The organism is Thermincola ferriacetica (genome assembly GCF_001263415.1).
In the GTDB taxonomy this organism is placed as follows: domain Bacteria; phylum Bacillota; class Thermincolia; order Thermincolales; family Thermincolaceae; genus Thermincola; species Thermincola ferriacetica.
Map to the genome: position 1 here is coordinate 57,672 of NZ_LGTE01000006.1, position 57,671 is coordinate 115,342.

General features: G+C 45.9%; 60 protein-coding genes and 1 riboswitch (1 of these 61 only partly in view). All 60 genes read left to right on the forward strand.

The genetic code is table 11. The features are described 5' to 3' along the window. Positions 1-100: 100 nt before the first annotated feature. Entirely contained in the window at positions 101-829 is a 729-nt protein-coding gene (locus tag Tfer_RS05805; protein ID WP_052217285.1) for a WecB/TagA/CpsF family glycosyltransferase, read from the forward strand. 172 nt (positions 830-1,001) lie between these two features. Beyond that, positions 1,002-2,048 (forward strand): S-layer homology domain-containing protein, encoded by a 1,047-nt coding sequence (locus Tfer_RS05810; protein ID WP_052217286.1) that lies wholly within the window; start codon positions 1,002-1,004, stop codon positions 2,046-2,048. A 206-nt stretch (positions 2,049-2,254) separates the two neighbouring features. Further along, positions 2,255-3,421 carry a glycosyltransferase gene (locus Tfer_RS05815; RefSeq protein ID WP_052217287.1) on the forward strand — a complete coding sequence of 389 codons (1,167 nt, stop codon included), beginning with the start codon at positions 2,255-2,257 and terminating at the stop codon, positions 3,419-3,421. Then, complete coding sequence (gene murJ / locus Tfer_RS05820; protein WP_052217288.1) at positions 3,418-4,986, forward strand: murein biosynthesis integral membrane protein MurJ; 1,569 nt, start codon at positions 3,418-3,420, stop codon at positions 4,984-4,986. The genes Tfer_RS05815 and murJ overlap by 4 nt, the downstream gene beginning before the upstream one ends. 24 nt (positions 4,987-5,010) lie before the next feature. After that, on the forward strand, positions 5,011-5,433 hold the full coding sequence (gene fabZ / locus Tfer_RS05825; protein WP_052217289.1) for a 3-hydroxyacyl-ACP dehydratase FabZ: 423 nt from the start codon (positions 5,011-5,013) through the stop codon (positions 5,431-5,433). 126 nt (positions 5,434-5,559) lie between these two features. Next, positions 5,560-6,618 (forward strand): glycosyltransferase family 4 protein, encoded by a 1,059-nt coding sequence (locus Tfer_RS05830; protein ID WP_242843557.1) that lies wholly within the window; start codon positions 5,560-5,562, stop codon positions 6,616-6,618. A 119-nt stretch (positions 6,619-6,737) separates the two neighbouring features. Beyond that, complete coding sequence (locus Tfer_RS05835) at positions 6,738-7,460, forward strand: YetF domain-containing protein (RefSeq protein ID WP_052217290.1); 723 nt, start codon at positions 6,738-6,740, stop codon at positions 7,458-7,460. 138 nt (positions 7,461-7,598) lie between these two features. Next, on the forward strand, positions 7,599-9,023 hold the full coding sequence (locus tag Tfer_RS05840; RefSeq protein WP_052217291.1) for a phosphoglucomutase/phosphomannomutase family protein: 1,425 nt from the start codon (positions 7,599-7,601) through the stop codon (positions 9,021-9,023). A 77-nt stretch (positions 9,024-9,100) separates the two neighbouring features. Then, the gene (locus Tfer_RS05845) at positions 9,101-10,291 is read left to right on the forward strand and encodes a sensor histidine kinase (RefSeq protein WP_052217292.1); all 1,191 of its coding nucleotides are present in this window, start codon (positions 9,101-9,103) and stop codon (positions 10,289-10,291) included. Next, positions 10,278-10,922 (forward strand): response regulator, encoded by a 645-nt coding sequence (locus Tfer_RS05850; RefSeq protein ID WP_052217293.1) that lies wholly within the window; start codon positions 10,278-10,280, stop codon positions 10,920-10,922. Before Tfer_RS05845 ends, Tfer_RS05850 begins: the two co-directional genes overlap by 14 nt. A gap of 76 nt (positions 10,923-10,998) precedes the next feature. Beyond that, the gene (locus tag Tfer_RS05855) at positions 10,999-11,526 is read left to right on the forward strand and encodes a glycosyltransferase (protein ID WP_052217294.1); all 528 of its coding nucleotides are present in this window, start codon (positions 10,999-11,001) and stop codon (positions 11,524-11,526) included. Positions 11,527-11,598: 72 nt separating this feature from the next. Then, positions 11,599-11,682: riboswitch (cyclic di-GMP riboswitch) on the forward strand. Between the two features lie 107 nt (positions 11,683-11,789). Beyond that, a complete protein-coding gene (locus Tfer_RS05860; protein ID WP_052217295.1) occupies positions 11,790-11,969 on the forward strand; it encodes a Flp family type IVb pilin in 180 nt (59 codons plus the stop codon). A gap of 191 nt (positions 11,970-12,160) precedes the next feature. Beyond that, positions 12,161-12,688 carry an A24 family peptidase gene (locus tag Tfer_RS05865; protein ID WP_052217296.1) on the forward strand — a complete coding sequence of 176 codons (528 nt, stop codon included), beginning with the start codon at positions 12,161-12,163 and terminating at the stop codon, positions 12,686-12,688. An 8-nt stretch (positions 12,689-12,696) separates the two neighbouring features. Continuing rightward, positions 12,697-13,095, forward strand: a complete 399-nt coding sequence (locus tag Tfer_RS05870) for a TadE/TadG family type IV pilus assembly protein (protein WP_052217297.1) — start codon at positions 12,697-12,699, stop codon at positions 13,093-13,095. 42 nt (positions 13,096-13,137) lie between these two features. Then, complete coding sequence (locus Tfer_RS05875; protein ID WP_052217298.1) at positions 13,138-14,082, forward strand: pilus assembly protein TadG-related protein; 945 nt, start codon at positions 13,138-13,140, stop codon at positions 14,080-14,082. Positions 14,083-14,098: 16 nt separating this feature from the next. Further along, entirely contained in the window at positions 14,099-14,872 is a 774-nt protein-coding gene (gene cpaB, locus Tfer_RS05880; RefSeq protein WP_052217299.1) for a Flp pilus assembly protein CpaB, read from the forward strand. A 40-nt stretch (positions 14,873-14,912) separates the two neighbouring features. Continuing rightward, on the forward strand, positions 14,913-16,121 hold the full coding sequence (locus Tfer_RS05885; RefSeq protein ID WP_052217300.1) for a CpaE/TadZ family protein: 1,209 nt from the start codon (positions 14,913-14,915) through the stop codon (positions 16,119-16,121). 57 nt (positions 16,122-16,178) lie between these two features. Then, the gene (locus Tfer_RS05890) at positions 16,179-17,555 is read left to right on the forward strand and encodes a TadA family conjugal transfer-associated ATPase (RefSeq protein ID WP_052217301.1); all 1,377 of its coding nucleotides are present in this window, start codon (positions 16,179-16,181) and stop codon (positions 17,553-17,555) included. A 13-nt stretch (positions 17,556-17,568) separates the two neighbouring features. After that, positions 17,569-18,531, forward strand: a complete 963-nt coding sequence (locus Tfer_RS05895; protein WP_052217302.1) for a type II secretion system F family protein — start codon at positions 17,569-17,571, stop codon at positions 18,529-18,531. A 14-nt stretch (positions 18,532-18,545) separates the two neighbouring features. Further along, positions 18,546-19,460, forward strand: a complete 915-nt coding sequence (locus Tfer_RS05900; protein ID WP_052217303.1) for a type II secretion system F family protein — start codon at positions 18,546-18,548, stop codon at positions 19,458-19,460. A 34-nt stretch (positions 19,461-19,494) separates the two neighbouring features. Beyond that, on the forward strand, positions 19,495-19,842 hold the full coding sequence (locus Tfer_RS05905) for a DUF192 domain-containing protein (RefSeq protein WP_052217304.1): 348 nt from the start codon (positions 19,495-19,497) through the stop codon (positions 19,840-19,842). 254 nt (positions 19,843-20,096) lie between these two features. Next, positions 20,097-21,821: a sensor domain-containing diguanylate cyclase gene (locus Tfer_RS05910; RefSeq protein WP_052217305.1), complete on the forward strand. Its 1,725-nt coding sequence runs from the start codon at positions 20,097-20,099 to the stop codon at positions 21,819-21,821. Positions 21,822-21,954: 133 nt separating this feature from the next. Beyond that, entirely contained in the window at positions 21,955-23,094 is a 1,140-nt protein-coding gene (locus tag Tfer_RS05915; RefSeq protein WP_052217306.1) for a GGDEF domain-containing protein, read from the forward strand. A gap of 69 nt (positions 23,095-23,163) precedes the next feature. After that, positions 23,164-24,951, forward strand: coding sequence for a DEAD/DEAH box helicase (locus Tfer_RS05920; RefSeq protein WP_052217307.1), 1,788 nt, complete (start codon positions 23,164-23,166; stop codon positions 24,949-24,951). After that, a complete protein-coding gene (locus Tfer_RS05925; protein ID WP_052217308.1) occupies positions 24,948-25,703 on the forward strand; it encodes a ComF family protein in 756 nt (251 codons plus the stop codon). Before Tfer_RS05920 ends, Tfer_RS05925 begins: the two co-directional genes overlap by 4 nt. 67 nt (positions 25,704-25,770) lie before the next feature. Next, positions 25,771-26,202, forward strand: coding sequence for a TIGR03826 family flagellar region protein (locus Tfer_RS05930; RefSeq protein WP_052217309.1), 432 nt, complete (start codon positions 25,771-25,773; stop codon positions 26,200-26,202). A 189-nt stretch (positions 26,203-26,391) separates the two neighbouring features. Next, positions 26,392-26,697 carry a flagellar biosynthesis anti-sigma factor FlgM gene (locus Tfer_RS05935; protein WP_052217310.1) on the forward strand — a complete coding sequence of 102 codons (306 nt, stop codon included), beginning with the start codon at positions 26,392-26,394 and terminating at the stop codon, positions 26,695-26,697. 22 nt (positions 26,698-26,719) lie between these two features. After that, positions 26,720-27,217 (forward strand): flagellar protein FlgN, encoded by a 498-nt coding sequence (locus Tfer_RS05940; protein ID WP_052217311.1) that lies wholly within the window; start codon positions 26,720-26,722, stop codon positions 27,215-27,217. A gap of 13 nt (positions 27,218-27,230) precedes the next feature. After that, a complete protein-coding gene (gene flgK / locus Tfer_RS05945; protein WP_052217312.1) occupies positions 27,231-28,676 on the forward strand; it encodes a flagellar hook-associated protein FlgK in 1,446 nt (481 codons plus the stop codon). A 31-nt stretch (positions 28,677-28,707) separates the two neighbouring features. Further along, positions 28,708-29,586 (forward strand): flagellar hook-associated protein FlgL, encoded by an 879-nt coding sequence (gene flgL, locus Tfer_RS05950; RefSeq protein ID WP_052217313.1) that lies wholly within the window; start codon positions 28,708-28,710, stop codon positions 29,584-29,586. Between the two features lie 12 nt (positions 29,587-29,598). After that, on the forward strand, positions 29,599-30,159 hold the full coding sequence (locus Tfer_RS05955) for a DUF6470 family protein (protein ID WP_052217314.1): 561 nt from the start codon (positions 29,599-29,601) through the stop codon (positions 30,157-30,159). Positions 30,160-30,177: 18 nt separating this feature from the next. Then, positions 30,178-30,624: a flagellar assembly protein FliW gene (gene fliW / locus Tfer_RS05960; RefSeq protein ID WP_052217315.1), complete on the forward strand. Its 447-nt coding sequence runs from the start codon at positions 30,178-30,180 to the stop codon at positions 30,622-30,624. A 2-nt stretch (positions 30,625-30,626) separates the two neighbouring features. After that, on the forward strand, positions 30,627-30,884 hold the full coding sequence (gene csrA / locus Tfer_RS05965) for a carbon storage regulator CsrA (protein WP_052217316.1): 258 nt from the start codon (positions 30,627-30,629) through the stop codon (positions 30,882-30,884). 372 nt (positions 30,885-31,256) lie between these two features. After that, entirely contained in the window at positions 31,257-32,090 is an 834-nt protein-coding gene (locus Tfer_RS05970; protein ID WP_052217354.1) for a flagellin N-terminal helical domain-containing protein, read from the forward strand. 66 nt (positions 32,091-32,156) lie between these two features. Beyond that, entirely contained in the window at positions 32,157-32,525 is a 369-nt protein-coding gene (locus Tfer_RS05975; RefSeq protein ID WP_052217317.1) for a flagellar protein FlaG, read from the forward strand. Positions 32,526-32,537: 12 nt separating this feature from the next. Then, positions 32,538-34,019 carry a flagellar filament capping protein FliD gene (gene fliD, locus Tfer_RS05980; RefSeq protein ID WP_052217318.1) on the forward strand — a complete coding sequence of 494 codons (1,482 nt, stop codon included), beginning with the start codon at positions 32,538-32,540 and terminating at the stop codon, positions 34,017-34,019. Between the two features lie 99 nt (positions 34,020-34,118). Next, positions 34,119-34,349, forward strand: a complete 231-nt coding sequence (locus Tfer_RS05985; protein ID WP_052217319.1) for an Rrf2 family transcriptional regulator — start codon at positions 34,119-34,121, stop codon at positions 34,347-34,349. After that, on the forward strand, positions 34,346-34,933 hold the full coding sequence (locus Tfer_RS05990) for a DUF8042 domain-containing protein (RefSeq protein ID WP_052217320.1): 588 nt from the start codon (positions 34,346-34,348) through the stop codon (positions 34,931-34,933). The genes Tfer_RS05985 and Tfer_RS05990 overlap by 4 nt, the downstream gene beginning before the upstream one ends. Continuing rightward, positions 34,905-36,335: a motility associated factor glycosyltransferase family protein gene (locus Tfer_RS05995; RefSeq protein WP_152908984.1), complete on the forward strand. Its 1,431-nt coding sequence runs from the start codon at positions 34,905-34,907 to the stop codon at positions 36,333-36,335. Before Tfer_RS05990 ends, Tfer_RS05995 begins: the two co-directional genes overlap by 29 nt. Further along, positions 36,332-38,212, forward strand: coding sequence for a motility associated factor glycosyltransferase family protein (locus tag Tfer_RS06000; protein ID WP_052217322.1), 1,881 nt, complete (start codon positions 36,332-36,334; stop codon positions 38,210-38,212). Before Tfer_RS05995 ends, Tfer_RS06000 begins: the two co-directional genes overlap by 4 nt. 36 nt (positions 38,213-38,248) lie before the next feature. Next, a complete protein-coding gene (gene neuC, locus Tfer_RS06005; RefSeq protein ID WP_052217323.1) occupies positions 38,249-39,427 on the forward strand; it encodes a UDP-N-acetylglucosamine 2-epimerase in 1,179 nt (392 codons plus the stop codon). Between the two features lie 25 nt (positions 39,428-39,452). Beyond that, positions 39,453-40,520 carry a nucleotidyltransferase family protein gene (locus Tfer_RS06010; RefSeq protein ID WP_083436816.1) on the forward strand — a complete coding sequence of 356 codons (1,068 nt, stop codon included), beginning with the start codon at positions 39,453-39,455 and terminating at the stop codon, positions 40,518-40,520. A gap of 25 nt (positions 40,521-40,545) precedes the next feature. After that, a complete protein-coding gene (locus Tfer_RS06015) occupies positions 40,546-41,280 on the forward strand; it encodes an acylneuraminate cytidylyltransferase family protein (protein ID WP_052217325.1) in 735 nt (244 codons plus the stop codon). After that, a complete protein-coding gene (locus tag Tfer_RS06020) occupies positions 41,264-42,250 on the forward strand; it encodes an NAD-dependent 4,6-dehydratase LegB (protein WP_052217326.1) in 987 nt (328 codons plus the stop codon). The genes Tfer_RS06015 and Tfer_RS06020 overlap by 17 nt, the downstream gene beginning before the upstream one ends. Before the next feature lie 67 nt (positions 42,251-42,317). Continuing rightward, positions 42,318-43,412, forward strand: coding sequence for a LegC family aminotransferase (locus tag Tfer_RS06025; RefSeq protein ID WP_052217327.1), 1,095 nt, complete (start codon positions 42,318-42,320; stop codon positions 43,410-43,412). Then, entirely contained in the window at positions 43,405-44,046 is a 642-nt protein-coding gene (locus tag Tfer_RS06030) for an acetyltransferase (protein WP_052217328.1), read from the forward strand. Before Tfer_RS06025 ends, Tfer_RS06030 begins: the two co-directional genes overlap by 8 nt. Positions 44,047-44,084: 38 nt before the next feature. Continuing rightward, a complete protein-coding gene (neuB, locus tag Tfer_RS06035; RefSeq protein ID WP_052217329.1) occupies positions 44,085-45,098 on the forward strand; it encodes an N-acetylneuraminate synthase in 1,014 nt (337 codons plus the stop codon). Between the two features lie 128 nt (positions 45,099-45,226). Then, positions 45,227-45,640, forward strand: a complete 414-nt coding sequence (gene fliS / locus Tfer_RS06040; protein ID WP_052217330.1) for a flagellar export chaperone FliS — start codon at positions 45,227-45,229, stop codon at positions 45,638-45,640. After that, a complete protein-coding gene (locus tag Tfer_RS06045; RefSeq protein ID WP_052217331.1) occupies positions 45,630-46,130 on the forward strand; it encodes a flagellar protein FliT in 501 nt (166 codons plus the stop codon). The genes fliS and Tfer_RS06045 overlap by 11 nt, the downstream gene beginning before the upstream one ends. Before the next feature lie 314 nt (positions 46,131-46,444). Then, complete coding sequence (locus Tfer_RS06050) at positions 46,445-46,642, forward strand: cold shock domain-containing protein (RefSeq protein ID WP_013121599.1); 198 nt, start codon at positions 46,445-46,447, stop codon at positions 46,640-46,642. Between the two features lie 140 nt (positions 46,643-46,782). Beyond that, entirely contained in the window at positions 46,783-47,304 is a 522-nt protein-coding gene (gene hpf, locus Tfer_RS06055; RefSeq protein WP_052217332.1) for a ribosome hibernation-promoting factor, HPF/YfiA family, read from the forward strand. A 204-nt stretch (positions 47,305-47,508) separates the two neighbouring features. Next, positions 47,509-48,168: a hypothetical protein gene (locus tag Tfer_RS06060; RefSeq protein ID WP_052217333.1), complete on the forward strand. Its 660-nt coding sequence runs from the start codon at positions 47,509-47,511 to the stop codon at positions 48,166-48,168. A gap of 316 nt (positions 48,169-48,484) precedes the next feature. After that, the gene (locus Tfer_RS06065) at positions 48,485-49,774 is read left to right on the forward strand and encodes an HD-GYP domain-containing protein (protein WP_052217334.1); all 1,290 of its coding nucleotides are present in this window, start codon (positions 48,485-48,487) and stop codon (positions 49,772-49,774) included. Between the two features lie 20 nt (positions 49,775-49,794). Then, the gene (locus tag Tfer_RS06070) at positions 49,795-50,556 is read left to right on the forward strand and encodes a hypothetical protein (protein ID WP_052217335.1); all 762 of its coding nucleotides are present in this window, start codon (positions 49,795-49,797) and stop codon (positions 50,554-50,556) included. 12 nt (positions 50,557-50,568) lie between these two features. Continuing rightward, complete coding sequence (locus tag Tfer_RS06075) at positions 50,569-51,054, forward strand: HD-GYP domain-containing protein (protein ID WP_083436817.1); 486 nt, start codon at positions 50,569-50,571, stop codon at positions 51,052-51,054. 1 nt (position 51,055) lies between these two features. Next, positions 51,056-51,625 (forward strand): DUF5317 domain-containing protein, encoded by a 570-nt coding sequence (locus tag Tfer_RS06080; protein WP_052217337.1) that lies wholly within the window; start codon positions 51,056-51,058, stop codon positions 51,623-51,625. A gap of 256 nt (positions 51,626-51,881) precedes the next feature. Then, entirely contained in the window at positions 51,882-54,512 is a 2,631-nt protein-coding gene (secA, locus tag Tfer_RS06085; RefSeq protein WP_052217338.1) for a preprotein translocase subunit SecA, read from the forward strand. A gap of 295 nt (positions 54,513-54,807) precedes the next feature. Then, positions 54,808-55,581, forward strand: coding sequence for a flagellar motor protein (locus tag Tfer_RS06090; protein ID WP_013121592.1), 774 nt, complete (start codon positions 54,808-54,810; stop codon positions 55,579-55,581). A gap of 3 nt (positions 55,582-55,584) precedes the next feature. Continuing rightward, positions 55,585-56,406, forward strand: coding sequence for an OmpA/MotB family protein (locus Tfer_RS06095; protein ID WP_052217339.1), 822 nt, complete (start codon positions 55,585-55,587; stop codon positions 56,404-56,406). Positions 56,407-56,541: 135 nt separating this feature from the next. Continuing rightward, a protein-coding gene (locus Tfer_RS06100; protein ID WP_052217340.1) for an HD domain-containing protein crosses the window boundary here: on the forward strand, positions 56,542-57,671 show its 5' portion. It continues 55 nt past the right edge of the window; only the first 1,130 of its 1,185 coding nucleotides appear in the window; it begins with the start codon at positions 56,542-56,544; its stop codon lies off the right edge, out of view.

Here is a 57,671-nt window from a genome sequence, read left to right on the forward strand (position 1 = left end):
CTCCTTAAAAATTCGCGCTGCATATGGAAGTTTATATTAAGACATAAAGTTTATATAAGATATAAAGTTTCTATATAGACATAAAGGTGGTTAGTGTTTTATGCCGGGGAAAATTGACATTTTAGGAGTAAAAATTGATCAACTTGACCTGTCGGAAACCCTACAATATATAGTACAGGTGATAAAAGAGGGTGGCCGTGCCATGATTGTTACCGCTAACCCCGAGATTGTTATGAAAGCCCGCCGAGAGCCCCGATTTGCTGAAATTTTATCTGAAGCAGACCTTATTACGGCCGATGGGGTCGGCCTGATCATTGCCGCAAAGATATTTGGGACCCCCTTAAAAGGCCGGGTGACGGGTATTGATCTCATTCAGGCGCTGTTTGAAATTTGCTCGCGGGAGGGATACCGTTTTTATTTCCTGGGGGCAAGGGAAGAGGTGGTCAAACAGGCCGTTGCCAATGTTCGGGCCAAATACCCGGGTGTTGTAATTGCCGGATACCACCATGGCTATTTTCAAGATGGTGAAGATGGAGTCCTTGCAGATATCAAAGCCTCCAGGCCTCATATTTTGCTGGCTGCTTTGGGTATGGGAAAACAGGAAGCATGGATTAACGCTCATCAAGCGGAACTGGGGATTCCTGTTGCTATAGGTGTGGGCGGGAGTTTTGATGTGTTGGCGGGAGCTGTGAAAAGAGCCCCGGTGTTTATGCAGAGGCTCGGCCTGGAATGGTTGTATAGGCTGGTCACCCAGCCAAGCCGCTTTTTCAGAATGTTGGAACTGCCCAAGTTCCTCTTCCTGGTCTTAGCGAAGAAAATCTTTCGCTAAGTCGCAATAAGTGACAGGTAGCTGCTATTGTAATAGGCGGCATCAGTGTAGGGCCAAAGGGTCAGTCCTAACATAATTTACCAGAAAAGAATTTGTTTATAAAAGCAGGGTATTTTTAGGCGGTTAGAGAACTAATATGGTAATGCAAACAATTTTTGTTAGGAGTGAAAACATGAGACAGATCAGGTTACGGAGGTTTTTTACCCTGGTTATATGCCTGCTGCTGGTTGCTGCTCCGGCATCGGCAAATATAACGGATGTGCTGATTTATGACCTCTCCGACGTGGAAGGGCATTGGGCGGAAAACCAGATGACTCATTTGGTAGCAATGGGCATAGTAAAAGGTTATCCTTCGACCCGCTATGATGAGCAGATGAGGGCTTACGTGCCCGCCAGGAAACTACTTCCAAATCAGAACATTACCAGGGCTGAGTTTGCAGTCATGATGTTTCAGACCTTGAATTTGATTCCGGCTGCCGGAAAGGCTTCGTTTAAGGATGCTGCTAAGATACCCTCATGGGCCAGGGAGGCAGTGAACACCCTTTATCAGAAAGAAATTATTTACGGGGACACCCAAGGCAATTTTAACCCCAATGCCAATATTAGGAGAGCGGAGATTGCCGCTATGGTGGTCAAAGGCTTACATGACCGGAGCCCTGTAAAACAACCCAGGAGTTTCCCTGATGTCTCTGATGAACATTGGGCTGCTGAAGTTATTCAAAAGGCTGCTGATGTTGGCATTATTAAGGGCAAGTCGAATGGAAAATTCGAACCTAACAGTTATGCCACCAGAGCCGAAGTGATGACCATGTTATATAACATGCTATCCAATGATAAGACACAGCTTCCTGATGATGAAGAACTGTTAGCGGTGACCGATGCCTACATGGCAAAAAATGAAGAACTGCTAAACGGCGGAGCTCCCTATGATTTATCTCCGTTGAAGGAGTATCTCACCGGAACAGAAGAAGCCGCCCTGGCGACAAACGCCGATGCCCTGAACGAAATGGCGGACCGCAACATAAGTTTAAAATACGAAATCCTTTCCAAAGGTAAAGTAGTGAATAAAAGTGATTGGCTGGCACAGGTTACATATGATTCAAAGATGACCGTCAAAGATGCCGACGGCGAAAACGTAATTAACATGACGGAGTATGTGTATTTAATGAAAATAGATGGTAAATGGCTCATATATTATGTTCCGTCAGAACCGGTATAAACTGTTTCCCGGTGAAATTAGGCGGGGGTTTTTATGGCCGAATGCTTTTCTTATAAACATCTAAGGTCTGTGAAGCATTCGGCCTTCAATTTTTCACGGCCCCTAAGAAAATCCAAACATTTGCCCCCAATTTAGAATCTAAGTTGTACAAAAAAGGAATGCCTGTTAGAATATATTAATAGGACGTGTTTAGGGGGAGAGCAGGGTTGAAGAAGAAAATAAAAGTGCTGCATGTTATAGGTGGCGGAGAATTTGGCGGGGCTGAGCAGTATTTGATTACACTGTTGAGAAATATGGACCGGCAGGATTTTCATATTGTGGTGGCCTGTTTGTTTGGAGCGCCGCTGGCCGGCAGACTGGCGGGCGAAGGTTTTCCCCACCAGGTTTTCCCTATGACCGGGAAGTTAGACCTTAAAGTTATCTTCAGGCTCTCCGATTACATAAAGAAAAATGGTTTTGACATAGTACATACCCATGGGGTGCGCGCAAATCTGGTCGGCCGGCTGGCTGCCAGAAAAGCAGGGATAAAAAACATTGTTACAACGATCCACAGCAATCTGGAGTATGATTACCCGCGAAAGCTGGACCTGTATGTAAATAAAATCAGCGAAAAACTGACCCTGCCTTTGACTAAGCATTTTATAACAGTTTCTGAAGATTTGGCCGGGTATGTTTGTGAAAAATACGGTATCAGTAAACGAAGGGTTTCCGTTATATACAATGGTTTGGAATTAAATAAATATTTTTTTTCTGAGGCCAAAAGGGCTCAAATAAGAAAACAGTTCAAGGTCGCCGATAATGAAACTTTGCTGGCGGTAATTTCCAGATTGCATCCTGTCAAAGGGCACAGTATTTTGTTCTATGCCTTTGAACAACTGGTCCGTGATTTTCCATTTTTAAAGTTGCTCATTGTGGGGACAGGCCCGGAAAAGAAGCGCCTTGAGGAACAGGCCCGGGAGCTGGGAATTGCCGGAAATGTCATTTTTGCCGGTTTTAGAAAAGACATTCCGGAAGTCTTGACATCTGTGGATATTGTTGTACAGCCTTCCCTGTCAGAAGGTTTTGGATTGTCCATTATAGAGGCTATGGCCATGGAAAAGCCTGTTGTGGCCAGTGCGGTGGGCGGTGTACCGGAAATCATTAAAAACCGTGTTAACGGTTTACTTGTGCCTCCGGGCGATCCCATTGCTTTGTCCGAAGCCATAACCAGTGTTTTGGAACTGCCTGGTCTTGCCCGGGAGTTGGCCAGAACGGGAAGGGAAACAGTTGAGAAGAAATTTACCGCTGAAGCGATGGCCCGAAAAACGGCAGAAGTATATGAAAAATTAGTACGTAGAAGGACGAGAAAAATGCAAAGAGGGAAAAAGGCATGAGTAACACCAAAAGTTTGGCGAAAGCGGCGTCGGTCATCATGGTAGCAACTCTGGTCGGCCGGTTTGTCGGTTTTATCAGGGAAATGGTGATTGCCAACCAGTTCGGTGCATCTGCCCATACCGACGCTTATGTAGTGGCCTATACTATCCCCAGTATGGTGGCTATGGCCCTGGCGGGAGCCTTTAACGCTGCATTTTTGCCTGTCTTCAATGATTACCTGGTTTCCAGGGACAGGGGAGAAGCAAATAACCTGGCCAATACAACAATTAACCTGGTGGCGGTTTTTTTTATTACCCTGATTACCGCGGCTTTTGTTCTAAGCCCTTATATTGTAAAATTGCTTGCGCCGGGTTTTGACCGGGCCAGCCTGGCTTTAACGGCAAAACTGTTCCGCATAATACTGCCGGCCCTATTGTTTATTGGCTTAATGGGGCTGATTTCGGCTATTTTGAACTCTTACAGGCATTTTTTATTTCCGGCTTTGGGCCCCATGATTACCAGTCTGGTTACCATCGGGTTTGTCCTGGCTTTAGGGCGCCGCTGGGGGATTGCCAGCCTGGCAGCAGGGACAATGGTGGGTTTTGCCGCGCAATTTCTTTTTCAGCTCCCGGTGATGTGGAAAAAGGGTTTTCAATACCGCCTGATTATTTCCTGGTCCCACCCGGGTGTAAAGAAAACCCTGTGGCTAATGCTCCCTGTTGTACTGGGGGTGATTATCGGCCAGGCGCCGGTTTTTGTGGAACGGGGACTGGCTTCAACCCTCGAAGCAGGAAGCATTTCGGCGTTAAACTATGCCAACAGGGTGATGCAGCTACCCCTTGGCTTGTTTGTGGCGGCTATTTCCATTCCTGTTTTTCCGGCCCTGTCGGTTTACGCATCAAAAAGGGAATACGGGCTATTAAAAGAAACCTTGATTCGCGGGATCAGTCTCTTTTTTCTGATTCTGGTCCCTGCCGCAGTGGGGCTCCTCACACTGAATAAACCTATAATTAAGCTGCTCTTTGAACATGGGGAATTTACGGTTCACAACACGGTAGTCACGGCTAATGCTCTGGCCTATTATGCTTTGGCGATAATTCCGTGGGCCCTAAGAGACATTTTGACCAGAAGTTTTTATGCCCTGCAGGATACGGTAACTCCTGTGCTTATCGCTGCGGTGGGCGCCATGGCCACTGTCTTATTTGATTTGCTGCTGGTTAAAATTATGGGCGTTGGGGGCCTGGCTTTGGGATTGGCGTTGGGTTTATCTGTTAATGTTTTGATCTTATATGTTTACCTGAGAAGGAAGTTGGGTGAAATTTTCCCTGCCCATTGGCTGCTGACTTTAGGTAAGATCATTTCTGCCGGCGCTGTGATGGCATTGGTAACAGCCGTACTTTATAATTTGCTGGGAAGCTATGTCCCGGACAGTTCGCGCCAGGGGCTTTTGCTGAAAATTTTACTTGCCGGTGCGGCAGGAGTACTGGTTTACTTTTTCGGTTTGTTACTGCTCAAGGTCAGAGAGATAGCCGATTTGACAGGGTTGATTATAAAATTAAAAGATAAAATGTTAAAAAGCCGGTAACCGGCATATAAAGGAGGAACCAAAATGTTAGATATTAACCGGATTAAAGAGATTTTGCCCCACAGATATCCCTTTCTGTTGGTGGACAGGATTATTGAAATGGATGAAAATAAAGTTGTGGGACAAAAAAATGTAAGCGCTAACGAAGAGTATTTTCAGGGGCATTTTCCTAACTACCCGGTTATGCCGGGAGTTTTGATTATCGAGGCATTGGCTCAGACAGGGGCGGTGTACATCCTGTCAAAGCCTGAATTTAAAGGGAAAATTGCTTTTTTTGCCGGTTTGGATAAGGTGCGTTTTAGAAAACAGGTTGTCCCGGGTGACCAACTGCGGTTGGAGGTAGAGATGTTAAAGCTGCGTGGCCGGGTAGGCAAGGCTTTTGGCCGGGCATTTGTGGGCGATCAGTTGGTTGCCGAGGCAGAATTAATGTTTGCTATTGGCGAGTAATTTTGCGGATAGTAGTGACAAATGTCGGTTAATGTGTTAAAATAGGGACAAGTGTGTATTGTTGTTTGCTATTTTAGCATAGAAATATTTCGTAAGGACGTTGCCCTTGGGGAGGGGAGAGACGAAGTGGAGACCAAAGTACTCGGAATCGCAGTCGCTTTCCTGACAACGCTGATAATGACGCCTTTGGTAAGAAGGTTAGCCTTTAAAATTGGCGCAGTTGATTGCCCCAATGACCGTAAAGTACACTGCAAGCCGATGCCCAGGTTAGGCGGAGTGGCCATTTTTCTTGGCTTTGTCATAGCTATGCTGGTCACACAGGAAATCAGTAAAATCACACTGGGCCTGGTCATCGGTAGCGCCTTGATAGTTGCTTTAGGAATAATGGACGATATTTTTGATATTTCACCCCGGTTGAAGCTGTTAGGCCAGATTGTAGCAGCCTTGGTTTTGGTATTATTCGGTATAGAAGTCACTTTTGTCACCAACCCCTTCGGCGGGGTAGTGAATTTAGGGATATTGAGCATCCCCATTACCTTGTTCTGGATTGTTGGCGTAACCAACGCCGTTAACCTGGTTGACGGTTTAGACGGATTGGCCGGTGGCGTGGCTACCATAGCTGCTTTCTGCCTGGCTGTAATCGGATGGCTGGAAGGCCAGTACATGGTAGTCCTTCCGGCAATTATCCTGGGCGCCAGTACTATCGGCTTCCTCAAATACAATTTTCACCCGGCCAAGATTTTTATGGGTGATTCGGGAAGCATGTTTTTGGGCTATATCCTTGCTGCTTTTTCTATTATTGGGCTGACCAAGGGCTTTGCCGTTATGTCGGTGTTTGTGCCTATATTCATTATCGGTATCCCCATATTTGATACTGCTTTTGCTATTGTGAGAAGGTTTATGAACCATCAGCCCATCTTTAAAGCTGATAAGGAACACCTGCATCACTGCTTGTTGGAAAAAGGCTTATCCCATCGCCAGACAGTACTGGCCATTTACCTGTTTGACATTCTCCTGGGAGTCAGTGGTATAGTTCTTACCCAATTAACGACAGCCCAGTCCTTCCTGGTGTTTATCGGCGTTACCCTGGCGGCTTTTGTTGGCGCCGACAAATTGGGCGTGCTTGGCTCCAGAGCCGTACAAACTCTGGAAATGCCGCAGCAAGAGCGCAAATATTCCGCTTAAAACTCCCACAAGGGAGTTTTTTGTGTTGAAGGCATGAGAGAAATCTGAAATAATATCGGAATTAAAAACCTCCCTTTGAACCATAATAAGAGCGATATGGTTTAAAGGGGGTTTTTTAATTGAATGAAATAATTCAAGCTATGTTCCGGTCAGCTTTTGCCTTTGTTGCCTTGCTGGTATTAGCCCGTTTGGTGGGAAAACAGCAAATATCCGAGCTGACTTTTTACCATTTTGTTACGGGAATTACCATCGGCAGCATTGCCGCTAATATGGCCGGCAGCCTGAATATTGATGTCTGGCCTATTTTTGCTGCCTTGGTGACTTTTGTATTCCTGTCTATTTTAGCCGGTTATGTATCTTTGCAGAGCAGGCCATTGCGCAAACTTATCCAGGGGGAACCTACTGTGGTCATTCATAATGGAAAAGTATTAGAAGAAAATATGGGATTGACCAGGTATACCATGGATGACTTGATGAGCCAGCTCAGGTTAAGGGGTGTTTTTGATATCAGTCAGGTAGAGTTTGCTATTCTTGAACCCAACGGACATTTAAGTGTCCAGTTGAAATCCCAATATAGGCCCGCTACCCCTAAGGACTTGGGGATAGCCACAAAATATGAGGGGGTTCCTTCAGAACTTATAGTGGACGGTAAATTGATTGAGGCCAATTTGGTGCAAAATAATTTAAGCGAGGAATGGCTGATGCAGGAGCTGGAAAAAAAAGGTGTGCACACGATAGGGGAAGTAGCGCTGGCCGCCATCAATTCTCAGGGCGAACTTTATGTGGATTTGAAAGAAGATAAACTTGACCATGTAACGGACATAAGCGATAAAGAGGTATAACGTAGAAAAAATTTTTAATCGGAAAAAGGAAAATCAACCCACCGGGTAAAATTAATTAAAATTAAGTAATAAAAACTGACCGGGGCCCATAAAACTGAATTGGTGATATCAATTTATGCAAATGGGGGTAGGAGAGGAATGGCTGCGATTAAATTTGGCACAGATGGTTGGCGTGCCATAATGGCTAAAGAATTTACTTTTGAAAATGTCAAATATGTCGCGGAGGCCTTGGCCAGATATGTGAAGGGGAGCCGTCTTGCCGGTCGTGGCGTGGTCATCGGTTATGACAACCGGTTTTTGTCGGAACATTTTGCCCAGGCTGTGGCCGAGGTTTTCTGTGGACATGAAATCAAGATATTTATGAACAACCGGTCCATGCCCACACCTGTTACTGCTTTTGCTGTCAAGTTAAAAGAAACCGCCGGCGCTGTAATGCTGACGGCCAGCCATAATCCGCCGGAATATAACGGGATCAAATTTATACCTGAATATGCGGGCCCGGCGCTGCCTTACATAACCAATGAAATAGAACGATTATTGCATGAAGCGCTGACAGATGGTAAGGTTGTGGAAACTTCTTTTGAAAAGGCCGTTAATAATGGTTTGGTTGAATACTTTGATCCTTTTCCTGCTTATACGGAACACCTGAAATCAATAATAGATACTAAGGCCATAAAAGAGGCGAATTTAAAAGTCATTGTTGACCCTATGTATGGAGCTGGAATTGACTACCTGGATACTGTGCTCAGGGATGCCGGCTGCCAGGTGGAAACGATACACGGATACAGGGACGCGTTATTTGGCGGCAGTTTACCCGAACCTTCCGATAAAGTGCTGACCCAATTGAAAAAGCTGGTGGTGGAAAGAAGGGCTCACTTGGGTCTGGCTATGGACGGCGACGCCGACAGGTTTGGGGTAATTGATGCCGACGGCGCTTATATCACGGCTAATCAGGTGCTGACCCTTGTTTATTATCACTTGTTGGCAAATAAAAATATCAGGGGGCCGGTAGCCCGTTCAGTGGCCACTACCCATATGTTGGACCGCATTGCGCGCGATTTCGGCATGGACGTAGACGAAACGCCTGTTGGTTTTAAATATATCGGTGAATCTATGATGAAGCGCGGCAGTATTTTAGGTGGTGAAGAAAGCGGAGGGTTAAGCATTGCCGGTCACATTCCCGAGAAAGACGGCATTTTGGCCAATGCCCTGATTGCAGAAATGGTGGCTTGGCACAAAAAACCGGTGCGGGAAATACTCAAGGATATTGAAGACAAATATGGCCGGCTGTTCAGCGAACGAAAAGATATTCGCTGTTCCCAGGAAACAAAAGAACGGGTCCTGGAGTCCCTCAAAGAGCTGGCACCGGCTTCTGTTGCCGGAAAAGCTGTCCATAAAGTTTTAAGCCTTGACGGTAGGAAATTTGTCCTGGAAGACGGTAGTTGGGCTCTTATCAGGGCTTCGGGCACAGAACCCCTTTTCCGGATTTATGTGGAAGCCAATAGCGTCGATGATTTAAAAGCCATACAGGAGGAAATCGTAGAGTTAGTAGGTTTGGGCTAAACCCAAACCTTTATTTATGCCAGCTTTGCAGGATTCTGCCAATTATTGTCGAAAAAAGAGGAAAGGGGGGCGCAAAAATGGTGGAATTAGCTATCAATGGAAGTAAATCAGACATTAGCAACCTGGACAAGATAGTCAAGGATACCATTTTTTCTATAGAAAACGGCAAAGAACAAATCTTCGCCATTGCGGAAAATGCCCGTATCGAGTACCTGCGCATGAAAACGCATTTGGATGAAGTTAACGACCAGTTAGTAGAACTGGCGAAAGAAATAGAGAAAGTCAGGGAAGACGAAAGAGTAGCCCAATATGAACTAGGTGAAATCGACCGGAATTTTCAACAATATAAAGAAGCGGATATAAAGAGGGCCTACGAGCATGCCAGCAAAATGCAGGCTTATTTAAGCTCTCTTTTGGAACGTGAAAGCCTGTTAAAACAAAAGAAAAAGGACTACGAAGCCAGTTTGGTAAAATTACAGGAAACCGCCAGGAAGGCCGACAACCTGATGTCCCAGGTAGGGGTAGTGATGGACTTTATAGGCGGTAATTTAAAAAACTTGAACTTAAGGCTGGAGAGCTTGCAGCAGAAGCAACAGATGGGTATAGAAATTATCAGGGCCCAGGAAGAAGAAAGAAAACGGGTCGCCAGGGAGATACATGACGGGCCGGCCCAAGCTATGGCCAACCTGGTTTTACGCATGGAATACTGTGAAAAATTAATGGATGTGGCCCCCGAACAGGTACGGGCGGAGTTGGGTCAGATAAAAGAGGCCGTCAAACTGACCTTGCAGGATGTGCGCAAGATAATTTTTGACTTGCGGCCGATGGCTCTGGATGACTTGGGCATTGTGCCGGCCGTAAAAAGGTACCTGGAAGATTATAAGTCAAAATCCCGTATAGAAGTGGATGCCAATTTTTTTGGCCGGGAAGCGCGGTATACCCCAGCGCTGGAAATCGCTATCTTTCGTTTAATACAGGAAGGGCTTAACAATGTGCGCAAACATGCGCGGGCCGGCAGGGTAAACCTGACGATTGATGTAAATGACAAGTTTTTTACCATATGTATAAGGGATAATGGGGTAGGGTTTGATTTAGAACAGGTAATGATGAATAACAAAGGGAATAAGTTTGGCCTTATCAATATGCGGGAACGGGTTGCGCTGCTTGGGGGAGAGATGAAGATAACCACGGCCCCGAAGCAGGGAACCGAGTTATATTTCAAAATTCCGGTGGCCGGACAGGAGGTACAGGCGGTTGGGGAAAATTAAGGTTCTCATTGCTGATGACCACCCGTTAATAAGGGAAGGGCTAATTAAAGTATTGGCTCTGGATAAGGAGATCTGCGTTGCCGGCGAAGCAGCCGACGGCAATGAGGTTTTGGATAAGGTAAACCGGTTAAAACCAGATGTCGTGCTGCTTGATTTAAACATGCCCAAATTTAGCGGCGTGGAAGCGGCAAAAATTTTGTTGAAAAACAACCCTGAAATAAAGGTTATTGCTTTGACCGTGGATGACTGTGAACAAAGGATACTTGAACTGATTAAAATAGGCGTTTCAGGGTATTTGCTGAAAGATGTCAGTGTTGACGCATTGATATCAACTATAAAGGCTGTTTATGCGGGAGAGACGGTTATTGCCCCAAGGATTACCCAAATGTTGCTGCGGGAGGTAAACAATCCGGCCGGTGGAGGCCCGGCGTCCGGTGGTTTGGCGGAATTGACGGCCAGGGAACGGGAAATCATCAGGCTGATCGCTGAGGGAAAAAATAACAGGGAAATAGCCGCAGAGCTTTTTATCAGTGAAAAGACTGTGAAAAACCATATCAGCAGCATATTCCGAAAAATCAAAGTGCACGACCGGACTCAGGCAGCCCTTTATGCCATAAAGACTGACCTGTAGGATTTATAATTGTCCTCTGTAACGCCCGGGGTTCTCCCCCTCATATTATAAAAAAAGAACCGGGGGGTGGGCGGAGATGTGGACAGTTCTGGCAGCATGTATGACAAGTTTGGTTATAATCGCTGTTTTGGTAATGGGGATGACAAAACGGTTTCACAATAGCAGCCAGCCACGCCATGGTTTTGGCCCCAAATTCAGTCTAGTTTTATTTTTGCAAAATAATGAAGAAAACCTGGAGTGGTTGGTAAGAAGGCTGATGATGCTGAGGTATGGCAATTACGAAGACTTTGAAATATTATTATTTGACATGGGGTCAGAAGACAGAACACCGCAAATTGCTGCTTTGCTGGCCAGGGACTATCCCACCATCAAACTGCTGGTTTCAACCAGGAAGATGATGGGGCTGTATGAGGAAATATGGCGGGCGGCTTCCGGCCGGGTAGTCCTTTTGGAGGAAGTGGGCGATATACATAGATGTAATCAGATTATGGGTAGGATAAAACATTATCTAAAAAGAAAACGGGTCAGGTCCTGGGACAAAAGTCCTAAAAAAATTGAGACTACAGTAGAATACAAGAAAACCAGGCAGAATGATACAATATAATTAGCTAAGAAGCGAAGAAGGAATTTTGTTCGGACAACCTAAAAGAAGATTTTATTCCGAAGTAGTGGAAAACCACGATAAAGGCTAAGCCGTCGAAAGACGGTGGCGCAAAGCCATGGGTCTAAAGCTTATTGCTATGATCGCCAGGCTGCCGAAGGGGAGTGATAGAAGGAAAGCCTTTCTCTACCAAAAGCAGTTTGGAGAGAAAGGCTGTTTTTTTGCCCGACTTTCCTGGTTACAAAATATGGCAAGGGGGTGAGCGTATGTTAACGATGATTAAAAAATTATGGAAAGAAGAAAGTGGACAAGGTATGACGGAGTATGGCCTTATTTTAGCATTAATTGTAATTGCGGTAATTGCTATTATGGCTACAATGGGCGGTAACCTGAAAAACAAGTTTACTACTGTCAGCGATGAACTGGCCAAAGACCGAACTAATTAAAATTTACGTAAATAATTGACAGGCGGTGGGGAATCCACTGCCTTCGCTCCCTTAAGCAGGTTAAAATTTGTAAAGCTGGAAACGGCTTCTGGAGAAGGCATAACCGTTGAAAAACGCAATAATTGGTATAATGCACTTCAAACAAGCCCTACTTTTTAAGTAGGGTTTGTTAATAGAAGGGTGAAAAATTTATGACTTTGGCAACTTATCTGTTGGATGCTGTAACAGTGGGTGTAGTCTTAATTTCCGTCTACACCGATTTAAAGGAGCGGAAGATATATAACAAGGTAATTGCCACAGGGATTGTGGCGGGGCTAATGCTACATGCCTTAACTTCGGGAACTGCAGGGATTATTTTCAGCCTGAAAGGGCTGGGAGCAGGGTTAGGGCTGCTCTTTGTTCCCTTTGCTCTGGGTGGTTTTGGGGCAGGAGACGTGAAACTGATGGGCGCTGTTGGCGCTTTAAAAGGGCCCTATTTTGCATTTAATGCTTTTCTGGCTACCGGAATTACCGGCGGAATTTTTGCTATTGCCGTTCTGATAAAACAAAAACGCCTGCTGTCAACCCTTAAAAGAATAGCGCTGACATTTCTAGTTTTTATTGGCAGCCGTTTTAGAATTAATACCTTAAAAAGTCTGGATAAAGCGGAGTATCATGAGTCCTTGCCGTATGGTTTGGCAATAGGTCTAGGTACTTTTGTGGCCTATCTGATGAGGTGACGGTTAATATGACATGGTTTAGGAAATTTGGGCGAACTGGAAACGGACAGGCTTTGGTAGAAATGGCCCTGGTTCTGCCCGTTTTGATTTTAATTATTTTTGGTATTGTTGAGTTTGGCCGTATTATGAACACCTATTTGATTGTTACCAACGCGGCCAGGGAAGGGGCGCGCCACGGAGTAGTAGGCGGAACCGATGCCGATATCAGAGATGCGGTGATTAACAACGCCTATACTTTAGATCCTGCCAAAATAACTGTCACCATCAGTCCTGCCGGAAGCAGAACCAGGGGTACCCCCTTGACGGTACAGGTTTCGTATAGCCTGGACATAATCGCGCCTCTTATCGGGGTCATCACCGGAAACCCATATATAGTTACCGCCTCAACTACGATGCGGGTAGAATGACGGGGAACGGTATATACCGGTTACCAATCGGAGGTGGTATTAATGAAACACCTTATTTCCAGGCTTCTAAAAAAGGAAGAGGGTAGCGTTATTGTCATTGTAGCCATAGCCTTTACCGTATTTTTGGGTTTTGTTGCCATTGTTACTGATATAGGTTTGCTTTACGTTAAGCAAAATAAAGTTGCGCATGCCGTGGATGCGGCGGCGTTGGCCGGAGCCCAGGAGCTGCCTGATAATCCGGCCAACGCCGTGGCGATTGCCAAAAGCTATGCTCAGTTAAACGGTCTTGACCCCCTTCAGGTCACAGCCACCGTTGCGCCGGATAACAAGAGTATTACAGTTACATCAAATGAAAAGGTTGACCTGGTTTTGGCCAGACTATTTGGCAGAAATTTCAGTACCGTTAGCGCTTCAGCTAAAGCGAGAGTGGCGCCGGCCAGAACGTTGACCGGAGCAGTACCTTTCAGCGTACTGAAGCAGGAACTTCATTACGGAGAAGAATATGTGCTCAAAGAAGGTTCCGGTGGTGTAAGCAATGACGGAGGACGTTGGCATGGCTGGTTTGGGGCTCTGGATTACACCGGTGGAGGAGGCGGCGCCAGTGAATACCGGGAGACGATAAAGAACGGTTATGCCGGATCTGTTTCCATCGGCGATGTGATTGACATCAAAAGTGGCAATATGTCAGGCCCTACATCGGACGGGGTGAATTACCGGATCAATCTGTGCAGGACCAGGCACTCCCCCGAATGCACCTGGGACAGTTATCAACCCGATTGCCCCCGGGTTATCTACGTGCCGGTGGTTGAACAAATCGATTCCAGAAGGGTACGGGTGGTGGGTTTTGCCGCTTTTTTCCTTAAAGGAGTTGAGGGGCAGGGCCATGAAAACAATGTGGTCGGTTATTTTATCAAAGAAGCTATTTCGGCCGACAGTGACGAATCTGCAACAGATTACGGTCTACATGGCATAAAATTAAGCGAGTAAAAGCGGGGGCGAGAAAATGTCCAATAAAAAGATTCTGTTTGTGGCGGTTTTCTTGGCTCTACTTACGACTCTGGCGATGAATTACTACCTGGAGCAGGTAAAGAAAGCTGCTACTAACGTAACGACCAAAAAAGTCGTAGTGGCCAATGTCAATATTCCGGCCAGGACCGTTATTACCGGCGATATGGTCTCTGTCAAAGATGTGCCTGAAGAATTTGTCCATCCCAATGCAGTTTTGGATGAGGAGCAGGTCATCGGGTTTGTTTCAGGCAGTGACATTTCGGCCGGCGAACAGGTATTAAGGGAAAAAATCTTACGGAAAGAAGGCAACCCGGTAAGTTTGTCCTATCAAGTTCCCCTCGGATCCAGAGCTATGTCTGTACCGATTAACGAAGTCACGGGCGTGGGAGGTTTGGTAAGACCGGGTGACCGGGTAGACGTGATAGGGACCATTGAGCTGGAAACCAGTAACCCTGCTTCCAATCAACAAACGGGTCCGACACAGACAACTGTGGCGCACGTTTTACTGCAAAACGTGGAAGTCCTGGCCGTTGGCGGTAATTTTACGCCTGCTACAAATAGGGCAGTAAACCAGGGTAAAGAGGATGCAAAAAATAACCAATCTGATACCGGAGCGAAAAATGTTACGCTGGCCATACCGGCGGATAAAATGCAGGCCCTGACCCTGATGCTGGATCATGGCAAGGTTACCCTGGCTCTGAGGTCGCCACTGGACCAGAGTAGATATGACCGACCGCCTTTTGATGATACACAGTTTTTGAAAAAATAGAGCCGGTAGCGTGTTTGGCAAAATTCCGGAGGTGGGCCCGATGCCAATTAAAGTACTAATAGCTGACGATGTGGCAGAAACCAGGGAAAATATAAAGCGGCTCCTGCAATTTGAAAAAGAGATAACGGTCGTTGGCGAGGCTGTCGACGGTGAGGATGTCATCAGGCAGACAGGCAAGCTTAATCCCGATATTATTTTGATGGACATTAACATGCCCGGACTTGATGGAATCAAGGCTACGGAGGCAATCTCCCTGAAGTACCCCAAAACAAGTATTATCATTATTTCCGTACAGGGGGAGGTTGAATATGTCAGGCGAGCCATGGCGGCAGGGGCCAGGGAATATATGGTCAAGCCTTTTACCAGCGACGAACTGGCCGGTACTATTAAAAATGTTTATGATTTTGAAATGAAAAGAAAAATCCAGGCCGCTGATCCCTTAAAGCCGATGGATAACAAAGACCCGCAGATTATTACGGTTTTTAGCACCAAAGGCGGCGTGGGTAAAACAACCATTGTTACCAACCTGGCAGTAAGTTTATTTCACGAGACCAGGAAAAAGGTGGTCATCGTTGATTTGGACCTGCAGTTTGGTGACGTGGCGGTAATGATGAATGTAATACCGAAAAGAACGATTACCGAACTTATTCAGGATATCGGGTCTCTGGATGCGGAAACACTGGAAAGTTACCTGGTTCCGCATTCGTCCGGCGTCAGGGTACTGCCGGCGCCCACCCGTCCCGAATATGCCGAGTTGATTACGGCTGCCCATGTGGAAAAAATACTTAACACGTTAAAACAAAAATACGATTATATCATAGTGGATACGCCGCCTTTTTTTCACGAGACGACTTTAACAGCCCTGGATATATGCCAGCAAATACTTCTGATCGTTTCCCTGGATTTGCCGACCATTAAAAATGTCAAGCTGGGTTTGGAAGTTTTAGAATCTCTGCACCACAAAGGCAAAGTAAAGCTCATCTTAAACAGGTCTTCCAACGAGATCGGCATCAAATGCAGTGATATGGAAAGAAGTCTGGGCATGAAGGTTGCTGCCCATATCCCCAGTGATGGAAGAGTTGTAGTAGGGGCAGTGAATAAGGGGGTCCCTTTTGTTATTTCCCAGCCCGGGGCCAAAATCAGCCAAAGTGTAAAAGAACTGGCCCAGATGATTATAAAAAGGTCGGACACCGGGCTGGAAACAAGCGACGAGAGCAAAAAAGGCCTGCTTAGCAGATTATTTGGATAAATGAGAAAAAGATAGTATTTTGGTGGAACAGCGGTGAAAAGATGAGGGGGATTATGCATGTCTTTGCTGAAAAGGCTTGAACAGGAAAAGCAGAACCTGAATGAGGGTCCGGATACTCAGGAACGGGTGTTCAGCCAGCCTGTTGTCAAGGACCCTTATCAGGAGCTGAAGCTGAAGATTCATAAACAGGTTATAGAAGAGCTGGATGATGAGATACTAAAAGGAGACAAGACGGATGTGGAGATTTCCCCGGAGAAACTGAAGAATCAGATTGAAGACCTGGTTAATCCCATTATTGACCGGGAGGCCGGTTTTATTCCCAGGGCAGACAGAGCAAAGATTGTTTCGGAGATAATTGATGAAGTAATCGGATTGGGGCCTATTACGCCGCTGATAAATGACCCCACCGTTTCGGAAATTATGGTGAACGGCCCTCATCAGGTATATGTGGAGAGAAGCGGTAAGCTGCAATTAACGGATATTTCCTTTCGGGATAATGAGCACGTCATGCATATTATAGAAAAAATTGTGGCGCCTCTGGGCCGGCGCATAGATGAAAGTTCGCCAATGGTTGACGCGCGGTTGCCCGATGGGTCACGGGTAAACGCCATAATTCCTCCCCTGGCCTTGAAAGGGCCGACTATTACTATCAGGAAATTTTCCAAAGACCCACTGCAAATCGACGACCTGATCAGGTTCGGCACCCTGACGCCGCAGATGGCTAAATTTTTGGAAGCCTGTGTCAAAGGAAGACTGAATATAGTCGTGTCAGGGGGAACCGGTTCCGGTAAAACCACCACTTTAAATGTTCTTTCGTCGTTTATACCAAATGATGAACGCATTATTACCTGTGAGGATGCTGCGGAACTGCAATTGCGCCAAGAACACGTGGTGACTCTGGAAAGCAGGCCGGCCAATATCGAGGGCAAGGGCGCCGTGACAATCAGGGATTTGGTCAAAAATTGCCTGCGGATGAGGCCGGACCGAATAGTAGTCGGCGAAGTCCGGAGCGGTGAAGCGCTGGATATGCTGCAGGCTATGAATACGGGCCATGACGGGTCTCTGACGACGGGTCATGCCAACTCGCCGCGGGATATGTTGTCCCGGTTGGAAACCATGGTTTTAATGGCCGGTATGGAATTACCGGTGCGTGCCATCAGGGAACAGATTGCTTCGGCCGTGGACATGATTGTTCAGCAAAACCGGTTGAAAGACGGGTCGAGGAAAATTACCCATATCACTGAAGTGCTCGGTTTAGAAGGGGATACGATAGTTTTGCAGGATATTTTTGTCTTTGAGCAAAAAGGCGTTGATGACAGAGGAAGGATTATCGGTCAGTTCAGGCCGACGGGCATAAGGCCAAAATTCCTGAGTAAATTGGAGGCGGCAGGAATAATACTGCCCGAAGATACTTTTGCGGTGCCCATAAGCTAAGCGGGGTGATGAAATGCAATCCCTGGTTTTGCTCCTTATTTTCGGGACTGTTTTTGTCTTCAGTTATTTTGTGCTGATGGCTGTAACGGCCCGGCGCAGAATGCTGATTGCCCGTATGGAACAGTACACCAAACGCATCTATGAAGCGGATAACAGGGCCAGGAAACCAAAAGAGAGCATTAATTTGAAAAAGTTGTTTCAAAAGTCCAGTAAAATCTTCGCTGCCAGGAGTTTTGCCAAAACCATGGAAGCGGAACTGATTAAGGCGGATATTCCCCTGCGGGGTGAGGAATTTGTTCTGATAAACGTGCTTTGTGTGCTGGGGATGGGGATCCTGGCCTTTATATTTACGGGCAACTTTGTTTTGGGCTGGGTTGGGGCAAGTGCCGGATTTATAGTGCCCAAATATGTTGTGAAGGCAGCCAAACAAAAAAGAGTGGCCCGGTTCAATGCCCAGATCGGCGATGCGCTGATAATTATGGCTAATTCATTGCGAGCCGGTTTCAGTTTTTTGCAGGCCATGGAACTGGTGAGCAAGGAAATGCCCGCCCCGATTTCCGTTGAATTTGCCCGGGCTTTACGGGAAATGAATTTGGGTACCGCAACGGAAGAGGCCCTGCAAAACCTCTGTAACCGTGTAGAAAGCGAGGACCTGGACCTGGTTATCACGGCAGTATTGATTCAGCGCCAGGTGGGCGGCAACCTGTCCCAGATATTGGAGGGCATATCCCATACCATCAGAGAGCGGGTGCGTATCAAAGGGGAAATAAAAACCCTGACAGCCCAGGGCCGCATATCGGGCATGATAGTTGGGGCCTTACCTGTTGGGATGGGGTTGATTCTTGCCGCCATAAATCCCGGATACATAGGTATCCTGTTCAGTGATTCGCTGGGTCTTGTCCTGATTGTCGCCGGTGTTATATTGCAACTTATTGGGGTAGCTCTGATCAAGAAAATTGTCGATATTAAAGTTTGACTGGAGTGGTAACGGTGTTGTACCTTGTTTTGGGGCTTACTTTTGTAACGGTGCTCTTTTTGGTCCAGGGCATTTATTATACTGTGTACCGCGATAAAATCATTGTCGCCCAACGCATAGAAGAAATCATTTCCATGAATGAGAAGCAGCAGATAGAGGATGAACTGGACAGACCCTTTTTTGAGCGGGTAGTCAGGCCTGTGCTGGAGAGAATTGCTTTGTCCTTGGGCAAAGCCATACCGGCCAAGAAACGAATTTCCCTGCAGCGAAAATTACTGGCTGCCGGCAATCCCTTGGATCTTTCACCCAATGAATTTATGGTCATTCAATATGCGCTGACCCTTTTTCTCCCGGTTATCGGTATAGTTGTTGTCCTGCCGTTGGGCTGGAGCCCGGCCGGTATGGTAGCAGTAGTGGCATTAGGTGGAACCATCGGTTTTTTGCTGCCCGAGTACTATTTAAAAGCAAAGTCGGCGGCCAGACAGGAGGAAATTCAGGATACGCTCCCGGATGTGCTCGATTTGTTGACGGTTAGCGTGGAAGCCGGTCTGGGCTTTGATGCGGCAATGGTAAAGGTGGTGGAAAAAATAAAAGGGGTTTTATCCCAGGAATGCGCCAGGATGCTGCAGGAAGTTAAAATGGGTAAGCCGAGGAGAGATGCGCTGAAGGATTTGGGTGTCAGAACGGGTGTGGAAGATGTCCAGTCTTTTGTCGGAGCTGTTATTCAGGCAGACCAGTTAGGGGTGAGCATAGGCAATGTTTTGCGGGTGCAATCGGAGCAAATGCGCCAGAAAAGACGCCAGAGGGCAGAGCAAAAGGCGATGAAAGCCCCTGTTAAAATGCTTATTCCCCTGATAATCTTTATTTTTCCCACGATTTTTATTGTCGTTCTTGGTCCGGCGGCAATCCAGGTTTTGAAAACATTCTGATATCCGACAGCCAGGCGCAGTGGAGGGGTGGCCTTTGTATATAGTAAATACCAGCGCAGGCATGGTTTTAGCCAATAAGGTGAAAGTGGCTGACAAATGGCTTACAAGGCTTATAGGCCTCTTAAACAGAAAAAACTTTTTTGCAGGAGAAGCTTTGTTAATCAAGCCCTGCAAAGGCGTACATACTTGTTTTATGAGATTTTCCATTGATGTGCTGTTTCTGGATATGAACAACGCCATTATAGGCATATACAAAAATTTGCCCCCTTTCCGGTGTACTAAAGTTTTTTCCCGGGCGTTCCAGGTCATTGAACTGCCGGCGGGAACAGTGGAGAAAACAGGAACCAAACTGGGAGATAACATAACCATAGAATCACATTAGGGACAGCAAAAAGTTCATCGATGTTTTATTCCTAAATTATAACCGTATTTGGGCTAACAACCTTTGCGGTTTATTTTTTTTATCTCAATACACTCTGTGGTAATTTTTGCTTCACCATACAGTGGCACTTACAACTATGGAGCAATGTTTGTTTCACCGTTACTTTCTTTGATATCATTTTGTCTTTTTGTGGAATTTGTGAAGGGAATACCTTGCTAATTGTCGAATAATGCCTTGGGGGGGGGGTGAAGAGCTTGGCCAGAGCCAGAACCGGTTTCATGCATAGTTTATATGTCTGGCTGGTAATATTTCTGGGCTGCGGACTGCTTGTTTCCATGTTGCGGCTACAGCCCGTTGATATTGATTTTTTGCGTGAATACCTTGTGTTTCTGGTTTTGGGTGTATTGGCCGAATGGTTTGTGGTAGCGCTGCCCCAGGGCAGTCTTTCAGTGGGGTTTGCAGTAGTATTAACCTCCTTTTTGCTTTTTGATACGAGCGCAACGGTATTGATCAGTGTTTTAAGCGCTCTGCTGGGTAATTTGGTAATTTCCAAAGACGGTTCGTTCCGTACAACTTTATTTAACGGTGCTCAATATACCATTTCTGCTGTCGGCGCCGCTTATGCATATTATTACGTTGGAGGCCTGACTTCGGATAAGATTTCGCTTCCCAATATCCTGCCTTTATTGGTATTTGTTTTAAGCTATTTTGTGATAAATCACCTGTTGGTGAACATATTTCTTTGGCCTTCCTGCCGCCATTATACCTGGTCGATGTGGGGGGCTGCTCTTAAGTGGGATATATATACTTATTTATTTTCCACACCGGTGGGTATCTTAATGTTTCTCATCTATAACAAAACCGGCCTGCTCGGAGCGGCTTTGCTGTTTATACCTGTCCTGACCTTGAAGTACCTGTTGAGGTTGTATATAAACCTGGAAATGGCCAATCGGGAGCTGTCGGTGCTTTACGGGGTAGCCCAAAGTTTAGGCGCCAGCCTCGATATGGCCGAGACGTTGGGGTTAATTTTGACGGAAAGCCGGAAAGTTATATCCTACCATACAGGGATCATTTATTTGTGGCATGAGGAGGAACAACTCCTGATTCCTTCAGCCATAAGAAGTCCCTATGCAGATAAACTTAAGAAAATATCCTTCTCTTTGGATGAAGGGATTGTTGGTATGGTAGCTAAAACAGGGCAGCCGGAAATAGTATACGATACCAAGAAAGACCGGCGCCTCAGGTCTATGCCCGGTATTACCCAGTTTCTCAGGTCATTACTGGTCGTTCCCCTCATGGTTGAAAAAAAGATTATCGGGGTTGTAACCATTGGCAAGAAAGAACCCTATGCGTACGGGCCCAAGCATATGCAGATTCTTACCATACTAGGCGGCCAGGCAGCGGTAGCCATGGCTAACGCTCTGCTTTATAAAAAGATTGAGAAATTGGCTATTACCGATGGCTTGACCAAGGTTTACAATCACCGCTATTTTTATAAAAAATTCGAGGAAGAGTATCAGCGGTCTCAAAGGTATGGCTGTAAATTTTCCGTCATTATGATTGATATAGATTACTTTAAACGGTTTAATGACGAATTTGGCCACAAGGCGGGAGATACGGCTTTGTTTACCGTGGCCAAGATTATAAAGAAAAATACGCGGAACATTGACACAGTAGCCAGATACGGGGGTGAAGAGTTTGCCATACTTCTTCCCGAGACTGATTCGGGCGATGCAAAAACAGTAGCGGAGCGAATAAGAAAGGCTATCAGCGAGACTGTTTTCAGGATTGCAGATGATAAACCTCCGGTGGGTGTAACAGTGAGTATAGGGGTTTCCTCCTATCCTGCGGATACAAAAGACCCGCAACAGGTAGTCGAATTAGCTGACCAGGCCCTCTATTATTCCAAGGAACATGGGAAGAACCGGGTTACTGTTTGGTCCCAAATGAACCTTACGCCAGTCGAGAAGGAAACTTGACGCTCTAATGGGTGAATATGACAAAGTAACCATTTTTCTTGCAGGAGAATTTTGCTGCGCATAGAATATCTAAATATAATTTCCAAAAATTATACCTAAATTTTAAACCCGTATACCTGAAAGAGGTAATAATATGATAGGTGACAGCAATACCAATCGTAACTTGTGGATAATCACCGGACTGGCCAGTATCCCTTTTGCCATACTGGCTTTTGTGGACCCGGCCAAAGTCAAGTTTCCGCACATATATATACTGTTTGTCAGCGCCTGCCTATTTAACGGGCTGGTTGTTCCATTTGTTCTTTTTAAAAACGAACCTGACTGGATTCAAAAGACCCTGGCTTTGGGTGTAAACATGATTTTCGCCACTCTGTGGATTGATTATACCGGAGGGACTTCCAGTATTTTTTACCCCAATTTTTATCTGCTGCCCATTATTGCCGCTACGATGTACTGCGGTTTTATCGACAGTTTTCTCACCGCTTTTTTTGCCGGCTTGTTAAGTCTATGGTTTCAATACAACGAATTGGGCTTAAACCTGGCTATTATCGGGGAAACATCCATACTGGTGAACATTATCTTTTTCTTTCTCCTGTCTTCCATATTGGGTTACCTGATTAAGATTGGCAGGGAACAGCAGGCCAGTACCATGAAAATCACCTCTGAACTGGAAACAGCCTATCACCAGTTATCTGCATCCCATGAGCAACTGCAGAGTTATACGGAAATAATAGAAAAAATGAACAAGGAAATGGAACAGTTGGCCATAACTGATGAACTGACGGGGTTGTATAACTACCGCTATTTTCAGATAGCGCTGGATAAAGAGCTGAAGAAGAACAAGTTTTCGGTGATTTCCCTTTTTATGCTGGACATTGACAATTTTAAGCTTTTCAATGACAGGCACGGCCATTTAATGGGCAACCGTATGCTGGCGGAAATTGCCCGGGTAATAAAGGAAAATGTGCGCGGTGTTGATACGGCGGTAAGATACGGTGGCGAAGAGTTTGCTGTCATTTTTCCCGGCATGGATAGCAATGAAGTGGCCCAGTTAGCGGAACGGATCAGGAAAATAGTGGAAAACACCTATATTAAAACAGGCGCGGGCGAACCGGTATCAGTCACAGTAAGTATCGGGGTAGCCAGCTACCCCAGGGATGCCCAGACAAAGAGTGAACTTATCAGCCATGCTGATTTAGCGCTTTACGATGCCAAGCAGGCAGGGCGAAACCAAGTATGCACATTTAAGAAGAAGCCAGCGTTGGAGAGCTAAACAAGCTCTCTTTTTTTACCGGGCAATGCCTGCGTTATACGCCCGTAAGATTTTTCAAGGAGGCAGGCGATGCAGTACACGTTATATTATGCTTGTAATGCAGACGCTTATCAAATCAAATATTCACCGGACATAAGTTTCGACGCCTGTTATCTGGCAACTGACGGCTACCATGTATTTCCCCTGGCTAAGCCTCTGCCTTTGGGAATAGTTCATGCCATTCAGACCAGGTTAACCAAAAATGGTGCCAATAAAATAACGGGCTGGGCAAAAGGTCTTTGGCAAAAAATTGTGGCCGTTGATAAAGGGCTTGATTATAACCGGGCCAAAAGGCTGACGGACAAAATATTAACCCGTATGCGCTTACAGGAACACCGGCTGAATGCTGGGACGGAACCGGTGCCGGTTTGGAGCGGGCGGTGGCCGGTGTGGGACAGTCAGGCACTGGAAATATTACTAAAAACAATAACCGGCAGAATATTGCAGAAGGCGGAAATTGAAAGAAGCCTGGCTGAAAACGGTATCAATAATTTTACGGGCCTGGATTTGAGCTTGCATTATTTGTATCTGCAGGGGAAAATAGATATTTTGCCGGGGGTAGGTTATACCGGTCCAGGAGAATTGCAGTGCTTTCGCTGTGGCAGCAAAACAGGGGTAGTCCCTGCGGCATGTGCCCGCTGCAATCAGGCGTGTTATTATTGTGAGGACTGCATTATGCTGGGCGCTGCCCGTTTCTGTGAGCCTTTATACAGAGGCGGGGTAGAGCAGACAATACCTGAGACTTATGCAGCCGAGCCGGTGTTACGGTGCAGGGGGTTGTCCGCAGCCCAGGAGATGGCGGCTGCCAGGCTGGAAGACTTTGTAAAGGATAAATTCCGCCAAATATGTTTGGTGGAGGCTGTTTGCGGCGCCGGAAAAACGGAAGTGGCTTTCCGGGGTATAGCCCAGGCGCTGAAAGAGGAGGCCCGGGTTCTTTATGCCGCTCCCCGGCGGGATGTTATTACCGAGCTCTACCCGAGGTTTGTGGAGGCTTTTCCCGGAGTGACCATTACTGCCCTGTACGGGGGCAGCCCGACCAAATATGGGGAAGCGGCCATAACCCTGGCTACTACCCATCAGCTTATGAGATTTGCCGGTAAATTCGACATAGTATTTCTGGATGAAGCCGATGCCTACCCTTATAGAGAAAATTCTGTTCTACGGGGCGTTTTGCAGAGGGCCTTGAAAGAAGGCAGCAAAATAATATATATTACCGCTACCCCTGACCCCTTTCTCTACCGGCAGGTCAGGGACCGGCACGCCACAAAAATTTTGCTTCCAGCCCGGTACCATGGCTATCGTCTGCCTGTCCCCGAGATTTTAAAGTCCTACATTATAAGAAATGGGCAGATGGACCCTGTCCTTGTGGACTGGCTTTTTGAACGGGGAATCAGGAGACAGGCCAAAGTATTTATTTTCGTTCCCCATGTCTCAGATACGCTGGTGGTTTATGACATATTAAGGCAGTATTTTGCTGATGACAAATGTGCCTGCGCAGTCCATGCTGCAGACCCTGAAAGGGACCGGAAAAAACTCGCCTTTCAAAAAGGCCCAGTTCCTTTCCTGGTAACTACAACAATTATGGAGCGGGGAATTACCGTGCCCAACGCGCATGTGCTCGTGCTCTGGGCTGATAACAAGCGCATTTTTACAGAGGGCACTTTGATTCAAATGGCCGGACGGACCGGGCGAACGGTAGATTACCCTGCCGGGGATGTTCTTTATGCCGCTGCCACCGTCTCAGAACCTATGGAGGCAGCGATTAAAAAAATTATCGGGACCAATAGTCTGGCCGGACAGAGGGGGCTGCTAAGGTGATATCGTTTTTGGCCTGTCTGAGAGACCTGTTGCTCCCGCCTTTGCCTAGGTGCCCGCTTTGTGGCGCTGAATATGAAGGGGATTGCTGTAGCCGGTGTCTGGAAGAATTAACGGAGAACCAGATGTTGTCGTGTAGAGTTTGCGGACGATTTTTCAGCAAATCTCCGGATGAAGAGCGGGTTTGTCACGCATGCCGCAACAAAGCCCCGGCCTACAGCTTTGCTAAAGCGGCCGGTATTTACGACGGCCGGCTGCGGGAAGCCATTCATTTGCTGAAATACACCGGTAAGCAATCACTGGCCGACCTTTTGGCCAGGTTATTAATTGAACAGATGATAAAAGACGAAAGGTTCCTTGATACCGATGTTGTTATCCCCGTGCCGCTGCATAAAGAAAGGCTTTTGGCAAGGACTTTTAACCAGGCGGAATTGCTGGCGCGCAGAGTTGCGAAGGAATTAATGTTGCCTTTTGACGGAACAAGCCTGACCAGGGTAAAACATACGCCTACGCAAACGAAGCTGTCTGCAGAAGAACGAAGGAGGAATCTGGTGGATTCCTTTGCGGTAGTTGCCGATGCAAATTTGAAAGGAAAAAATGTTTTGTTAATAGATGATGTTTTGACTACAGGAAGCACTGTGGAGGAATGTACGCGCACTTTAATAATGGCGGGGGCGCATAGGGTTTGCGTTCTTACCCTGGCTACCGGTTGTATTGGCGGCCAGAGAAAAAACAGTAATTTTGTATTAGTTTGATGCAATAAAATGGAGGAGATGAAGAAAAAATGTCGAAAACAATATGCGAGTAAGAGGAGGGGTACTAATGGGAGAACTCCGGAACTGTCCTAAATGCGGCAAAGTCTTTGTAATGGTAAACAGAAATCTTTGCCCCGATTGTGTTCGGGAAGAAGAAGAAAAGTTTGAGCAGGTCAGGAGCTACCTGAAAAAATATCCAGGCGCAACGGTGGAACAGATTGCCGAAAAGTTTGATGTGGAAGAAAATGTTATACTTCGGTGGCTGCGCGAAGGGCGTATTCAGGATGCTCACCTGGAATTTAAATTAACCTGCCAGAGATGTGGCGCTCCCATCCGTATAGGTACCCTTTGCTCCAGATGCGCTCAGGAATTGACTTCGGAAATGATGGACAAAGCAAAGCATAAAAAACGGGAAGAACCGGCACTAAAAATGGAAGATGAGCAGGAAAAGATAAAAAGGCGCATGTTCATCGTGGACAAGTTAAGGGGACGGGATTGAGATGATAAAAAATTCAGAAAAAATATATTGGTAGACATAAACTAGGGCAAAAGGACGGAAGAATGAGCAATAATGAGTATTTGCCTCTTTTGTAACGAAAAACCGGCTTTAATCCTGGCCGGTTTTTTTACGAAGTTATATTAGGTTTATTTATTTTCTTCAAAGGAAAGTTACAAAGAGGTGGACAGCATGATAATTTCCGACGCGCAGATAAAGAGCCTGCTCCAGACTTATGCCAGGCAGGATGCCCGGTATTCCGCCACGAAGGCAAAAGACGAAAGAGAAAAGAAAGCTATGGTAAACGACAATTCTTTGGTTTCAGATACGGCCAGGGCTTTTCAAATGGCTAAAAATCTTATTAAAGAAATGCCTGATATCAGAGAAGAACGGTTGAAAGGGATTCAGAATCAGGTTATGACCGGGACCTATGAAATTTCCGACGATGAAATAGCTGAGAAGATGATTGGCCGAAGCCTGGTGGATAAGCTGGTTTAATTATCGGGGATGGGGGATTAATATGCTCAAACTTGCCGAGGAGTTAATTGCCATATTGCAGGAGCAGTTGGATCTGTACACGCAGTTGCTCAGCCTGGCCAGGGCCAAACGACCGGTTTTGGTGAAGGGAAAAATAGAAGAACTTGACGGTATTACAAAACAGGAAGAAGCAATCATTTTTCAGGTTGGTAGGCTTGAAGGGCAAAGAAACAGGATTCATCAAGCTTTGGCCAACCATTTTGCACTTTCACCGGCAAATTTAACGGCTACCGAATTGGAGAAATATCTGGATGCAGATGCCGCTGCGCGTTTACGCTGTGTCTTTGACAAAATGGTAAACATATTTGCCGACCTGGAAAAGGAGAATAAGACTAATACTGAGCTGATTGAACATTCCCTGGAGTACGTAAATTTTTATTTGAATATTTTAAGCAATACGGATACCAGTCCGTCTTATAATGATAATGATAAAGAGAGAAAAAACGGGGCGCCGGCCCGGATTTTTGACCAAAAAATTTAGAGGTGGTTTATAAATGCGAAGTACTTTTTTTGGGCTAAACATTGGGCGGCAGGCCCTGCAGGCTCAGCAGCGGGCTTTGGATGTTACTGCCCACAATATTGCCAATGCCAATACCGAAGGGTTTTCCAGGCAGCGTGCGGTGATGGCCACGACAACGCCTTTTGCCTATCCGAGCGTGAACAGGCCTATCGGCGCCGGGCAGATCGGTACCGGGGTCATGGTTGAGGAAGTTAAACGGATGCGGGATAGTTTTATAGACTTGCAGGTCCGGCAGGAGGTTAACAAAACGGGTGAGTGGGAGACCAAAAATAATTCTCTGCAGAAACTGGAGGTCATTTTTAATGAACCCTCCGATGCCGGCTTGCGGACAGTTTTAGACCAATTTTGGGAGGCCTGGCAGGAACTTTCCAAGAAGCCTGAACTGGAAGCGGTCCGATCGCTGGTGCGCCAGAGGGGTATAGCTGTTGCGGAAACCTTTAATCACCTGGACAGGCAACTGACAGATCTTGCTGAAGATCTGGATGCCTCAGTAAAAATAAAAGTTGACGAAATAAATAACATTGCCGGCCAGGTTGCTGCACTGAATGACCAGATTGTCAGGGTTGAAGTACAGGGAGATAACGCCAATGATTTGCGGGACAAAAGGGACCTGCTGCTGGATGAACTTTCAAAAATAGTCCAGATTACCGTTAAAGAAGATAATTCCGGAGCTGTGACTGTTTCCATAGGAGGTCGGGCCCTGGTTTCTGCTGCAGGAGTCAGTAAAATTTCCGCAGTACCCAACGGGGCAAATAATGGGTATGTGGATTTACAGTGGGCTGTTGACGGTACGGCAGTTTCTATACAGTCCGGCAGCATAAAAGGTATGCTTGATATACGGGATATAACTATACCCTCTTATAGGCAACAACTGGATGACCTGGCCAATGCGCTGGTAACTTCAGTCAATGCTGAACATGTTGCCGGATACGGGCTGAATAAGACGGCTGCTGACCCGCACTTTAATTTCTTTGATGCAGCGGGTACGACGGCGGCGACGATTTCCATTGATGCGGCCATATTGGGTGATCTCGACAATATTGCCGCCGCTTCCACGGCAGCAGACCCATTGGCATCGCCTTCGGTGGAAAATTCGGGAGATGGCTCTAACGCATTAAATATTGCTGAGCTTAAACATCAGGCTTTACTTGGCACGGCCACGTTGGATGATTACTACAGAGGCATGATAGCCCAACTGGGTGTTGAAGCCCAGGAAAGCAGCAGGATGGTAGATAACCAGAACCTGCTCCTCTCCCAACTGGAAAACCGCAGGCAGGAAGTTTCCGGCGTTTCCCTGGATGAGGAAATGACCAATATGATCAAGTTTCAGCATGCCTACAATGCTGCGGCACGGACAATAACGGCCATGGACGAGATGTTGGACACCATCGTCAACAGGCTGGGGCTGGTTGGGAGATAATGAATAAGAACATTTTAAAGGGGTGTCTTATATGCGCGTAACACAGAGTATGTTGGTGGGCAATTTTCTGTCAAATTTAAATAATAATTACCGGATTATGAATAAGATACAGGAGCAATTGTCCACCGGAAAAAAAATAAACCGGCCTTCCGATGACCCTGTAGGTGTGGTCAGTTCCCTGCGGTTGCGGGTAGGGCTTACAGAAACAGAGAAATACCTGAATAATGTTGAGGACGCGCGGGCCTGGCTGGATACTACCGATATTGCCCTGGGCCAGGTATCGGACCTTTTGCACAGGGCGCGGGAACTGACCATTAATGGCGCTAACGATGCTCTGGCGCAGCAGTCGAGGGATGCCCTGGCCAAGGAAATACACCAGCTCAGAGACCAGATGATTCAGGTGGCCAATACGACCCATGACGGGCGGCATATTTTTGGCGGGTTTAAAACAACAACTCCGCCTTTTACCGCAGCCGGGGCATACACCGGAGATAACGGGTCAATTACATACGAAATAGGCGTTAATGTTTCGATGCAGGTAAATATAACAGGTGATAGGGCGTTTATCAACGCCCAGGATGTTTTTCAGCTTTTGGCCAACATTGAAGCCGACTTAACTGCCGGCAACACTGCAAGTTTGTCCAATGTCCGGGTCGGTGAACTGGATAATGCCATTGATAATATACTTTCCCTGCGTTCGGAGGTGGGGGCAAAAACTAACCGGCTTGACCTGACGAAATCCCGACTGGATGAGGCGAACCTTAATTTGAGCGAACTGTTGTCCAAGAATGAAGATATTAATACGGCCGAAGTTATTACCCAACTGAAAATGCAGGAAAACACTTACCGTACTGCTCTGGCGGCGGGGGCCAGAATTATTCAGCCCACGCTGATAGACTTTTTACGTTAAGGTGAGAAGCCTATGGACTTTAAGATAACTCAGCAATTCGGGCAGATAGGGATCAACTACACTCAGCCCTTCATGGACATACGAACCAGGCAGGCGGACATGCAGTTGATTACGGTGCCGCCCGAAATAGAGATTAATATTGATTATCCACGGGTTCATATAGACCAGACCCAGGCTTTGGCCGATATAGGCTACAAAAAAGTTATCGCACTGGAGGCAGAGCAGGCCCACGAAGGACAAGCTACTGTACTTTCCGGTATTGAGCGGGTAGCCCGGGAAGGGGACAGCCTGGCGCGTTCAGCCGGCCGGGGAACAGCCCTTATTGCGGACATTGCCTGGCAGAATTCTTTTGACAACCGTGATTACAATGTGGCAGCAATTCCACATACGCCCCCGAAAATTTGGTTTACCGGGGGTATTAATATAATTGTCAGGCCCGGTAATGTCCGGTTGCAGGTAAACCCGAACTTTCCGGAAATCAAATTTGCACCGGGTAAGGTAAATATTTATCTGGAACAGGAGCCTTTATTAAAAATCGAAACCACCGGCACTTATCTGGATTTAGTTATTTAATTTACAGGGGTGAGCTGCGTGATTGTTGAAACCAGGCGCTTTGGCAGCCTAGAGATTGAAGAAAAAGATATTATATTTATTGTGGGGGGTATGCTGGGTTTTGAAGATAAAAATAAGTATATCCTGCTGGACCACGATCAGGAGACACCTTTTAAATGGCTGCAGTCTGCAGAGGACCGGGAACTGGCCTTCGTCGTCATGGAACCCTTTATTTTTTACCCGGACTACGAATTTGACTTGCCCGAAGATGATGTTCGGGAGCTTGAACTTGTAAAGCCGGAGCACGCCCGGGTTTTTACGGTGCTGGTGGTGCCGGAGGATGTAAAAATGATAACGGCTAACCTGAAGGCTCCCATAGTAATAAATATTTCCAACAGAAAAGGGAAGCAGGTTATCCTGGCCGATGACAGGTACCCTGTTAAGTACTATTTGTTCCAAGAGAAACAGGGCCAGGGGGGGCTGTAAGCATGTTGGCGTTAACCAGGAAAGCCGGTGAAAGTATAATCATAGATAATGAAATTGAAATCACGGTGGTGGAAATTAAAGGCGATAAAGTAAAAATTGCCATTGCAGCGCCAAAAAAAGTTGCCATAGCACGGAAAGAAATCTTGGACGAAGTAAGGGCTGAAAACAGAGAGGCGGCCGGTATGGCCACAGGAATGGGCGAAAAGCAGGTCAGGGATTTAAAAACTATTATGAGAAATTTAAATTTGGGTAAAAAATAACGCAGAGTTAAAAAAGAGAGGTACTCCCAGGCACTACTTAACGGTCTGAGAACACAGAGTTAAAAATTTATTCTCCGTGTTCTCTGCGTTCTCTGTGGTTTGCCACTAAAATTTGAATTGGGCCTATATTACAAATAGATGAAATATTGAAATAAACTTAAAAATAAAGAGAAATAAGGAGGAAATGGCCCTAAAAACGTCGGAAATAGGCATATATTTAGCTAAAGGTTTTTCGCTATATTTCGATAAGTTTAGATGAAGTATTAAGTTTTTCTTGTTCCCCAAAGTAGCGGCCGATACGGAGGGTGGCAGGAAAAATGTTTGATTGCGAGCATGGATGCTCAAAAAAAATTCAGGGAGGATGATTTATTTATGCGGATTAACAACAACATTCCTGCGCTATTTGCGCAAAACAGACTGGCTAATACTAACAATGCTTTGGCCAAGTCGCTGGAGAAACTTTCTTCGGGTTTAAGGATTAACCGGGCCGGAGACGATGCAGCGGGTCTGGCTATTTCCGAAAAAATGCGCGGCCAGGTAGGCGGTTTGAACCAAGCTGTACGTAACGCCCAGGATGCTATATCCTTAATCCAGACCGCTGAAGGCGCGTTGAACGAAACCCACAGTATTTTGCAAAGGATGCGCGAATTGGCTGTCCAGGCTGCAAACGACACCAACACTACTGCTGACCGTAAAAAGATCAAAGACGAGTTAATTCAATTGAAAGCGGAAATTGACAGGATTGCCAGCCAAACCGAGTTTAACACCAAGAAGTTATTAAACGGTACGTTTACAGGCAAGTTCCATATTGGTGCCAACACTGGTCAAAATATTAGTTTAAACATAACCACCCAGACTGCTAACGCTTTAGGTGTTTCTGCAACTAGACTTTCGATTGATGGTGGTTCAAAATCTCAACAACAGAGTATTGCCAACAAGTTAATTGGCTACGTTGATACAGCGATTAGTGATGTATCTGATGAGCGTTCCAAGCTGGGTGCTTACCAGAACCGTCTGGAGCATACCATTTCCAATCTGCAGACTTCTGTCGAGAACCTGCAGGCTGCTGAGTCCCGGATCCGTGACGTTGACATGGCTGCTGAAATGGTCAAGTTCACCAAGAACCAGATTCTCACCCAGGCCGGTACTGCGATGCTGGCCCAGGCCAACATGGCACCGCAGGGCGTGCTGAAGTTATTGGGTTAATAGCCTGACGTACAGGCTGGTCGGCTAATGGCCGGCCAGCCTGTATATATAAGGGCGGTGTGATATATGAAGGTTGATTCTTCTGTGACGATTAATGCCAATCAGCAACTGGTAACGGCCAGGGGTGCCGGAGCTATCAGAGAAGAACCGGTGAGAGAAGGAGCTGCGGCACCGGTGGATACCGGGCTTGGTCAGGGGAAAAACCAATTGGACGCCCGAATGGTGAATGATGCTGTCGAAAAGTTGAACAAAACGGCGCGTATCTTTAATAAAAGCCTACACTTTCGATTTCACAAGGAAGCGAAGCGGTGGCAGGTACAGGTGATGAACCTTGACACGGGAGAAGTGATCAGGGAAATTCCGCCCTCCGAAATACTGGATGTGGTGGCGAAAATACAGGAAATTGTCGGTGTTTTTGTTGATGAACGCCGGTAGGGGTGATTGGTTATGGAGCGGTTGAGCGGCATAATTTCCGGTTTGGATACGCAAGGTTTGATAGCCCAATTGATGCAGATAGAAGCCAGGCCTGTTGATTTGATGAAACAGCAGCAGCATACCTATGAACTGCGTAAGGAGCTGTGGCAGGAAATAAACACCAGCCTGTCAGCTCTTAATTCCAAAATCAAGGATTTACTGGACCCGGCCAAATTCACGGTACAAAAAGCAACTTCTCGTGATGAGACTGTTGCTACAGCAGAAGCTGACGGCACAGCAGGAGTCGGAGTTTATGACATTATCGTCACTACCCTGGCCAAGGCCCACCGGGTTGCCGGTTCAAATCAGGGCAGTGCCACAACTGCGCTGGGTTTGACAGGAAATTTTACCATCAGTGACGGACTTTATACCAGCACTATTTCGGTAACGGCTGACGATACCCTGACTTCAATAATGAAAAAGATAAATGCCGCCAAGGACAACGTTGATGCAAAGAAGGATCTGAGAGTCACTGCTTCTATAGTTGACAATAAACTGGTATTGACCCATGATGAAACGGGTACTGCCAACAGTATCACCCTTACTGACAGCAATAATCTCAGTGGGGTGACCGATCCGACCGAGGTACTGGAATCCCTTGGTTTGCTTAAGGATGATAAGACTGTTGCCAATACCTTGCAGGGACCCGTGGATGCTGCCTTTAAAATTAACGGTATAGACGTCGTCAGGGGCTCCAACACTGTTTCGGATGTAGTTTCGGGACTGACCATTAACCTGCTTAAAGAGGGAGGCGCTTCCACAACCATTACTGTTGAGCAGGATACTGATGCGGTATATGCTACGGTTAAAGCCTTTGTGGATCAGTATAACAGTACCATGGATTTGATCAATACCAGGTTAAGTGAAGAAAAAGTAAAGGATGCTACCACTGATGCTGCTTTGAAAAAGGGGCTGCTGAGGGGTGACAGTGCCCTGGTGGGGCTCAAGGACAGGCTGCGCCGCATGGTTTCTGAACCAATCGCCGGATTACAGCCTTTTGACCGGCTATCCGATATAGGTATTACCACTACCTCCGATGACTTTGGAAAATCAGGTAAACTGCAGATCGATGAGACTAAACTGAAAGAAGCAGTTAAAAAGGATCCGGAGGGTGTTGCTCGGCTGTTTTTTAACGACCTTGATGCAGATAAAGATATAGATGCCGGGGAAACGGGTATTGCGGTGAAATTGCAGAATGAGATGGAACAGTTTATTTCTTCCAGCACCAAAAGCATCGGCGGCATTATTGTCAAAAAGGGTCTTATTCCGGCCAGGCTGGACAGTCTGGATAAGGTCATAAAGGACTATGACGGGAAAATTGCGGCTTATGAAGAGCGCCTAAAGTTAAGGGAAGAGGAACTGTGGAGACAGTTTACGACTATGGAAAAGGCTTTAAGTGATATGCAAAACCAGGCCAGTTGGCTGGCCGGTCAATTAAACGCCCTTTATAGTTAATTTTGTTACGTAACAACAGGTAACGATTTGATGTTTGTTACTTTCTTTTTCAGAGTAAATGTCGACTAAAGCATGGATAAGTCTACTGAGGTGATGTGAGTGTCCGAATCGGCAAGTTATATCCAAAAGGAGATTATTCGGATATTAAAGGAAAACCGCACCAGTTATGCCAATCCTATGAACTCATTGGCTATCAGCCGCCGGTTAAACGCTACGCCATCATATATCAGGGAGCAGGCCAAACGGCTGTCAGACCAGGGTTTGCTTAATGTACGGCGTGGGCCGGGTGGTGGTTATTTTATTGACTCTAATGGGGAGGACAATTCATGAAACTTTACATTGACGGGAAAGAAATCCGGTGGAGCGGGCAGGATATAGATTCATTGTGGCAGGCCGTAAACAGGGAGCTACAGCCGAAACAACGGGTGGTTGTGGAAGTTAAGTGTGACGGCCTGGAAGTAAATAATGAGGCTCTGGAAGACTGCCTAAAAAATGGGGTTGGACAAATAGAAATTTTCAGTAACACCCCTGCGGAATTGATATTTGACGGATTGGCCTATGCCATCGAATACTTGCCGAAACTAAGTCAGGGTCTGGGTAAGGTAGTCCAGTTTATTCAGGAAGGTGAAGAAGGGGAAGCTGTCCGTTTATTTTTACAGGCTCTGGAAGGCATTGAATGGTTGAACAGCCTTCTTACGGCTATAGAAACTTTTGGTATACGGAAAGAAATACCAGATACAGTAAAACAAAAGATTCCCGGGGCCATACATGACTTTAAGTCGAAAATGCAAACTCTTTTGGCGGCATGGGAAAACTTCGATTATCTCCTGGTGGCGGATATCCTGGAGTATGAGGTAATACCGTTATTGGAGGAGTTGAAAAGTATTGTCGATATGGTTGAACTCTGCCAATAATCCGGACAGGCTGCTTAAACTGTACCCGGGAATTGACAGGTTTATTATGAGTGGCACTGAAGGGGAAGTGACCGTTGAGGAAGCCAGGAGCGGAAAACTTACTCTGAAAGCTAAAGACAAAACCGGACGGTGCTTTTACCTGCACAGCCCTTCAGACCCGGTAAAAGAAGCTGAACGGCTTATTGCCAGGCAGGGGCTGCAGCAGGGGCAAAAGGTGGCGCTGGTTGGGTTGGGGCTTGGCTATCATCTGGCTGAAATACTCAGTCAGGTAGGCAGCGATGGACAGGTAATTGTTTTTGAGCCTAACGCGTCGGTATTAAAAGCTTTTCTGGTTTTGCTGCCTGATGAAGGAATCGATTTGCTGCTGGCGCCCCAGGTAAAACTGGTTACCGGACTTGATTTAGGGGAATTTGTTTGTGAGCTCCGCCTTGTATTGGAACATATTTCCACCAAAGGTGGCAAACTAATAGTTCACAGTCCGTCCTTACGGTTATGGCCGGAGGAGTTTGAACCAATTAAACAGGTCATACAGGAATGGAAAGTTAAAACAGGAACCAGTGAAACCGGAGAAATGCTCATGGCAGAAAATTATAAGAAAAACTTGCCCTATATCACAAAGGACTTGCCGGTTAACCACTTTTTTGGCAGGCTGAGCGGGGTTCCTCTTGTAATAATTTCGGCCGGGCCTTCTCTGGACAAAAATATTGGTGACCTGAAAAAGTTAAAAGGTAAGGCTGTCATCATGGCTGTGGGAACAGCGCTTGGCCCTTTATATAAGGCTGGCATAAAACCGGATCTGATCATTGTCACTGATCCGTCCCCCGTTGTCATGAAGCAGATCAAAGGAATTCTTCTTGATGTTCCGTTAATCTACTTGCCTACAGTATTTTCCGATGTGGTTGCTACCCACCAGGGTACCCGGTTGGTAGCTTTTCAAACCGGTTACGAAGAGAGTGAACGTTGCGCCAGGGAACTGGGGCTGGAGACTGTAAAAACAGGTGGTTCTGTCGCCACTACAGCTCTTGACATTGCTATCAGAACCGGTGCCGAACCGATTATTTTTGTCGGACAGGACCTGGCTTATACCGGCAATAAGACGCATGCAAGCAATACTGTTTATGACCGGCAGAGGATTACGCCGGACAATATGCTTTTTATTGATGGAATTCGGGGAGAAAAGGTGTCTACCAGCATAAGTTGGCTGATTTTTCTTAAATGGATAGAAAGGCGTATAGCTGAAGAGAAGGGCAGGATTTTTGTTAACGCCACGGAAGGCGGGGCCTTGATCAGGGGCACAATTACAATGCCTTTGGCAGAAGTAATTGAAAAATATATTGATTCACGAGTTAATGTTGTTGAGTTATTGCAGAATCTGTTCGGTGAAGGGAAAGATAACAAATGAACTGGTTTGAACATAATTTGGCTATAATACGGAAAAGAGATCCTGCTCTGGCCGAAAAGATTAGTGCCTGCCAGGATGAACCCTTTAAAATTGAAGTTGTTGAATCGAAAATAGCCAGTACTCCTACCCTGAAAATAAAAAAGGACGGGCGGGAAGTCTTTTTACATAGTTTATATAATCCTCAGGTTGAAGGGGAACGGTGGATAAAAAACATTGCTTCGGAAGGAGAAGACAAAGTAATTATTATTGGTTTTGGCCTGGGTTATCATGTGGAGGAGTTTTTGAGGCAATACGGCCACACGAAACGATTACTTGTTGTTGAACCAGAAATTTGGTTATTCAAAAAGGTCCTGGAAATTAAAAACTTATCTTTTATTTTGGAGCACGACTCTCTGGTTCTGTCTGTAGGAGAGAATAAACTGGCCTTGGAGCGAAAACTTTCAGCGTTTATGAACATAGGGCAGTTGGACAAGGTTGCTATAGAAGTATTTCCTTCATATCCCCGCATTTTTGAAAAATCATTTAATGAAATTAAAAAGACATGTATTGAAATTTTTAGATATGTTCGCATAGGGGAAAACACAATTTTATATTTTTCAGGCTTGTGGCCAGAAAATGTTTTTCGGAACCTTGTTTGTACCGTGAAAAGTCCCGGCGTTAATTCTTTATTTGGAAAAATGAATAAAAAGCCTGGCATAATAATTTCTGCCGGGCCCTCCCTGGCCAAAAATCGGCATCTGTTGAAAGAGGCTAAAGGAAAAGCTGTATTGATATCTGTTGATACTGCGTTGCGCTCATTGTTAAAAGAGAACATCAAACCTGATTTAGTTGTTGCTCTTGATGGTTCTGAACTGAACTACAAGCATTTTGAAGGAATATCATTAGACGATGTGCCATTGGTTTACTTCCCTACAACTCACTACAAAATTATTGAAGAATATCGGTCTTCTAAAATAGTTGTCGGGGATGAAGTTCCTTTAACCCAGTGGATTATGAAATATATAGATGACAAAGGTTCACTTAGTTATGGTGGGTCAGTTGCTACAGCCGCTTTTGATTTAGCCGTTAAAATGGGTTGTGATCCTGTGATATTTGTTGGGCAGGACCTATCTTATCCCGGTGGAAAATCTCATGCTGATGGAACGGTGTTTGAATCAGTGATTGTAAAGGACGATGGCGCAAAAAACAAAATGTATGTTGAAGATATATACGGCAACCAGGTGCTGACTGACGCTTCCATGTATACTTTTCTCCAATGGTTTGAACAGGCAATAGATGCTCTCAAACATGAACGGTTGTTTATTGATGCCACGGAAGGCGGGGCGAAAATCAGGGGTACCAGAATTATGACCTTAAGGGAAGTGATTGACAAAAACCTGCCGGAAAGGTTTGATCCAGGGGAAATTATCAGTGATACCATAAAGGCTTATAGCCCGCCCGATACCGGGGCTTTAGCCGATGCCCTGAAAGAAGCAGTTGAGGATTTGGCAGAAATAGAGAGGTTTAGCAGGAAAGGGGCTGAATATGCCGGCGAACTTCTAAATGTATATACGGCGAAAAAGATTAGCCTGGGCAAAGTGGCCAAGCTCGTCAGGAAAATGGAGCGAGTAGATAAACAGATAAAGGAAAAGGAGAATAACCGGCTACTCAACATCATCTTACAAAGAGTCCTGCTTGCGGTAATGAAGGGTCCCCTGGCCAAAGCGAATGAAGGTGAAACGGAAAGGGAAAAGGGGATAAGGGTGGCCCGAAGGTCCTTGCTCTTATACCAGGGGATAGAAGGCGCAGCGAAAACTATGGGTGGATATGTTGGAAGCGCGCTAAAAGATCTGGAAAGCTACGAGAGAAAGAACGGATTATTGGATACCAGTAGATAGAAATGCGTTACATAGTTTTAAATAGGGAGATGGGGTATGGACGGAAAGAAAAAAGTCTGTATAGTTACAGGAACAAGAGCAGAATACGGTTTGTTTTACCCTTTGATGCAAGAAATTTTATCGGATGGGACTCTTGCACTCCAAATTTGTGTCACTGGAATGCACCTATCCCCTGAATTTGGTCTGACTTATAAGGAAATAGAAAAAAACGGATTTAAAATTGATGAGAAAGTCGAGATGCTGCTGTCCAGCGATTCAGAAGTCGGAGTGGCCAAATCTATTGGGCTGGGTATTATAGGTTTCGCTGATACCTTTCAAAGATTAAATCCGGACCTGGTAATATTGCTCGGGGATCGTTTTGAAACGATGGCTGCAGCAATGGCGGCCTTTGTAGCGAAAATCCCCATAGCCCATTTATATGGTGGTGAATTGACAGAAGGGGCTATAGATGATGCGATTCGGCATTCGATAACCAAAATGAGCATTCTGCACTTTGTTTCTACGGAAGAGTACAGGCGCCGGGTAATTCAACTGGGCGAAGAACCGGGCCGGGTCTTTACTGTTGGGGCCTTGGGGATAGATAATATAAGGACGTTGAAATTGATAGACAGGAATGAGCTTGAAAAAGAAATAAACTTTAAATTGGGCCGGCGTAGTGTGCTGGTTACCTTCCATCCCGTTACCCTGGAACATCATTCAGCAGCGGAACAATTCCTAGAGTTATTGAAAGCCCTGGACTATTTCAGTGACCTGAAGATAATTTTCACCCGTCCAAATGCGGACCCCGATGGCCGGGTAATAAACCGGTTAATTGACGGATATGTCGGGTCTCATCCGGGAAAGGCAATTGCTTTGACATCCATGGGGCAGCTAAAGTATTTGTCAGCAATTAGACACGTGGACGCTGTTGTGGGCAATTCTTCCAGTGGCATAATTGAGGTGCCGTCTTTTGGCAAGCCGACTGTCAATATCGGGGACAGGCAGAGAGGCAGGGTTAAGGCTGAAAGCGTCATAGATTGTGAACCTCAGGCAGAAAAAATAATCGAAGCCATGGAAAAAGCTTTTTCGCCAGAATTTGCCACCTTTTCTAGGAAAGTCAGGAATCCCTACGGAGAAGGGAATTCTGCCGCAAGAATTGTTAAAATTCTCAAGGACAGCCTGGAGTCGGTTAACGGTCTGAAAAAAAAGTTTTATGATATTGACTTTGTACTTTGACGCATTTTTCGGAGGAGGGGTATTTGTGGAGGAAAGGTTGCAGCAATTACTGGTTAAGGCGGATTTGCCGCTCAGGGAATCTTTGCGGCAAATGGACAAAGGGGCCCGGCAGCTTTTGATCGTGGTGGACGATGATAACCGGATTTTGGGCGTTGTTACTGATGGCGACATAAGGCGGGCCATCATAAACAACATTGATTTTGAAGCGCCTATCGGACAAGTCATGAACCCCAATCCAATCACCCTCGGGTGCCCGGTAAACCACAAAAAAGCATTAAAAATAATGCGAGAGCGGTCTATAAAACATATTCCTGTTGTCAATGAGGACGGGCAGGTAGTGGATATACTTGTCTGGAGTAACCTGCTGGGCAAGGGAAAAGATATGTATCCGCCCAAAGGGACTCCGGTAGTTATCATGGCCGGGGGTAAAGGGACCCGCCTTGATCCTTTCACAAAAATTCTGCCCAAGCCACTAATTCCCATCGGGGACAAGCCTATCATCGAAATAATCATGGAACGTTTTAACCAGTTCGGGTTTGATAATTTTTTGATCTCCCTCAATTATAAGGCAGAAATGATTAAAATGTATTTTTCCGAAAATGTCAACGGATTCAAGGTCGATTACATTATGGAAAAAGAGTTCCTGGGCACAGCAGGGGCGTTAGCCCTGGCCAGGGACAGGCTACGGGAGACCTTTATCATTTCCAACTGTGATGTTATTACCGATGCGGATTTTGACAGCCTGCTCAATTTTCATAAGGAAAACCAAAATCAGGCCACAGTTTTTGGCGTGGTCAGGCACATGCGGATTCCCTACGGCGTTATGAAGATGAAAGACGGGGACCTGGATGAAATCATTGAAAAACCTGAGTACTCTTTTGTTATTAACACGGGAATTTATGTCCTGGAACCGGAGCTGATTGACTTAATTACTCCGGGACAGGTGATGAACATGCCTGATTTGCTGATGAAGGCCAAAGGGAAGGGCTACAGGGTCCAGGTATGTCCGATGGCCTGCTCATGGTTTGATGTGGGAGAGTGGGAAGAATACAGGCGGGCCCTGGAATATATAAACGGACCGGGGATAGCCTAGAAAAGAAGGGTAGTGAGGGAATTTCATGTTTGCCGGAAAAACAATTCTTGCGCTGATCACTGCCCGGGGAGGCTCCAAGGGCTTACCCGGGAAAAATATCAGGCCATTGCTGGGTAAGCCGTTAATTGCCTGGACTATCGAACAGGCCCTGGACTGTCCCTATCTGGACAGGGTAGTGGTCAGTACTGACGACAGGGAGATAGCGGAAACAGCCAGGGGTTTCGGGGCGGAAGTTCCTTTTCTCAGACCGCCAGAACTGGCCACAGATGAAGCAAAGTCCATAGATGTTGTTTTGCATGCTCTGGACTATTTTGCTCAACAAAATGATGAATATGATTACCTTGTTTTGCTGCAGCCGACATCCCCCCTGCGGAGGAAGGAGGATATAGGCCGGGCTCTTGAACTGCTTATCAGAAATGCAGCCAGGGCGGACAGTCTTGTCAGTGTAGGGGAAATCTCGCACGGGCATCCGGCCATGGTACAGAAGATTGACGACGAAGGCCTGCTCCAGCCTTTTCTGGGACAAAGAATAACGGCGCTTCGGCGGCAGGACCTGTCGCCAGCCTATGTTCCTTATGGCGTGGTGTTTATATCCAAAGTGGACAAACTAAAATTATTGAAAACCTTTTATCAGGAAAAGACGTTACCTTATGTGATTCAGAGGTGGCAGCATTATGAAATAGATGATATTTATGACTTTATAGTAACTGAAGCCATATTAAAACAAAGACTGGAGGGAAACCATGAATTTAGCGGGTAAAAAAGTGCTGGTCACCGGGGCGGGCGGCTTTATCGGCAGCCACCTGACCGAACGTTTGGTAGAACTGGGGGCTGAAGTTACGGCTTTTGTCAGGTATAACTCCCGGAACCACTGGGGCTGGTTGGAGGAGTCCTGCTATCTTAAGGACATCAAGGTCGTTAATGGAGATATCAGGGATTACGACAGCGTCAGGAGTGCGGCCAAGGGGGCCGAGGTTATATTTCATCTGGCCGCCCTGATTGGCATCCCGTATTCTTATGAGTCGCCGATAGCTTACCTGAAAACCAATGTGGAAGGTACATATAATGTTTTGCAGGCGGCCCGTGAACTGGGGGCGGAGAAGGTTGTTGTCACTTCTACCAGTGAGGTGTACGGAACAGCCCAGGTTGTACCTATTTCCGAAGCCCATCCCATCAATCCTCAGTCACCTTATGCGGCCTCCAAATCAGGTGCTGACTTTTTGGCCCTCTCATATTACCGTTCTTTTGACCTGCCCGTGGCCGTTATCCGACCCTTTAACACTTACGGGCCCCGGCAGTCGGCGCGGGCCATCATACCGACTGTCATTGCACAGATTGCCGCCGGCAGCAGGAAGATCCGGCTTGGCTCATTAACCCCTACCAGGGATTTAACCTTTGTAAAAGATACTGCTGAGGGATTTATTCAGGTAGCTGTTTCTGAAGGGTCGGTCGGACAGGTAATTAATGTGGGTTCTAACTTTGAAATTTCTATCGGGGACCTGGCCGGATTGATTGCCCGGATAATGGGCGCTGAGATTGAAATAGAAACAGAAAAAGAACGTCAGCGCCCCGCAAAGAGCGAGGTGGAGAGGCTGCTGGCCGATACTGCCAAAGCAAAGGCTCTGATAAATTGGGCGCCCAGATATACCCTGGAAGAGGGCATCAAAGAAACTGCTGAATGGATAAGGGAGCACCTGGCGCATTATAAGCCGGATATTTATAACATCTGACCACCGGTATGGCTCCCAAAGTCTGTAGATGGTATGAGATTATTAAATTCGAAGGGATATACGAAGCATGGAAAAGATATATTTGGATGCTCCCAATTTGGGACCTGTCGAAAAAGAATACCTCGTGAAGTGTCTGAACTCAAATTATGTTTCCACCGTTGGCCCCTTTGTGCCCGATTTTGAGGAGGAATTTGCCCGGCTGTTGGGCGCAGGGGCGGCGGTAGCAGTGCAAAGCGGAACAGCGGCTTTGCATATGGCCCTCCATGCCCTGGGCATTGGACCGGGGGACGAAGTAATCGTTCCCGCCCTGACCTTTATTGCCACCGTCAACCCTGTTCTTTACGTGGGGGCCAGGCCGGTCATTGTAGATGTGGATCCGGCTACATGGAATATTGATCCGGTCGGATTGGAGCAGGCGGTTACTGAGAATACCAGGGCGGTTATTCCGGTACATTTGTATGGAAACCCCTGTCAGATGGACGCCATTATGGAAATTGCCCGAAGATACAACCTTTATGTTATTGAGGACGCTACGGAAAGCCTGGGCGCCTTATTCAACGGGCATTATACAGGAACCTTCGGTGATTTTGGCTGTTTCAGTTTCAACGGTAATAAGCTTATCACCACAGGCGGTGGCGGAATGCTGGTTACCGGTGACAGGGAACGGGCACAGTGGGTAAAGTTTTTGGTCAACCAGGCCCGGGATGCAGCCCATGGTTACTATCATCCGGAAATGGGTTTTAATTACCGGATGACCAACATTGAGGCGGCCCTGGGATTAGCCCAGTTGTCCCGTTTCAGGGAACTCCTGGCCAGGAAAAAAAGATATGCTGTGATTTACAGGGAGACTCTCGGAGATATACCCGGTTTGCAGTTTCAGAGTGAATGCCAGGGAGGAGAGAGCGCCCACTGGCTGAGCTGTTTGCGGGTCAGCACTGTTAAGGCGGTTAAACTGGCTGCGGCTCTGGCTGAGGAGGGGATTCCTACCAGAAGGGTTTTTATGCCGGTCAGCGATATGCCTTATCTACGGGAATATGCCAGACCATGTCCTCATGCCCGGGATATTTACGAGCACGGTATTTGTCTGCCCAGCTCAACTTTAAACAGTGACGAGGTTACAAAAAAGGCCGCCTTGACGATAAGGAGGGTTTTGCTTGGATAAACAGAAGCTGGTTTTGGTAGGCGGCGGTGGACATTGCAGGGCGGTGTTGGCCCAGATCAAGCAGTTGGGTAAGTTTGAGGTGGTTGGGGTTATTGATGAAAGGGATTCAATTGGTCTGGACCTCCCTGTGTTAGGCAGAGACCGCGATTTGGACCGTATTTATGACAGCGGTGTTCACCTGGCCTTGGTTACAGTAGGCAGCACTGGTGACAATGCTAACCGGCAACGGCTGTGCAGGCTGGTTACCGAAAAGGGGTTCAGTTTACCTGTTATTGTATCCGCAACGGCTAAGGTAGATGAAACGGTGACAATCGGGGCAGGCACTGTGATAATGGCGGGGAGCATTGTCAACGTTAATACGGTTATTGGAATAAACTCTATTGTTAACAGTGGCGCCATAATTGAACATGATTGTCGAATTGGCGACCATTGCCACATTGCGCCGGGAGCGTGCCTCTCCGGAGGAGTTCAAGTTGGGGATTTAGGTTTTATTGGGGCGGGCAGCACAATTATTCAAAATATTAAGGTAGGTAAGGAGGCCACCATCGGAGCAGGAAGTGTCGTAATAGAAGATGTACCGGACAACTCGGTAGTGGCAGGGAATCCGGCCCGTATCATTAGATATAAATTTTGAACGGTTATGGGCAAAACATAAGTAATATGGAGGCACATATGGGAGTAAAAATAATTGCTGAAATCGGAGTCAACCACAATGGTTCGCGGGACCTGGCCGGCAAGCTGCTCCAGGCGGCAAAGGAATGTGGGGTTGATGCAGTAAAAATACAGGTTTTCAAGCCGGAAGACATGGTGCTGGTTTCAGCGGACAAAGCCAGGTACCAGAAGGAGACAGCGCCTGAATTCAAAACTCAGTTCGATATGCTGAAGCAATATGAGTTAGCATATGAGGATATTTTGTTTATCAGAGACTTATGCCGTAAACTCGACCTGGAACTTATTGCCACTCCTTTTGATTTTGCCAGCCTGGAAATGATTAAAAAAATTGGTTTGGAAGCCATTAAAGTATCTTCCGGCGACCTTACCAATATTCCGCTTTTGCAGCGGATCAATGATACAGGCCAAAAAGTTATTATTTCCACGGGCATGGCCGGTTTGGCCGAAGTCGAAGAAGCAGTTAGCGTATTTAACGATAAATCCAAGGTAACCTTGCTGCACTGTACTTCCAATTACCCGGCGAAAAAGGAAAATGTGAATTTGCGGGCGATGATATCATTACGACATGCTTTTCGATTGCCTGTAGGATACTCGGACCATACAGAGGGAATTGAAATTGCTGTTGCGGCAGCAGCATTGGGAGCGGAAATAATTGAAAAACATTTTACCCTGGACCGAAACCTGCCGGGCCCGGATCATAAAGCTTCTTTAGAACCGGAAGAATTTGCTGCCATGGTAAAAAGTATCCGGCATGTGGAAGCGGCCCTGGGTGACGGTATAAAGCGATGTTCAGATGATGAATGGGAGGTACGAAAAGCAGCCCGTAAAAGCGTTGTGGCCGCCAAAGAAATAAAGGCAGGTGAACTATTTACGGAAAACAATCTGGGGCTCAAGCGGCCCGGATTAGGAATTCATCCCCGTTATTACAACCTGTTAATCGGCAGGAAAGCCTCTGTGGATATAGCGAAAGATGAATTTATAAAACTTAGTATGGTTGAAGGAGAGGTAGTATAGCAAGATTTTTCCGCAGATTTTGAGGATTTTTCTAAAGAAATGGCTGGTAAATGACGATATTTTAACTGTAACTGTTTTGTGAAACAGTTGGAGCTATAAAAAGTTTTCATTTTAAAGGTGGGGTGTTCATGCAGGTAAATCCGTATAGCCAGTACAAACAGATCTCTGTGCAGACGGCTAGCCCGGAACAGTTGGTTGTCATGTTGTATGATGGGGCAATAAAATTTCTTCACCAGGCAAGAGAGGCTGTCTTCCGGAAAAACATGGAAGATGCAAACAAATATATTGGCAAGACACAAGATATAATAAATGAGCTAATGGTAAGTTTGGATCTGAGTGTAGGAGAAATTGCCTTTAATCTCCGCAATATCTATGATTACTGGAATCGCAGGCTTGTCCAGGCCAATATAAAAAAAGACCCGGATATTATAACGGAAGTCCTCGGACAAGTTCAGGAACTGAGGGAAGTCTGGGCGGAAGCCGCGGTGAAATGTAAGGAAAGAAAAAACCTTGTGGCAGGCGGTGTAAATATTGAAGGTTAAAAACCTGAACAGTCACATCGAACATATAATCAATGGCTATCAGCAACAGAGTGTGTTTTATGAACAGCTACGAAACCTATCCCGGCAGTTAAGGGAGCTTATTGAAACGGACAACTGGCAGGAAATTGACAAGGCTTTAGACGCAAGAGCGGACATAATAAAGAATATAAATGAAATAAACTCCGACATGGAACCGCATAAAAAAGAAGTCGTGGAATTACTGCACCTTAAGGAATTTAACCTGGCCAAGGTACAGGACCTGATTTACCCTCAGTTAAGACGGAAGTTGGAAGAAGAGACGCAGAAAATAAAGGACCTATTAAAGGAGATCGTGACATGGGACCGACAGAACATGAAGATAATGGAAGAACATAAAATAAGTATCAGCCAGGAGCTAAAACAGATCAAGCAGTATCGGGAATTTCAGCAAGCATACCTTGACCGTCCCGAAATGTTTCCTGAACCCGTATTTTTTGATAAGAAAAAATAAGCTTATTCGGATCCCAAACCTGATTTCCGGTTTGGGCTTTTTGTTTTCCACAAAGCGAATAAAATTTGTCCACACTTTCACATAAATAATCACACTTATTAACAGACTTATCCACATTATCCACAGATGTTTTTCCACATTATTGGCGAGCAGGAACACAAATTCGGGTGCAAATTAATGAAAATTTGCTAAACACGCGCCAATAAAGGTATTTTTCGGTTTCTATATTGACACATTTTAGCGCTTGTGTTATGATTAAGCAAGTGAGTTTGCCTAAGGCTCGCGGTAAGAAATATTTAGGGGGAATGTAAAGTATGTTAGGTAAAGTTAAGTGGTTCAACCAGGAGAAAGGATTCGGCTTCATTGAAAGAGAAGACGGTGGCGATGTATTCGTTCACTTCTCTGCTATTCAAGAAGAAGGATTCAAGACCTTGGCTGAAGGACAGGAAGTCGAATTTGAAATTGTGGAAGGTGCTCGTGGGCCTCAAGCGGCAAACGTAGTTAAGTTATAATTTCAAATGACAATTTCTAACCCCAGGTAGCTCCCTGGGGTTTTTAAATTAGAACCGCTATATTTTTTCTAAAAATGCAGGATTTTCATGGAAATAAGGGAATAATAATTTAAAGATACTGACTGAAAGGAGCGCTGCTTATGAAATTGAATGTAAGAGGCAAAAATATTGATGTCACACCGGCATTAAAAGAATATGTAGAAAAAAGGCTGAGTAAGCTGGAGAAGTTCTTTGACAACGAACTGGAAGTCCAGGTTACTCTGGTGGTGGAAAAAGACACCCATAAGGTAGAGGTGACTATGCCTGTCAACGGTATGATTCTCAGGGGTGAAGAAGCAACGGGCGATATGTACGCTTCTATTGATTTAGTCATAGAAAAGCTGGAAAGACAAATCAATAAGTATAAAACCAAAATTATGAGCAAAAGGACGAAAACCGGTAGCCCTGTTGAGGCTCCGGCCGCTGGAGCTGATGAAGATGAACCGCGCATAGTAAAAACAAAGCGTTTCGCTATAAAACCCATGCCTGTTGATGAAGCTGTCCTGCAAATGAATATGCTGGGCCATAATTTCTTTGTATTTTCCAATGCTGAAACTGAGGAAGTCAATGTTGTGTATAAGAGGAAAGACGGCAATTACGGTTTAATCGAACCCGAATTCTAAACTCGAAATGCCGATGACAAAGAATATCTTTGTCAACATCGTGAGACCGTTATAATCAAAAGCGGTCTCTTATTTTTTTGTCGTTATAAGGTGGAAATTGTAGAAAATTTTATAATAATTAAGGTTGGAGAAAAAGAGGAAAAAACATAGTAAAGTAGAAAAATTAAAAATATGTATTTCTATATGCCAAAGTGAGGGATCAGCATGGTTCTTGACGGAAAAGACGCCGACTATATAGATGAAGGTGAAGCACTAATCCGCCAGATGCGCGATGTCGTTTCAGCAAAGGTGATAAAGAATGATAAAGGTGAAATAGAAGAAATTCATGTTTTGTCAGGATCCAGTAGGAACCCCAAACAGATAGTGCGTGATATTGAGTCAGCTTTTATGGCTCAGTTCGGTATAACCGTTGACCACAAAAAAATCAGTGTTGCCCAAATCCATGACGAGAATAACAATGGGTGTGCCGGCACAGAAATAAGGCCTAAAATTGTGGCAGTTCACCTCTCAACCATTGACCGCCGTACTGAGGCCCGGGTGCAACTGCAGATAGGCGATAACGTAATTGAAGGGACTGCTTCCGGTCCCAGTTCCGCAACTAACAAGCTACGGGTTGTAGCCATGGCCACTGCGGCAGCTCTGGAAGATTATCTGGCCGGGATCTGCAACTTTGTGGTGGAGGATTTGACTTTGGTTACCTTGGCCCGGCATCAGGCAGTAGTTGTATCAGTTGCCTTGGTCACTAATCTAGGCGAAGACCGTTTGATTGGAACGGCGTACATTAAAGAGGATGACCGGGAGGCTACGGTGAAAGCAACTTTGTCGGCAGTTAACAGAAAGCTGGCGCTGCTGCTTAATGAATAATGGACAATAAAATAGTAATTTTAATGGAAAATGTTTTATTAAGGACCGACAGTAGATAGGCCAAACTTTAATGTTTCTGTAAAGTTTTATGCAGTAAACATTTATGAGCAGAGCGAGAAACCTACCCGAGCGGAGCACAACCGACCATTCTTAGCGGGAAAAGGTCGAGTCAGAGAAGACGGGAGGTTAACTTTACATGAAAACTATTGCTAAAGTTGTTTTGGCTATCGTTACTTTAGTATTAGCCGGTGGTGCCAGATTATGGTGGTAAAAACTAAAGTACTTGTCGGTCCTTTTATTTGTTAGGTGGGTTTTTATGAAGACGTTTTCTCTAAGTATAAAACTTTATATTGTTTTTGTGGTGTTATTAGCAGCATTTCTTTTAGTAAGTTTAATTCCAACTATTGAAATAAATAGTTATAATGTTCAGGGTTTTGTGTTCTTTTTATTATTAGCTATATTTGTTGACTCCTTGCCGGTATCTTTACCACGCGGTGGTTATGTTACTGTTTCGATGGCAGTTGATTATGCCAGTATAATCTTGTTTGGTCCCGCCATTTCAGTATGCATAATGGTTGTTGCAATAGTATTACGTAAATTATTTAAGATAGACAAAAGCCCTTGGTACAAAGTTTTATTTAATTGTGCCCAGGTTGTATTAGCTGTAGGAACAGCGGGTGTAGTTTTTCAATTATTCAATGGGAATAATGCAGGTGCAGAATTTAATAACTTATTACCCCTTAGTAGTTCAGCAGTGACTTACATAATTGTTAACTGTACTGCAGTTTCAATTATACTGGCGCTATCTCAGAAAATTTCTTTACGCACTATTTGGATGACCAATATTCGCTGGTTATTGCCTAATTTTCTTTTGTTAGCTCCTTTAGGTTTGTTAATGGCTAAGGTTTATCAATATATAGGTTTTCTAGGAATAGTTTTATTTTTTATTCCATTATTACTTGCTAGATTTATTTTTAAAGCTTATATGGATCTACGTGAAATATATTTTAACACTTTGGAAGCCCTTGCCAGTGCTATTGATGCTAAAGACAGGTATACCAGGGGCCATTCGGAACGGGTTGCTGAGTATGCATCTCTTATTGCTAGGGCGATGAAGCTTCCGGAAGACCAGGTGGAAATGATCCAACATATGGCTTTGCTGCACGATGTCGGCAAAATAGGGATTAGCGATGATATACTGTGTAAAAGGGACAAACTGACAGCAGAAGAGTTTGAGATTATTAAAGGTCATTCCGGGCTGGGGGCCAAAATAATAGAGGCGATGGAAGACCTGGCCGTAAGCAAGGAATATATTTTATATCACCACGAACAATATGCCGGTGGGGGTTATCCCCATGGGCTATCGGGAGAAGATATTCCGTTGGGAGCACGTATTATCAGTGTTGCCGACGCTTTTGATGCCATGACGTCTGACCGGGCTTACCGACCGAGAAAAAGTTTTCATGAAGCTTTTGCCATACTTGAAGAAATGTCTGGACAGCAGTTTGACCCACAGGTCGTCAAGGCGTTTTTAAGCGTAATGGATGAAAAGCGTAAGATACAGGCGCCAACCAACTGTGATTCTGTATTGCCGGCATCTGAGTAACGGGAAATACGGGTGATTTGATGGTTAGCTTAAAACCGGTGCAGCTTATATTGGACAAAGTATATAAAATATTGATCATTGTCGGCGGATTTACACTTTTGTTTTTATTTGGCAATCAGGAAGTTATACTCCATTCGTGGACTGACTTATCCCTGTTTGTTGTACTCCTGTTGATATCTAATGCCTTCAGGATCAGGCTGTCGGTAAATATTGAATATTCGCTTGCCTTTATCATTGAGCTGGTGGTTATTCAGTTATTTGGAATGAGCGTTGCTATACTGACAACGTTTATGACCGTGTTTTTGGTAAATACCGTCAAACTGGCAATAGAAAGGAAATGGCCGTTTTATAACAGCCTTTTCAACGCTGCACTTAGTACCTGTACCGTTGCGGCTGCCGGGTTGGCCTATAATTTGGCAACTGATACTATATTCGGTTTTATAGCAGCTACCATGGCTTATTTTATAACTGATATTACTTTATTGGCCGTTGTCCAATATGCGGGCCGCAAGAGGAAAATTCCCTTCAAAGATGAATGGTTGGAAATTGGTAAAGAAATATCGCTGAATTTTTTTGTGCTGGCTCCTTTGGCCTACTTAATACCATATATATTTAATTCGGTGGAAACTCAAAACAGGCTGTTTTTTGTGTTACTCTTTTTCGTACCGGTTATGCTGGTTAACTATGCCTTTCGGCTGTATACGAACATCCGCCAGAGTTACCTTAATACGGTGAAAACCCTAGTAGCAGTCATTGAAGTCAAAGATCCGCATGTGCGATGACATGCGGAACGGGTGGCGGGATATGCATTGGCGATAGCCAGGGATATCGGATATACTGACAAGGAATTAACCAGGCTCCATTATATAGCCCTCCTCCACGATGCCGGAAAAATCGGCATCAAAGATAGGATTCTGAATAAACCTGAAGCTTTAACGGCGGACGAATATGCAGAGGTCAAACGTCATTCCTTAATCGGCGCCAAGATAATAGAAAAAATAAATTTTTTGAGCAGTGGGGCTGACATAGTCCGATTTCACCATGAACGTTTTGACGGCACTGGTTATCCGGCAGGCCTGCGAGGTTATGATATACCGGAAGGGGCCCGTATCTTGGCGGTGGTTGACGCTTTTGACGCCATGACGACGGACCGGCCATACCGGAAGGCCAAAACTAAGGCAGAGGCCCTGGCGGAACTGGAGTCTTTGGCAGGTAAACAGTTTGACCCGCAGGTAGTAAAAGTGTTTAAAAAAGTTCTGCATAGACAGGGGGAGATTTAGTTTGTTACTTGAAACGGTGGTTGTAGCCATTGTCATTGGAGCCTTGGTAGGGGGGAGCCTCTTTAATCTTAAGCATCTTTCTTTAAAACACATAGAATTATTTTTTTTATCTTTCATCCTCCAGTCAGCATTAAACTATCTCGTGGGCAAGGGTGTTCAATGGGCAGTTGATTACAGGGGTTATATTCATTTATTTTCCTATCTGCCATTGTTTATAGGACTTTTCCTGAACAGAGCGGTTCCGGGCATCAAATTGTTAGGCCTGGGAGTTTTTATGAACTTTTTGGTAATTATGCTGAATCAGGGTCTGATGCCGGTGAGGGCTGACTTATTGCCGCCGGCCGTGTTGCAGGCCCTGGAAAAAGGAAACAGCGGTACTCATGGGTTGATATCGGACAGTACAAAATTGAAGTGGTTGGCGGATCAGATTTTTTGTCCGTTACCTTACCAAAATGAATTGATAAGTATCGGGGATATCGTTATAGATATAGGGGCTTTTTATTTAATTATTAACGCTATGAAAAATAAAGGTGATTATATCAAGTTTACCCATATAAACGGAAAACTGTAAAAAACCGTATGCTAAAAACCGGGGTTTCTGTGTCAGGATATTTGCCCAAATCAAGCTCATGGCGCGGTGGAAGGTGTGTGGCCGGCAGTACGGTAGATGCCTTGGCCGGTCGGAACCGGAGGCTCTTTGGCTAATGGCGGTTTACCAGGTACTTCCGCCCCTTGAAAAGGCCTTCTAAAGATGATACAATGGGATATAATGAATTCCTGAAATTGTAAGAATTACGGTTTTATTTAAATTAAAAAGAGGTGTAACAATGCTTGGGTTTTTAAAAAATTTTTTCGATGACAATGCCAAGGAAATAAAGAAACTGCAAAAGGTTGTTGATCAAATAAATGCTCTGGAGCCGGAAATCAAGGCTTTGGCCGATTACCGTTTGAAGGCCAAGACGCCGGAATTTAAAGAGCGCTTAGCCAGGGGAGAAAGCTTGGACGACATCCTGCCGGAGGCTTTTGCTGTTGTCCGGGAAGCATCACGGCGGGTTTTAGGCATGCGCCATTTTGATGTGCAGTTGATAGGCGGCATTGTTCTGCACCAGGGGCGGATTGCCGAGATGAAAACCGGTGAGGGCAAGACGCTGGTGGCCACTCTGCCTGCTTACCTGAATGCGCTTACCGGCAGGGGAGTGCATGTAATTACCGTTAACGATTACCTGGCTACCCGGGACAGTGAGTGGATGGGTCGTATTTATAAATTTCTCGGCCTGTCTGTGGGGTTAATCGTTCATGGCCAGGACTATGCGCAAAAAAAGGCTGCCTATAATGCTGATATTATTTACGGTACCAACAACGAATTCGGCTTCGATTACCTTAGGGACAACATGGCCTTGAGTAAAGAACAACTGGTCCAGAGGGACCTTTATTATGCCATCGTTGACGAAGTGGACAGCATCCTCATCGACGAGGCGAGAACCCCCCTGATTATTTCGGGCCAGGCAGATAAAGCAACGGATTTATATTACGTAATGGCCAAAATTGTTCCCAAACTGGTTAAAGATGAAGATTATACAGTGGATGAAAAGGCCCATATCGTAACCCTGACTGAATCGGGCATAGCCAAGGCCGAAAAGATGCTTGGCGTAGATAATCTTTATGATGATGACAAGATTGAACTCACCCACCATTTAAATCAGGCTTTGAAGGCCCATGCCCTGATGAAAAGAGACCGCGATTATGTGGTCAAGGATGGAGAGGTTATAATTGTTGACGAGTTTACAGGCCGTTTGATGTTCGGCCGGCGGTACAGCGAAGGACTGCACCAGGCCATTGAAGCCAAGGAAGGGGTTAAAATCGAAAGAGAATCCCAGACCCTGGCTACCATTACCTTTCAGAATTATTTCCGGATGTACGAAAAACTGGCGGGTATGACGGGTACGGCCGCAACAGAAGAAGAAGAGTTCAGGAAAATATACGGTCTAGATGTAGTGGTCATTCCCACCAATAAACCGATGATTCGGAAAGACCTGCCTGACGCCGTCTATAAGACTGAGGCTGCCAAGTTCAGGGCAGTAGTGGAGGAAATTGCCGAACGCCATGCCAAGGGACAGCCTGTATTGGTAGGTACCATATCCATAGAAAAATCGGAAGAACTTAGCCAAATGCTTAAGAAAAAAGGCATTAAGCACAATGTTTTGAACGCCAAATATCATGAAAAAGAGGCAGATATCATCGCCCAGGCGGGCAGGCTGGGTGCGGTGACCATTGCAACCAACATGGCGGGTCGGGGCACCGATATTTTGCTGGGGGGGAACCCCGAATACCTGGCCCATGATGAAATGCGGAGAATAGGCAAAGAACCTGACGAAGACCCGGAAACCTTTGCCCAACTTGTTGAAAAATATAAAAAGATTACCGATGATGAACACCGGAAGGTGGTTGAACTGGGCGGTCTTCATATAATTGGCACGGAGCGCCACGAATCCAGGCGTATTGATAACCAGTTGCGCGGCCGGGCGGGCCGGCAGGGAGACCCGGGTTCCACCAGGTTCTACATCTCGCTGGAAGACGACCTGATGCGGTTATTTGGCTCCGATAATATCAGCGGGTTAATGGATAAGCTGGGTATGGAAGAGGATGTTCCGATAGAGCACCCTATTATCACCCGTTCTATTGAAGCTGCCCAAAAACGGGTGGAGAACAGGAACTTTGACATCAGAAAACACGTTCTTGAATACGACGATGTTATGAATAAGCAGCGGGAAGTTATTTATGAGCAGCGACGAAGGGTTCTGGTAGGAGAAAACCTTAAAGAAACGATTATACAGATGATCGAGACCTTGATTGACGGAGCCCTCGATGTTTATTGCAACAAGGGGGTCCACCCCGAGGAATGGGATTTGGAAGGGCTCCTGCGCTACAGTGAACAGTTGTACCTGCCACACCATGACATTAAAGCTGCCGACCTGGAAGACATGGGCCGGGATGAGATCAAGGAGTTACTTTTTGAACGTTCAGTGGCATTATATGAGGCCCGCGAAAAGGAACTTGGTGCTGACACCCTGCGGGAGATTGAAAGAGCGGTGTTGCTGCGGGTGGTTGATGAAAAATGGATGGACCACCTGGATGCCATGGATCAGCTTCGTCAGGGTATCGGTTTGCGGGCCTATGGCCAGAAAGACCCGCTGGTGGAATACAAATTTGAAGGTTATGAGATGTTCCAGAACATGATCTTCAGCATTCAGGAAGATGTGGTCAGGTACATCTTCCGGGTCAGTGTTGTGGAGCAACCGGCAGTTCAGCATCATAATGTTGTCGAAAACAGGTACGCCGAAGAAGAGCCGCGGCAGCCGGTACGGGTTGGAAAGAAAGTGGGCCGCAATGACCCTTGCCCTTGCGGCAGCGGCAAAAAGTACAAGAAATGTTGTGGAGCGTCAACAGAAGGAAAATGACTCCCGCTTGAGGGGGTATGAAATACTTGAAATCGCGCGCTAAGGAGATTGACCGAAGCGCGCTTTTTTTATTCTATTTTTGGAAAAAGTTATGCGCCGGCTATAAAGTTCTTAGTGAAAAATCTCGATACTAATTAAAGTTAAGGGGTGTCAACGATGCGGGAAGGCGCAAAATTTTGTCATAACTTGTAGATGCAGGGAGGAAAAACATGGTTCGGTAGCCAATAATAAAACATGACATCAATAAATATTATTTGGTCTTATTTAAAACTAATAAAGTGCAGGTGGTTATAGGGTGGATTTAACCTCAATATTGGGAATTATATTTGGCTTACTTTCTTTGGTAGGTGGTTTTGTAGCAGAAAAGGGACATGTAAGTTCTCTATTGGCCGGTTCTGCTGCCCTGATCGTTTTTGGCGGTACGATTGGCGCCACGGTGGCCAGTTTTAAGATGGAAGATATCAAATCGATTCCTGCTCTTTTGAGGATAGTTTTTAAGGAGCATAAATACGAGGTGAACGAACTGATTGTAACGTTGGTAGGGTTTGCGGAAAAGGCCCGGCGGGAAGGGCTCCTTTCCCTGGAAAGGGAAACGGCCAACATTGAGGATGATTTCTTACGCCAGGGCATCCAACTGGTAGTAGACGGAACGGATCCGGCGCTGGTCAGGGACATCCTGGAAACACAGATTGAATTTATGGACCAGCGGCATAAAATCGGAGCTGATATCTTTGAATCAGCGGGTGGTTATGCGCCGACAATGGGTATTATCGGTACCGTAATGGGGCTGGTACACGTTTTAGGCAACCTTTCAGATCCTGAAAGCTTAGGTCCCGCTATTGCTTCCGCTTTTATCGCCACTTTGTATGGTGTTTCTTCGGCTAACATATTATGGCTGCCCATGGGACATAAACTGAAGCTGAAGAGTAAACAGGAACGCTTCATCAAGGAAGTGGCCCTGGAAGGAATATTATCTATCCAGGCAGGTGACAACCCGAGTATAGTGGGCGAGAAACTGAGGGCCTTCCTGTCGGCCAAGGTAAGAAAGGAAACGCAAAAAGAGGTGTAAGATATGGGCAAACGGGCCAAGGAGCCGGAAAAGGCGCCCAACCACGAGCGGTGGTTGATTACATATGCTGACTTAATCACATTATTAATGATATTTTTTATCGTCATGTACACTATCAGCAACGTTAATGCCAAGAAGTTTGCCCAGTTGTCTTCCTCCCTGAGCAGGGCGTTGGTCGGGCAGAACAGCGGTTACTTTATCGGCGAGGCCCCCGGCCCAGTGGTAATCCCCGGACAGTCTGAAGGCACCCAGAAAAAGGAAATGGAAGAAATGCAAAAGGCGAAGGAACAGTTAGACGCCTATATAAAGGGCCAAAACCTGGGCGGGAAAGTTGTGGTTGCCTACGAGGAACGCGGGCTTGTCATCAGCCTTAAAGAAACCATGTTCTTTGCTATGGGTTCGGCGGAAATCAATCCACGGGCCCAGGAAGTGCTGATAAAAATTGGCCAGGTGTTAAAAAACATGCCCAATAACCTCAGGATTGAAGGACATACCTGTGACCTGCCCATCAGGACGGCCAAGTTTCCTTCCAACTGGGAACTTTCCACGGCCAGGGCCACCAATGTGGTGAAATTTTTGATAGACCGGGTGGGCTTTGACCCGAAGCGCCTGTCGGCGACAGGATACGGGGAATACAGGCCGCTGGTGCCTAATACCAGTGAAGCCAACCGGGCCATGAACAGACGCGTTGATATTGTGGTGTTACGTACTGTACTAAACCTGGCGGAGCCCAATGGCGACAAAAATGCCCAGTCCCAGGGCGAAAATGTACAGGGGACCGGTAACAGCATGGAATCACAAAAAAGCAATAATAGCAGTCCATGAGCCAGTTTTACTTATACTAACCAAGGATGCCCTATTCCGGCATCCTTTTTTGCTTAATTAAGCAGGAAAAAACAAGGAATCGACTAATTATATTAATACAGCCAATGGTGGGGGATTTTGGAAAGAGGGAGTTTTATGCAGTTGAAATTAATGTATCAAGGAGAGAAAAACGGGTGCCGGGGAAACGGTGATTGCGACAGGCCTTACTGTGAACGTGACCTGTTGATGTGCGTTGTTAAGGCTCTGGTACGGCCCCGGTTAATTCCACTGATTAATCGCTTTTTTGAGGTACAGGAGCTTTTTAAACTGGCGGATTTGATATCATTGGGGGAAAACCAACTGCATCATGTTTTACGCATGGCTGAATTTGCAGAAATGATTGGAGAGGAGATCCTTATTGAATTAGGTATCGACAAAGCAGACTTAATTACGGCTGTGCTTTTTCACGACATAGGCAAAGGGCCGGAAATAGATGATTCGTTTTTTGAGCCCCAATCCGTGAAAAAGAACAAGCCGCCCAAAAACCTGAAAAAACATGTTCCCGGCTGGGTCGAGTATAAAGAGCCCATACACCGGCACCTGGTCAAGAGTGTGCGGATATCCGAAACGTATAATATAAAATCCGGTATTATTGAAGCCATTGCTTTACATCATCATGTAAAAATATACCCTCAGGTGTTAAAGAAAATTGCCCTGGCCCTTTCTTTGGCTCCGATGATATGTGATGATATACTTTGTTTTCGGCCGGAGCAGTATGCGGCCAAAGGCAGCAACCTGGCCCAGGCAGTGGCCGTTCTTGACCAGTTGTGTGCTATTGAGCGGAAGTTTCAGGGCAAGATTTACTTATTGGCAGAGCCGGAGAAAATGGAAGACGAACTGGTAAAAGAACTGGTCATAGGGGTGGCGGGACCTGAAGATCCCAGGTTAAAGCTACTGAATATAAAAATCAGGGCTGGGGCAACGGTAATCCTGTTAGATTTAAAATGCTTTGGCAAATTTGTCCAGTTGCACAGTGAATACGAAGTGCAGGGGACAAAAAGGGAGATATTGAATACCATCAGGTCTGTTGTCCGCGTTCAGGACAGGAAACGGGAAAGGGATGTGGTAGGACTGGTAGGAGGCGATGAGTTCGTGATTATAACCAACGTTGAGGACGAAAACATTATTCGGCTGATAATCAAAAGAATAACGGACGCTGTCAAAGCGCGGACAGGATTTGAGTTTCGGGTGGGATACGGAATGGGCGGGTCCATCGCGGATAACTT

Bases quoted from the DNA above. Each gene is read 5' to 3' on its own strand.
- Tfer_RS05805 (WP_052217285.1), top strand. From the start codon at position 101: ATGCCGGGGAAAATTGACATTTTAGGAGTAAAAATTGATCAACTTGAC.
- Tfer_RS05810 (WP_052217286.1), top strand. From the start codon at position 1,002: ATGAGACAGATCAGGTTACGGAGGTTTTTTACCCTGGTTATATGCCTG.
- murJ (WP_052217288.1), top strand. From the start codon at position 3,418: ATGAGTAACACCAAAAGTTTGGCGAAAGCGGCGTCGGTCATCATGGTA.
- fabZ (WP_052217289.1), top strand. From the start codon at position 5,011: ATGTTAGATATTAACCGGATTAAAGAGATTTTGCCCCACAGATATCCC.
- Tfer_RS05840 (WP_052217291.1), top strand. From the start codon at position 7,599: ATGGCTGCGATTAAATTTGGCACAGATGGTTGGCGTGCCATAATGGCT.
- Tfer_RS05845 (WP_052217292.1), top strand. From the start codon at position 9,101: ATGGTGGAATTAGCTATCAATGGAAGTAAATCAGACATTAGCAACCTG.
- Tfer_RS05855 (WP_052217294.1), top strand. From the start codon at position 10,999: ATGTGGACAGTTCTGGCAGCATGTATGACAAGTTTGGTTATAATCGCT.
- Tfer_RS05860 (WP_052217295.1), top strand. From the start codon at position 11,790: ATGTTAACGATGATTAAAAAATTATGGAAAGAAGAAAGTGGACAAGGT.
- Tfer_RS05865 (WP_052217296.1), top strand. From the start codon at position 12,161: ATGACTTTGGCAACTTATCTGTTGGATGCTGTAACAGTGGGTGTAGTC.
- Tfer_RS05870 (WP_052217297.1), top strand. From the start codon at position 12,697: ATGACATGGTTTAGGAAATTTGGGCGAACTGGAAACGGACAGGCTTTG.
- Tfer_RS05875 (WP_052217298.1), top strand. From the start codon at position 13,138: ATGAAACACCTTATTTCCAGGCTTCTAAAAAAGGAAGAGGGTAGCGTT.
- cpaB (WP_052217299.1), top strand. From the start codon at position 14,099: ATGTCCAATAAAAAGATTCTGTTTGTGGCGGTTTTCTTGGCTCTACTT.
- Tfer_RS05885 (WP_052217300.1), top strand. From the start codon at position 14,913: ATGCCAATTAAAGTACTAATAGCTGACGATGTGGCAGAAACCAGGGAA.
- Tfer_RS05890 (WP_052217301.1), top strand. From the start codon at position 16,179: ATGTCTTTGCTGAAAAGGCTTGAACAGGAAAAGCAGAACCTGAATGAG.
- Tfer_RS05895 (WP_052217302.1), top strand. From the start codon at position 17,569: ATGCAATCCCTGGTTTTGCTCCTTATTTTCGGGACTGTTTTTGTCTTC.
- Tfer_RS05915 (WP_052217306.1), top strand. From the start codon at position 21,955: ATGATAGGTGACAGCAATACCAATCGTAACTTGTGGATAATCACCGGA.
- Tfer_RS05920 (WP_052217307.1), top strand. From the start codon at position 23,164: ATGCAGTACACGTTATATTATGCTTGTAATGCAGACGCTTATCAAATC.
- Tfer_RS05930 (WP_052217309.1), top strand. From the start codon at position 25,771: ATGGGAGAACTCCGGAACTGTCCTAAATGCGGCAAAGTCTTTGTAATG.
- Tfer_RS05935 (WP_052217310.1), top strand. From the start codon at position 26,392: ATGATAATTTCCGACGCGCAGATAAAGAGCCTGCTCCAGACTTATGCC.
- Tfer_RS05940 (WP_052217311.1), top strand. From the start codon at position 26,720: ATGCTCAAACTTGCCGAGGAGTTAATTGCCATATTGCAGGAGCAGTTG.
- flgK (WP_052217312.1), top strand. From the start codon at position 27,231: ATGCGAAGTACTTTTTTTGGGCTAAACATTGGGCGGCAGGCCCTGCAG.
- flgL (WP_052217313.1), top strand. From the start codon at position 28,708: ATGCGCGTAACACAGAGTATGTTGGTGGGCAATTTTCTGTCAAATTTA.
- Tfer_RS05955 (WP_052217314.1), top strand. From the start codon at position 29,599: ATGGACTTTAAGATAACTCAGCAATTCGGGCAGATAGGGATCAACTAC.
- csrA (WP_052217316.1), top strand. From the start codon at position 30,627: ATGTTGGCGTTAACCAGGAAAGCCGGTGAAAGTATAATCATAGATAAT.
- Tfer_RS05970 (WP_052217354.1), top strand. From the start codon at position 31,257: ATGCGGATTAACAACAACATTCCTGCGCTATTTGCGCAAAACAGACTG.
- Tfer_RS05975 (WP_052217317.1), top strand. From the start codon at position 32,157: ATGAAGGTTGATTCTTCTGTGACGATTAATGCCAATCAGCAACTGGTA.
- fliD (WP_052217318.1), top strand. From the start codon at position 32,538: ATGGAGCGGTTGAGCGGCATAATTTCCGGTTTGGATACGCAAGGTTTG.
- Tfer_RS05990 (WP_052217320.1), top strand. From the start codon at position 34,346: ATGAAACTTTACATTGACGGGAAAGAAATCCGGTGGAGCGGGCAGGAT.
- Tfer_RS06000 (WP_052217322.1), top strand. From the start codon at position 36,332: ATGAACTGGTTTGAACATAATTTGGCTATAATACGGAAAAGAGATCCT.
- neuC (WP_052217323.1), top strand. From the start codon at position 38,249: ATGGACGGAAAGAAAAAAGTCTGTATAGTTACAGGAACAAGAGCAGAA.
- Tfer_RS06015 (WP_052217325.1), top strand. From the start codon at position 40,546: ATGTTTGCCGGAAAAACAATTCTTGCGCTGATCACTGCCCGGGGAGGC.
- Tfer_RS06020 (WP_052217326.1), top strand. From the start codon at position 41,264: ATGAATTTAGCGGGTAAAAAAGTGCTGGTCACCGGGGCGGGCGGCTTT.
- Tfer_RS06025 (WP_052217327.1), top strand. From the start codon at position 42,318: ATGGAAAAGATATATTTGGATGCTCCCAATTTGGGACCTGTCGAAAAA.
- neuB (WP_052217329.1), top strand. From the start codon at position 44,085: ATGGGAGTAAAAATAATTGCTGAAATCGGAGTCAACCACAATGGTTCG.
- fliS (WP_052217330.1), top strand. From the start codon at position 45,227: ATGCAGGTAAATCCGTATAGCCAGTACAAACAGATCTCTGTGCAGACG.
- Tfer_RS06050 (WP_013121599.1), top strand. From the start codon at position 46,445: ATGTTAGGTAAAGTTAAGTGGTTCAACCAGGAGAAAGGATTCGGCTTC.
- hpf (WP_052217332.1), top strand. From the start codon at position 46,783: ATGAAATTGAATGTAAGAGGCAAAAATATTGATGTCACACCGGCATTA.
- Tfer_RS06060 (WP_052217333.1), top strand. From the start codon at position 47,509: ATGGTTCTTGACGGAAAAGACGCCGACTATATAGATGAAGGTGAAGCA.
- Tfer_RS06065 (WP_052217334.1), top strand. From the start codon at position 48,485: ATGAAGACGTTTTCTCTAAGTATAAAACTTTATATTGTTTTTGTGGTG.
- Tfer_RS06070 (WP_052217335.1), top strand. From the start codon at position 49,795: ATGGTTAGCTTAAAACCGGTGCAGCTTATATTGGACAAAGTATATAAA.
- secA (WP_052217338.1), top strand. From the start codon at position 51,882: ATGCTTGGGTTTTTAAAAAATTTTTTCGATGACAATGCCAAGGAAATA.
- Tfer_RS06095 (WP_052217339.1), top strand. From the start codon at position 55,585: ATGGGCAAACGGGCCAAGGAGCCGGAAAAGGCGCCCAACCACGAGCGG.